Here is a 55632-nt window from a genome sequence, read left to right as displayed (position 1 = left end):
TTCCGACGACGCGGCGCGTCCTGCGCGCGCATCATTCTAATCGTGAGAAAATAGACACGGTGTCAACGCGGATGGGTGGTGCCGTCCGCATCGGACAGGAGGTGCCTGATGGTTGCGAACAAGGCGAACGAACTGCCGGACTGGGTACGTTACGGAGTGTTCTGGCAGGTGTATCCGCTTGGATTCTGCGGCGCGGACATCCGCCCGCAGGGTCCGCGCGAATTCCACGGCCGGGGGCTCGACGCGCTGATTCCCTGGCTGCCGTACATGCGCGACCTGGGCGCGTCAGGTCTGCTGCTCGGCCCCATCTTCGAATCCGCCACGCACGGCTACGACACGCTCGACCACATGCACGTCGACGTGCGGCTCGGCGGCGACGCGGCGTTCGACCGGCTCGCCGAAGCCTGCCACGGCATGGGCATGTCCATCATTCTCGACGGCGTCTTCAACCACGTGTCGCGCCGCCACCCGGCCGTCCAGGCAGCGCTCGACGAGGCCTCCGGCACGCTCTCCCCCGCCGGGAACCCCTGGCATGGACTCGTCAAGACCGCGACCGGCGCAAACGGGGAGCCGGTGCTCGACGTGTTCGAAGGCCACGGCGACCTCGTCGACCTCGACCACGGCAGCGACGAGACGGTCACCTACGTGACGCGTGTGATGAACCATTGGCTCGACCGCGGCGCATCCGGCTGGCGGCTCGACGCCGCCTACGCGGTGCCGAGCGGATTCTGGGCGAAGGTGCTGCCGCAGATGAAGGCCGCGCACCCGTATACGTGGATCTTCGGCGAGGTGATCCACGGCGACTACCCGCGCATCGCGGTGGAATCCACGATGGATTCGATCACGCAGTACGAGCTGTGGAAGTCGATCCGTCACGCGCTCGAAACCGACAACTTCTTCGAACTCGACTGGAACCTCACCCGGCACAACGCGTTCCTGGACACGTTCATTCCACAGACGTTCATCGGCAACCACGACGTGACCCGCATCGCCTCCGAGATCGGGCCGAAGAAGGCCGCGCTCGCATTGGCGGTGCTGATGACGGTCGGAGGCGTGCCCAGCATCTACTACGGTGACGAGCAAGGCTACGTGGGCGTCAAGGAGCAGCGGTTCGGCGGCGACGACGACGTGCGGCCCAAATTCCCGGACTCGCCGGAGCAGCTGTCGAAGCTCGGCGAGCCCGTGTACCGCCTGCACCAGGCGCTGATCGCGCTGCGCCGCCGCAACCCGTGGCTGCAGGACGCGCGCGTCGAGAAGGACGTGCTCGAGAACAAGCGCTACGTGTACCGGGCGGTCGCCGCAGACGGGCACACGCACATCCGCGTGGAGTTGAGCGTCGAGGACGAGCCGACGTTCACGATTTCCGATGCGGATGGGCGTGTGGCGTACCGGTATTAGCGCCGGGTGCACCCCCTCAGACGGCTTCGCCGCCAGCTCCCCCTTCAGGGGGAGCAAGAGAAAAAGCCAATGCCTCTGGAAGGAACCAGAGGAGCATAAGGAGGGGATCAGCGGGTGCGGAAGGGGATGGTCTTGCGCTTGGAGTGGCGGCGGCGCGGGCCGTCCGTGGAACCGTATTTGGCGATCATGCGGCGGTCGTGGCGCTTCGCGGCCTCACCGCGCTCGTCCTGCACGACGCGGTTCTCGTCCCTGCGGTGGATGCGCTTGCCTCCGTTGCCGCCCTTCGAGCTGCGGTCCGAACGTGTGTCGTCGCGGTAGCCGCCCCGCTTGGAGCGATGCGAATCTCCGGTCTCGAAACGGCGGTCGCGGCGTTCCGCCTCGGCGTCGCGCATACCGGCGCGGCGCTCGGCACGGTTCTTCCGCCCGGCCGGCTGCTCGCGTCGGTCGCGGCCGCGCTCGTCACGGGAGGAACGTCGCGTCGAACGGTCCGCGCGGCGGTCGTCGCGACCACCATGGCCGCCACGACGGTTCCGGCGCGAATCGTCGCCGTCGTCCGCGAACGGATCGTCGAATCCGGTCTCGTCGACCGCATCGAAGTCGTCGACGAACGTGATGTTCGCGGGCGTGCGCGACCTGCCGGCTCCGCCGTCGCCTCGCCTGCCGTTCCCGCGCTTGCCTCCCTGGGCGTTGTCGTCCTTGCGCGCCTTGCGGTCCTTGCGCTTGCGCGGATTGCCGGCGGGCTGCGTGTCGTCGAGGTTCCAATCCTTGACGATCGGGGCGCGCTCCCCCACGAGCTCCTGCACTTCCGGCGAATCATGGCGCACGGCGATCGGCTTCACGTCGATGCCGGCGGCCTTGAGCATGCGCTTCGCCTCGCGGCGCTGGAACGGGAGCACGAGCGTCACCACGTCGCCCGTATGGCCGGCGCGCGCGGTGCGGCCAGAACGGTGCACGAACGATTTCGGATCGTCCGGCGGGTCGATCTGCACGACGAGCTCCACGTCGCTCACGTCGATGCCGCGGGCCGCCACGTCGGTGGCGACCAGCACGTTCACGTCGCCGTCCTCGAACGCGGCGAGGTTGCGGTCGCGCTGGTTCTGGTTGAGGTTGCCGTGCAGCTGCGCGGCGGGCACGCCGCTGTTCGTCAGGCTCTTCGCGAGCTTCTTCGCCTGGAACTTGGTGCGCGTGAACAGGATGCGCTTGCCGGTTCCGGCGGCTAGCTGACGCACCACCTCGAACTTGTCGTCCTTCGCCACCTCGAACACATGCTGGGTCATCGTATCGACCACGGCGGCCGGCTCGTCCACGCTGTGCGTCTTCGGCTCACGCAGGAACTCGCGCACCAGACCGTCGACGCCGTGGTCGAGCGTCGCGGAGAACAGCATGTGCTGCGCGTCGGGACGAATCTGGCCGAGGATGCGGCGCACCGGCGGCAGGAAGCCCATGTCCGCCATCTCGTCCGCCTCGTCCATGACGATGACGCGCACGTCGGACAGGGTGAGCAGCTTCTGGCGCAGCAGGTCCTCGAGACGACCCGGGCAAGCGACGACGATGTCCGCGCCGGACTTGAGGTCGCGCACCTGACGGTTCTGTTTGACGCCGCCGTACACGGTGGTCGTGGTCATGCCCATCATGCGGGCGAGCGGTTCGAGCACGTCGTTGATCTGGTTGGCGAGCTCGCGCGTCGGCGCGAGCACGAGCCCGTGCGGATGTGGCAGGAAGCCGCGCTCCTCGCGTTCGGCGAGATGCTCGCGGCGGATGAACTTGACGTTGCGGCGGAATTCGGACATCGCCATGCCCGGCTCCCACGCGGCCTCGCACAGGCGCGCGGCGAGCGGGATGCAGAAGGCGAGCGTCTTGCCCGAGCCGGTGCGGCCACGGCCGAGGATGTCGCGTCCGGCGAGGGAATCGGGAAGGGTGTCCTCCTGGATGGGGAACGCCTCGGTCTTGCCGTCCGCGTCGAGCACGCGGCACAACGGCTCGGGGACGCCGAGTTCGAAGAAGGTCTTGGCGCGCGTCTCGACGACGGGCGTAGGGAAGGTTGTATCTGGCACAACGGCCTTTCATGTCATATGGGATCATGCGCGGTTTGCGCAAACCATACGACAGTAGCGTAAGGCCGATACTTTGCGTGCGGCGTCGCACGCAAGGCATCGGCCTTACGGTCCGATCAATCACTCCATGTGGGTCACACGTAGTTGCGTTCGATGAGGATGTCGGAGACGGTGAGGTTCGCGTCGTTGACGAGGTTGAACAGGATCACGCCGGCGAGCTGGGCCGGGTCCATGAACGTGTGCTGCTTCTCCTCGGACACGTAGTCGTGGCTGTCGCGGTAGAACGCGGTGTCGATGCCGCCCGGGTAGACGCCCACGATCTTCACGCTCGTGCCCTTGTAGGCGGCCTTGAGGCTCTGCGTGTAGCCCTTCTCGCCCCACTTGGTCGCGCAGTAGACGGATTCGTTGGCGTTGCCGCGCGTGGCGGCGGTGCTCATCACGTTCGCGATCTTGAGATCGGCCTCGCCGTCCGCCTTGAGCGTGGCGACCGACCACAGGATCATGCCTTTGAGACCCTTGAGGCACTTGTCCACGTCGGCGGCCTCGTAGGCGGTGGGCGTCTTGAACGAGGGCTGCCCGGCGTTGTTGATGAGCAGGTCGACGTGGCCGAGTTCGGCGATCTCGGCGATGGAGGCGTTCACGAACGCCTCGTCGGACACGTCGCCGACGAACGCCTTGTAGGATTCGGCGCCGAACTCCCCTTCGAGTTCGGCCTGGCGCTCGGCGTTGAAGTCGACGCCCGCCACGAACCAGCCTTCGGCGATGAGCTGCCTGGCCAGCTCGTAGCCGAGACCGAGCGCGCTGCCGGTGACGATCGCGATGTTCTTCCCGTTCGATTGCATTGCCATATCCGGTTCTCCCTCACGAGGATGGGTTCTTGGGTCATGGTTCAGGCTATCGAACCGTTCCGACGCGGTTTCGCGTTTCGCCCGGCGGCGCGCCCTCTCGGTCGCGTTCCGGCGTGCCATAGGTGGCCCTGGGACCGATGAATCATGCCATCTGCGCGACGTTCTTCGGGTACCAGATGGCCAGCCAGTCGTCCTCGTACGGGACGGCGAGGCGTTCCGCCATCCATTCGCGGCAGGCGGCGAAGAAGCGCGTGAGCATGGAGACGGCCTTGACGTTCATTTCGGTGTCGATGATGGTACGCATGGGAATCACTCCTTTGGTTCCGACAGGCCGGGATATGGCGTAATCGTCCATATCCCGGCGAGTCGCATTCCTTTTTCCGTTCTTCCACTGCAGTGCGAAGATGCCTCAATCATACGGCTCAGGAACGCTTCGCCACGGGACCATCATCGCGTCAACGGCGATGATAATATCAAAATCGTATACGCAGTGAAATCGACAACGGTGGAGCCGGGAAACGGGGCAGAGCATGGCGACGGTGACGAGACGGATCAAGGTGTTCTCCGACATGTCGGAACGCATCGACTACAACATCCCGGAGCTGCCGATCTACGCGCATTGCGACCCGATTTCCGCGTTCGCCGACCACCGCTGCCCCTGTCACTGGCATCGGGACCTCGAATTCGTCCGCGTGGTCAGCGGTACGCTCCACTATTTCGTCAACGGGCGCACGGTGATCATGCGCCCCGGTGACGGATTGGTGGTCAATTCCAGCCGGCTCCACTACTCCTTCTCCCCCGAACGCAAGGAGGCGTGGTTCTCATGCGCGGTCATCGGCACGGAACTATTCGAGAACCTGACCACGGCGACGCGAGAACGCTGCGAGCGGGCGTTCGCCCAGCGCATGGACGATTGCCTCGCATTGTCTCCCGACGTGCCATGGCAACGCGACGTGCTGATGGGCATCGAGGAGGTCGTACGCCTCACGCCGGGCGGCGGCATGCGTGGCGCCGCCGGCACCGACGCGACGGCGGCGACGGCCACGGCCGGATCGTCGGGAATATCGGGGATGCCGGCGGTGCCGGGAGTATCCGGATTGACGGGCGCATCGACTCCATCGGATTCACCGTTCTCGCCGGTCTCGTCGGCACGAGGCGACCGCCATGCCGGCGACGACCCGCTGCCCGCCGTCGCGGCCGCGATACGCCTGTGCGACGCCGTGATCGACCGTTTCTCCCCCGCGGGGGATTCCGACGGCAGGACGGCCGACGACGTGGCCGACCAACGCGACCGCATGTCGGTGCTCAACATGATCGGCCTCATCCAACGACGGTTCGACGAGCCGCTGAACCTCAACGACATCGCCGCGGCGGGCGGGGTGAGCCGTAGCCAGTGCTGCATCCTGTTCCGCAGGCATGTCGGCCGTACGCCGGGAGAATGTCTCACCGACCGCCGTCTGGAGGCGGCGAAACGCATGCTGACCGGCACGGACGCCTCGGTGGCAGAGACGGCGCGTGCCTGCGGGTTCTCCTCGTCGAGTTATTTCATCAGCGTCTTCCGCAGAAGCTTCGGCATGACCCCCAACGCCTATCGCAACGCCCGCGCCTAGGACGACGAATCCCCATGGTGCGGTAAGGGGGATTCCATGTTTCGGCGGAATTCCGCCGAAACGCCCTACCGCACCATGGGGATTTCACCGCACCATGGGAGATGATGGAGGAGATGCCGGGATTACAGGATGTCGGGGTCGTCCTTCTCTATGGTGCCGGTCATCTTGCCGACGGCCTTGAGACCGTGGTAGGCGACGAGGATCACGATCGTGCCAATGGCGATGCCGTTGAACGAGATGCCGTTCACGGTGAACGCGAACTGGCCGATCGCGATGATCATCGTGATGGCGGCGACCATGATGTTGAGCGGCTTGTCGAAGTTGACCTTGTTCTCCACCCAGATGCGGATGCCGATCATGCCGATCATGCCGTAGAGCAGCGTGGTGACGCCGCCGAGCACGCCGGCGGGGATCGTGTTGATGACGGCGCCGAACTTCGGGCACAGCGACAGGATCAGCGCGAAGGCGGCGGCGCACCAGTAGGCGGCGGTCGAATACACCTTGGTGGCGGCCATCACGCCGATGTTCTCGCCGTACGTGGTGGTGCCGGAGCCGCCGCCGAAGCCGGCGAGCGTGGTGCCGAGACCGTCGGCGAGCAGGGCGGTGCCCATCTGGTCGTCGTAGTCGCGGCCGGTCATCTGCGCCACGGACTTGACATGGCCGACGTTCTCGGCGACGAGCACGAGCACGACCGGCAGGAACATCGGCAGGATCGTGAGGTCGGCCTGCGGCATGTGGAACTTCGGTAGACCCACCCATGCGGCGTCGGCGATGGCGGAGAAGTCCACCTGGCCGCGGAAGCACGCGTACGCGTAGCCGACGATCACGCCGAGCAGGATGTTGAGACGGCCAAGCAGGCCCTTGAACAGCACGGCGATGAGCAGCACGGCGAGCAGCGTCACGATGGCCGTGTCGGGCGCCTTCTGGAAGTTGGCCCACACGCTGGGCGCGAGGTTGAAGCCGATGATCGCGACGATGGCGCCGTTGACGACCGGCGGCATGATGATGTCGATCCACTTGGCGCCAGCGTAGTGCACGGCGATGCCGATCAGGGCGAGCAGGATACCGGTCGTCATGATGCCGAAGCTGGCGACGGCGATGCCCTTGTGCGCGGTGGTGACGGCGGTGATCGGCGCGATGAAGCCGAAGCTGGAACCCAGGTAGCTGGGCAGCACGTTCCTGTTGATGAGCAGGAACAATGCGGTCGACATGGCGGTGAAGAACAGCGTGGTGGACGGGTCGAATCCGGTGAGGATCGGCACGAGGAACGTGGCGCCGAACATGGCAATCACATGCTGCGCGCCGATGCCCGCGGTGCGTGTCCAGGTCAGGCGCTCATCGGGTTCGACGACCTCGCCGGGCGCGAGCGTCTTGCCGTCGCCGTGCAGTTTCCACTGGAAGATGTTGCCTTTGGGCTCGCTCATAAGTGGCTCTCCTTAGCTTCTCTCTTGCGGGGCATACCTCGTCCCCGCGATTCGAAGCCATTGTAGCCGCCCTATGCGTCGGCGCGTCGGCACCTCGGTACGCCACCGGCGTCACTTGCCGTAGTAGTCGAGCAGATGCGGGTCGACGGCGTGCACCACGTCCACCAGGTCGCCGTTCGAGAGGTACGGGCGCTTGAACTCGCGCCACGGGTCCACCTTCACCTCCCATTTGCCGGTCTCCTCGTTGAGGACGGGCCGGGCGGTCTGCTCCCAGTGCATGCGCTTGGAGGTGCGTCCGGTCTCCGGATCGCGGCGCGTGTAGTGCAGGCACGTGCAGTTGGTGATCGCCCAGTCAGGCGAGGCGGCGCGGTGCAGGAACTCCTCGTCCGAGAGGTCCTCCAGCGTGAGCATGAGCGCGAGCATGAAGTCGCCGTGCGTGACCATGACCACGCTGCCCAGATCGGATTTGCGCGACAGGGAGCTGAGCACGTTGTGCACGCGGTCCTCGGCCACGTCGGCCACGGATTCGCCCGCCGGCGGACGCCAGTACAGCGGGTCCGTGTTCTTGAACATCCAGTTGCGCGCGTAGTTGGTCTTGAACTCGTCCTTGGTGATCGTGTTGATCTCACCCCAGGAGCGTTCGCGGATGACGCGGTTCTCCTCCCATTTCGCCTTGGGCAGGGCCATCGTGGCGGCGGTTTCGCGCGTGCGCACGTACGGGGAGACGAGATAACGGTCGAACAGCTGCTGTTGGCCGACGAGCCAGCGGCCGATGCAGTCGGCCTGTTTGCGCCCCGTGCCGGTCAGTCGCCAGGAGCGGTCGGGCACGGTCACGTTGTCCTGCGTGTACAGCGAATTGTCGCCCCGGTCCCCCGCCTGGACGATGATGTTCGCCTCGGATTCGCCGTGTCGGATCACATAGAGGTCAAGCGGCATGCTCATGGGCGTCTCCTTTCGTCGTGTCGTCGTCGAATGCGTTCCGGAACCACCGGAACATGCGGATTTCCAGCATAATCGAAAACGCCGCCGCGCGTATGACGGTCATACGCGCGGCGGCGGAAGTTCACCGAGAATTCAGGCGATGGTGACGGGCGTACCGTCGGGCAACTGCTCGTACAGCCATTTCGCGTCGGCGATGCTGAGCCGCACGCAACCGTGCGAGGCAGGTCGGCCGAGCTTCGCCCCCTCATCCGGCAGATAATCGCCGAAATTCTCGCCGGTGGGTACCGTGTGGAACAGATAGGGGCCGTAGAACCGCACCCAATAGTCGGCGCCCATGCCTTCGGACGCGTTGAAGAAGTGCGGGCCGCGCGCGTCCACCGTGTAGGTGCCGTGCGGCGTGGAATCGTCCATGCCGGTGCTGGTGACCATCGTATAGATGGTCTGCCCGTTGGACTTGACGTAGGCTCTCTGCGCGGCGAGGTCCACGTCCACGCTGATGCCGGTGTACTGGGCGAGATCGGGCTGGACGCCGCCGGTGGGGTTCGTCCAGCGGGCGCGCTGCTCCTCGGCTTCGCGCTGTTTGGCGAGCGTCTCGTTGACCTTCGGTACCGTCCTGCGTCGCAGGGACTTCTCGGCGATGTCCTCGACCTGCACGGACGCACCCGCACCGGACGAAGCGGCGATCACGGCGTCGCGCTCGGCGGCGCGCTCGGCGGCGCGGGCCTGCCATAGGGCGATGGTGCCGCACAATGCGATGGCCAGCATGGCGCACAGCAGCATCTCCCCGAGGAGCAGCCAATCGGTGCGCCTGCGATGCAGACCGACGTATGGCGAACGACGTCCGGTCATATGCGCCCCCTAATCCAAGATGAACGAAGCCTTGGCCTCTCCTTGATGATATCCGACAGTTCCGACGCGGTAACGGGTTTCAGAACACGAGGAACGAGACCGCGGTGAGCGTGAACAGGCTGGCGACGGTGGTGACGAGCACCATGCCGATCGCGTATTCGGGCTGGTTGTGTTCTCGTTCGGCGAACATGACCATGGTGCTCATGGTCGGCAGGCCCGAGACGAGGGTCATCATATGCACCATGTCCGGGTTGGCGGCGCCGAGGCCGAGCATCGGCGGCACGGTGGTGAGCAGCGCATAGAAGCCGACGGGCACGAGCAGCATCTTGACGACGATGCCCACGTACAGTTCGTATTTCCCGAGGATGCCCGTCCAGTCGCGGATGGCGAACAGACCGCCCAGATACACCATGGACAGGGGCGAGGCGGTGGAGCCGAGCGTCTTCAACGGGGTGAGCACGACGTCGGGGATGGTCACGCCGGCGAGGATCAGCGCGACGGCGAGCACCACGGCGATGAGCGCGGGGCTGACGAGCGGCGTGAGACGGTCGAGCCAGCCGTGTGCGGGGCGTTCGTCGGCGATGGACTGCCGGTCGTCGACCTTCTTGCACGTCCATACGCCGTACGTCCACAGGAGGAACTGGTCGACGATGGACATGAGCGCGAAGTAGAGCGCTCCCCTGCCGGGGAACAGGGCGAGGATGAGCGGCAGGCCGATGAACCCGGCGTTGCCGAACGCGAAGCAGCCGCGGAACATGCGTCCGCGTTCGCGCTTCAATCGCAGCACGTAGGAGAGCAGGGTGAACAGGCCGATGAGCAGCGCGTACATGACGAGCGTCATCGCGATGATCGCGTCGGAGCCGATGAGGTCGGCGCGCGTCGTGCCGGACACGGCGTTCGAGAAGACGAGCAGCGGGATGCCCGCCTTGAGGATGAACGCGCAGATGCCGTCCAGCGCGGTCGCGCCGAGCACCTTGGATTTGACGCAGATATAGCCGACGACCATCATCACGGCCATGCCGATCATTTGGCCGAGCACGATGCCGAACTGCTGCACGGGACATCCCCTCCCTACGGAATCTCAGAACACGAGCTGGACGAGCAGCATGTAGACGATGGTGCCGCCGGCGATGGAAAGCAGCATGCTGCGCCGCCACAGATGCAATGCGACGATCACGAGGCATGCGATGAGTTCGGGCACGCCGTGGCTGCCGGTCAGGATGGGCGTGTTGCGCAGCGAGTAGACGACGAGCAGGCCGGTCATCGCATAGGGCAGTACCTTGCCGAAGTATTCGATGAGGCGCGGCGGCTGCTTCGACTCGGGGAACACGAGGAACGGCAGGAACCGGGTGAGCATCGTGCCCGCCGCCACCACGACGACGGTGATCACCCCCTGGAGCACGGTCATCGTCATCGCGTCGTCTCCTTTTCTTCGTCGTTGCCTTCGTCGTTTGCCGCCACGGCGGCACCCTCGGCATCGCCATCATGCAGGTCGTCAAGCCGCGGGCGCAGCAGGACGAACAGCACAATCATCGCGATCAGCGAGGGGATCATGAAGTCGTCCGGACCGAACGCGACGAGGCAGGCGAGGGACGCGAGCACGCCGACGACCGCGCTGACGCGGCCGCGGCGGCCTGTGCCGGCGCCGAGCCACTGGTCGAGGAAGACGACGAGGAACAGCGCGGTGAGCACGAATTCGAGGCCGTCCGTGTCGAACGGCAGATTCGAGCCGATCACGCCGCCGAGCGTCGCGCCCGCCACCCAGTACGCCTGGTTGAGCACGGTGACCCAGAGGTAGAACCAGCCGCGGTCCACGCCTTCGGGAACCTGTGTCGAGGAGTTGATGGCGAACGTCTCGTCGCACATGCCGAAAATCAGATATGGGCGTTTCCAGCCGAGTCCGCGGAACCGTCCGAGCATGGACAGGCCGTAGAACAGGTGGCGCGCGTTGACCATGAGCGCAAGCAGGAACGCGGCCACGGGGTTGAACGCGGAGAGCAGCAGGTTCACGGTGACGAATTCCATCGAACCGGCGAAGATGAACGCGCTCATGCACATCGGCCAGACGAACGAGAACCCCTTCGTGCCCATGAGCATGCCGTAGGAGCAGCCGAGGAACAGGAATCCGAGCGCAATCGGCACGGTGAGCGGGAACGCCGCCTTCAACGCCTTGAGGCGCATGCCGCGCCGCTCCTCCCGTGTCATGCCGCGTCTCTCCTTCGTCTCTCTTTTTTCCGGATTGATTGCGGCGGACATGCTATCACGCATCGGACGCGGCGTGACGGCGGGCGTTCATTTTGGGACGGCGCGGCTGATCGCCTCGCGGATGGCGGCCGCGTCCAGCGTGTCGTCGCCGAGCGCCCGGTGCAGGGTCAGCCCTTCGATGAGCGAATCGAGGATCGCGGCGGTCGGTTTGTCGAAGAACCGTTCCAGCTGTGTGCGGCTGGCGGCCATCCAGCGTTCGGTGATGTCACGGTAGGCGGGGTCGCGGGCGGCGATCGTGTACAGCTCCATATTGATGACGAGGTCGCGCTGCGTGCTCACCAGATCGGTTTCGATATGACGGGCGACGGCCTCGCACACCCCGGCCTCGTCCGTCGCCTCGTCCATGCGCGCGGCGAACGAGGCGATGCAACGGTCCGCGTACCGGTCGAACGCCTGGTGCAGCAGGTCGGCCATGCCGTCGAAATGGTAGGTCATCGATCCGAGCGGCACGTTCGCGGCGGCGGCGATGACACGGTGCGACGCGCCGGCCACGCCTTTGGCGGCGATGACGTCGAGGCACGCCTCGATGATGCGGTCCTTGCGTTCCGGGTCGAAGCGGCGGGCCGACTCCCCCATGACGCACCTCCTTGCTGCCGTGATGTCCGATCGTGATATCGATGTCGTCATCCAGCATACACGCCGTAATGTACGTTCGTACATACTGTTGCGTACACTCGTACACAACGCCGACGGCTTCCGTATTCCCGCCGACGGCGCACCTTGTCTCAACACGCGTGTGGGCCCCGCATCCTTGCCGCAGGATGCGGGGCCCACACACATTGCGCGCGCGAATACGCGAATCGGATCGTCGCCCGCGTCACTCGGGGCTCTTCAACGCGCCGACCATGTCGATGCGGTCGAGCGCATGGTTCGTGGCGCGGCTCACCAGCAGCGTGAACAGGAACGCCAACACGGCCGCCGCCGCATAGCAGTACCACAGCACGTTGGGCACGATGTTCATGCCGGGCAGATCGAGCCGGCCCACGAGGAAGCCGAGCAGCCCGCGGCCGCACGGCAGACCGATCGCGATGCCGATGGCGGCGAGCAGCAGCATCTCCTTGTTCACGTAGCCGTGCACCTCGCCGCGGCGGAAGCCCAGCACCTTGATGGTGGCGAGTTCGCGTTCGCGTTCGGAGATGTTCGTGGAGGCGAGCGCGTACAGCACGACGACGGCGAGAATCGCGGCCATGGCGACGATGAAGCCGATCATCGCGAAGAAGATGGCGAAGCTCTTCGCGAAGTCACGCTCCTGCTTCGCCGAACTCGTCACGGACAGGTAGTCGCTCTGCGCGGCGAGCCGGTCGGCGAACGCGATCTGCGCGTCGTCGTCGCCCTTCACGTTGATGAGGTCGGCGTTGGGCGCATAGTCGGCGTCGAACGCCTTCTCGTAGGCGGACTGGGTCATGAACACGACGTTGCCGGTGTAGTACTGCGCGATCACGAGCACGGGAAGTCCGGCGGTGTTCGCCATCGCATCGGTCACGTCGACCTCGGAGCCTTCGACGAGCGAGAGCTTCTTCGCGGCGTTCGCGGTGACGATGATGCCGCCGCCGGTCAGGTCGTCGCCATCCGCGCCGTACAGTTCGATCGGCGTGCCGGACGTCGCTTGGATGTTGATATGCCCGTCGGTCGATTCGCCGTCCGGAATGACCATGAGCTGCGCGGTGAGCTTCGCATCATGGTCACCCGCATCCGCGTCCGGTGAGGCCAGGGTGACGGAGCCGAGCTGCAACGGCAGCGCGGATTCCACATCCTCGTCCTCGTCGAGTTCGCGTTGCGCCTTGTCGTGGTCGGCGGCGGAGGTCACGGCCATCACGTCGTAGACGGAGATCTCGCCATGCTGGCGCGGCATGAGGGTCAGCGCGGAGGAGCCCATGCCGAAGCCTGCGGTCATGAGCGCGGTGCATCCGAGCACGCCGATGATGACCATGAGCGCGCGCGACTTGTAGCGGAACAGGTTGCGGGCGGTCACCTTGTCCAGGAATCCCAGATGGTTCCAGATGAATCCGATGCGCTGCAGCATGATCGTCCTGCCGGCTTTCGGCGCCTTGGGGCGCATGAGCTCGGCGGGCTCCAGCCGCAACGACCCCGTGCAGGCGGCCATCGCCGCGCCGGTGATGACGACGATGAACAGGAGCACGCCGCCGACGGCGAGCCGCCAGTCGACGAGCAGCGGATAGTGCGGCAGCAGATACAGGTTCGCCAGCATCTTTCGGGTGAACACGAACGGCAGCCCGATGAGCCCCAGCAGGTCGCCGAGCACGCCGCCCAGCAGACAGGCCGCGGCCGAGTAGACGAGGAATTTGAGCATGATCTCGCGGCGGCCGTACCCAAGTGCCTTGTACGTGCCGATGAGCTGTCGGTCCTCCTCGACCATGCGCGTGATGGCCGTCAGACTCACCAGCAGCGCGATGACGAGGAACAGCACGGGGAACAACGTGCCGAGGCGGGAGATCATCTCGCTTTGCGTCTTCACGTCCTCATAGCTGGTGACGGCGCTGCGGTCGTTGACGATCCATTTCACACCCGAAGGCGCAGCATGCCCGATGGCGGTCTTCGCGGCGTCGACCTTGTCCAGATAGTCGTCGTCATACGTGTTCAGCGCTTTCGCGCCGGTGACGGTGACGACGGCGGACGTGTACGGCATGGCGTCGTTCACGACCGCGTCTCCGCTGACGAACATCGGGTGGACGGTCTTCGAGGCGGTCACGAGGGCGAGCGGTCCGAAGGGGTTCACGATGTCGTTCGGGTCGGTGATGACGCCGACGATCCGGTACGCGCCGTCGTCGAACACGGCGGGCGTGCGGGTCGCGGCGGCCGTCGCCGTCGCGGAACCGTCGGCGGAGAACGTCACCGTGTCGCCGACCTGCTTGCCGGAGTCATCGAGGTACTGCCGGGTGACGGCGATCTCGTGGCCGGCCTTCGGCAGGCGCCCCTCGCTCAGGTACGGGTCGTCGATGCCGCGGTCGTCGAGAGTCGAGACGGTGGCCGCGGCGCGCTTGCCGTCGATCTTCGTCGTGACGCTTTGCGAGCGGATGCCCGCCGCGTCGGCGACGCCGTCCGCCTTGCGCAGCGCGGCGATGTCGGCGTCGTCGAATCCGCGCGTGGAGACGACGGATATGTCGTGCATGCCGGTCGCGTCGAAGAAGTCGTCGAGGCCGGCGCGGATGTCCTTGCCGACGGTGTTGAGACCGCCGAGCATCATCACGCCGACCGCCACGATAATCGCGATGGCGGCGAACCGTCGTCCGTTGCCGGCGATCGTGCGCCACGCGTCCTTCCAGAGTGCGGTTCTACGCAACGGCCCACCTACCATTCGATGTCGGCGATGGGCGTCGGATGCTCGTTCACGGCGATCTCGGTGACCTTGCCGGAACGGAAGCGGATCAGACGGTCGCCCATCGGCGCGAGCGCGGAGTTGTGGGTGACGAGTGCGACGGTGATGCCGCGCTGGCGGCAGGAGTCCTGCAACAGCTGGAGCACCTCCTTGCCGGTGTTGTAGTCGAGCGCGCCTGTCGGCTCGTCGCACAGCAGCAGCTTCGGGTTCTTGGCGAGGGCACGCGCGATGGACACGCGCTGCTGCTCGCCGCCGGAAAGCTGCGCGGGGAAGTTGTTGAGACGCTCCCCCAACCCCACCTTCTCCAGGGTTTCGCGGGCGTCGAGCGCGTCGGGGCAGATCTGCGAGGCGAGCTCCACGTTCTCGAGGGCCGTGAGGTTGGGCACGAGGTTGTAGAACTGGAACACGAAGCCTACGTCGAAGCGGCGGTAGTCGGTCAGTTCGGCATCGGACGCCTTCGTGACGTCGCGATCCCCCAGCCTGACGCTGCCGGACGTGGCGCGGTCCATGCCGCCGAGGATGTTCAACGCCGTGGATTTGCCGGCGCCGGACGCGCCGAGAATCACGGCCAGTTCGCCCTGCTCGATGTCGAAGGTCGCATGATCGAGGGCCAACACGGCGGATTCGCCGCTGCCGTACTGACGGACCACGTCATGGAATTCAAGGAAGCTCATCGTTTTTCACCTCTCTGGTCGGCACCGGTGCTGTCTTCCATTGTTCACCGGGCACCTGAGAGCGTAACCCATCACGGCGTAGGGTTAAATCCCCATATCCCGATACAGTGTGGGGTTAACGGAGACAGGAGCCGTGCCAGGCAAGCGCGGAATCGTCTCGGATCGGGTTGTCCGGCATGAATCCGTGCCGGACAACCGCGTAACAGCACAGAATCAGCCTGTCCGGCAAATAATGGCGACAAGGAGGGGATATATGGCACGACCGAAGGCCACCGAACGATCGGCGCCGGAAAAGATGCAGGAGGCGTTCTGGACGCTGTTGGAGAAGAAGCCGTACGTGCAGATCACCATCAGCGACATCACGCGCGAAAGCGGGCTGAACCGCAGCGCGTTCTACTACCACTACGCCAACATCCCCGAGCTGGCCGACGACGCGATCGCCGCGATCTACGAGGAGCCGGGCGTGACCGGATTCATCGCGCACATCATCCGGCAGGACGGCGATATCAGTATGCTGCGCGACTACGCGCTGGAGTTCGTCGGCTCGCCCGAACATCTCGCAAGCATCCGCCATCTGTCGCTCATCGCCGGACCGCACGGCTCCACGGGACTGGCCGCGCAGCTCAAGACATACGTCGGCGGCGTATGGCTGTCCGTGCTCGGGCTGGACGAGTCGCGGCTCAATCCCGGGCAGCGGGTCGTGCTGGAGTTCGCGACGAGCGGCATCCTCGGCGTGCTCGGCAAGGCGCGGACGCTGTTCACGCCGGAAAGCGTCGCATGGCTCGCGGACTCCGCCCTGCCGGACACCATCGCCCAGCTCATCAACTCGCTGAAGGACGATCATCGGAACTGACGGGATCGGCGACGCCAATGGGATGCGACGCATCCGGCGCATGTCCCGCGCGACGGTACACTGAGGCTGTCACGCCGGCAGGGGCTACGGCGTCGCGCATCCACGTTTCCCGCGCGCGACGACGACCGAAATCAGCCGGATCCGTTTTCCGACAGATTCGAGGTTCCCATGGATTCCGTCATGCCCGGACGCACGCCGTCGAAGCGTTCCGTCATCCCGATCATCGTGATGATGGTCGGCAGCTTCACCGCCATCCTCAACCAGACGCTGATGACCTCCGCCCTGCCGCATCTCATGCGCGAGTTCGGGGTGACGAGCAATACGGCGCAATGGCTGAGCACCGGGTTCATGCTCACCAACGGCATCATGATCCCGGTCACCGCGTTCCTCATCCAGAAGTTCACGACGCGCCAGCTGTTCTTCTACGCGATCGGCATGTTCCTGTTCGGCACGCTCGTGTGCACGTTCGCTCCCGGGTTCTGGATGCTGCTCGCCGGCCGCGTGTTGCAGGCGACCGGCGCGGGCATCCTCATGCCGCTTCTGCAGACCGTGCTGTTCATCACGTTCCCGCCGGAGAAGCGCGGCGCGGCGATGGGCTGGTTCGGCCTGGTAATCGCGTTCGCGCCGGCACTGGGCCCCACCCTGTCCGGCCTCATCATCGACTTCCTGCCATGGCGTTTCCTGTTCGTGCCGCTAATCGTCATCGCCGTCGTCGTGCTCGCCGCCGCCGTCCCGACCGTGAGGAACGTGACCACGCGCACCGACCCGACCATCGACGTGTTCTCGATCGCCTTGTCGACGCTCGGTTTCGGCGGATTGCTGCTCGGCTTCAGCCTCGCCGGCCAGGAGGGTTGGACGTCGCCGCAGACGCTCGGCCCGCTCGCCGTGGGCGCGGTTGCCCTGTGCGCGTTCATCCACCGTCAGCTGCATCTGGCGCGGCCGATGCTTGACTTCCGCGTGTTCGCCAAGCCGATGTTCGCCCTGTCGATGCTCGTCATCGTGCTCGTGTTCGTCACGTTCATCTCGACGATGAACATCCTGCCCATGTTCATCCAGGATTCGCTGGGGATGACCGCGTTGCAGTCCGGCCTGCTGCTCATGGGCGGTGGCGTGGCCGAAGGCGTGTTCAACCCGGTGGCGGGCCGCCTGTTCGACCGCGTGGGCATCCACCGCATCGCGCCGCCCGCGATCGCCGTGGTCGCCGTCGCCGCGTTCGCGCTCTCCCGCATGGATGCGGACACGCCCGCATGGTGGCCGGCCGTGTTCTTCACGCTGATGATGGCGGGCGTCGCGTTCTGCCTGATGCCGTTGACCACCACCGCACTCAACCAGCTGACCGGCCCGATGCTGCCGCACGGCACGGCGATGAACAACACGCTGCGTCAGACATGCGCGGCGATCGGCATCGCCGTCAACTTCACCATCATGACCACGAACACGCGTCCCGCATCCGTCGCCGGCTCCGCGGCGGCCGGCCTCGCGCACGGTGTGGATGCGGTGTTCGTCACGGCGACCGTCGTGGCGTGCATGGCGTTCGTGCTGTCGCTGTTCGTGCGCGACCGGCGCTGAACCGCAGCCGCCCGTGGCACCTCTACAATTGGTGGCATCACGGACGAATCCCGGAACGAATCCCCATGCCGGAGGGTGGAACCATGGAACTGCGCGTGCTGAAATACTTCCTCGCGGTGGCCGAGGAGGACAACATCACGTGGGCGGCGCAATTGCTGCGCATCTCCCAGCCGACGTTATCGCGCCAGTTGAAGCAGCTGGAGGAGGAGTTGGGCGTCACGCTGTTCGAACGCGGGCCGCATGCGATCACGCTCACCGAGGAGGGACGCCTGCTGCGCGACCGCGCGCAGACCATCGTCTCGTTGGCGGACAAGACCGAGGTCGATCTGAAGTGTTCCGCAGGTGAGCTGGCTGGTGACATCACGGCCGGCTGCGGCGAGGTGGGAGGCATGTCGTATCTGGCACGGCGCATGGCCGAATTCCGTCAGCTGCACCCCGCCGTGCGGTTCCATGTGGTCAGCACGACGGCCGACGTGATCCAAGACCAGCTCGAACAAGGACTCATGGATTTCGGCCTCCTCGCCGACCCGGTGGACACCGAACGCTACGAATACCTGCATACGGGCATCAGCGACCATTGGGCGGCGATGGTACCCGACGGGCATCCATTGCAGACCCGCGAATCATTGACACCGTCCGATCTCGTCGGCGAACCGCTGCTGCTGCCGTCGCGCGAACCAGTGCGACGCGTGGTGATGCACTGGTTCGGCTCCCTTGCTTCGAAAACGGTCATCGCCGGCACGTGCAATCTGCCGGCGAACGGCGCGGCCATGGCGGCGAACGGGTTGGGCCTGTACCTGTGCATCGACTACGGCGCCTCGTATCCGGGCGTGCGCGCAGTGCCGCTCACGCCCGTGTTCGAAAGCAGTTCCGTGCTCGTGTGGAAGAAGCAAGGAGTCTCCTCCCCCGCGGCCGGCGCGTTCGCCCGATTCCTGCGCACATGACGGCGCATGACGGAGAGGTGCTGGCTCAGGCGAGGTTGCGGTACGTCTCCTCGTCGACCGGTTCAAGCCATTCGTTGCTCGAGCCCTCCTTCTTCGGCATGATGGCGACATGCGCGAACGCCTCGTTCGGGGAGGCGCCGTGCCAGTGCTTGGTCTCCGGCGGGATATAGGCCACGTCGCCGGGCTTGAGCTCGACCGGCTCCTGGCCTTCGATCTGGTAGTAGCCGCGGCCGCCCACGGCGAGCAGGACCTGGCACACGCCGTGGTGGATGTGCCAGTGGTTCGTGCAGCCCGCCTCGAACGTCACGTTCGCGACGTTCACCTGACCGTCGCCGGCGAGCGGCGCGAGGTAGCTCTGGCCTTCGAAGTACTGCGCGTATGCGTCGTTCGGCTCCCCCATCGGGAAGGCGCTCGGGTTCTCCATGATGTTTCGTCCTTTCGTGTCTTTCTTTCTTGCCGTTATCGATGTCCATTACACGCCCGCCATCGCATTCCCGCCAATAGCGTCACCTCATACACGGCCATGCCTCGGGCGTATGGTGGAGGCATGCGCATCATCGAACGATTCTGCCGGGGCAAGCACGCCGACCAGTCGTTGAACGAGGACAGTCTCGTCGTCACGGAGGATTTCGCCGCCGTGGTGGACGGGGTGACGGGCAAGAGTCTGCGGCATCTGTGGAAGCCGAGCGGCGGCGTGGTCGCGAAGGACCTGCTGGCGAGCGCTATCGCGGGTTTGCCCGGTGGTGCTTCGATGCGTGAGGCGCAGCGGATTCTTGATGGTTGTCTGCGTGATGAGTATGCGGGGTTCGCGGCCGTGCATGGTGATGTGTCCTCGTCCTCAGGCGACGTGTCTTCGCGCGTGTTCGAGGTGGAGCCGTGGGAGCGTCTTCAGGCGAATGCCGTGGTCTATAGCGTGTTTCGGCGTGAGGTGTGGTTGTTCGGTGATTGTCAGGTCATGGTGGATGGGGTGCGGACGCCGACGTTGAAGCGTGTGGATGAGTTGCTTGGGGAGTTGCGTTCGTTCGCCGCGCGGGCGTTGGCGTTGCGGGCGGAGGCTGCCGGACGTGAGGATGCGCCGGTTTCGGCCGTTCCGGCGCGTGACATGATCATGCCGTTCCTGCGGTTGCAGTCGGAGTTCGCTAATCGGCGCGGCGAGTATGGGTATTTCGTGTTCGATGGGTTCACCGATCCGGAGTATCCGGTTCATGTCGTGCCGGTGGAGCCGGGTGCCGAGGTGGTGCTTGCGTCGGATGGGTATCCGCTGTTGCGTCCCACGTTGGCGGGGTCGGAGGCGGAGTTGGGGCGTCTGCGTCGTGAGGATCCGGGGCTTGTGCGTGAGTTTCGGAGTACGAAGGGGTTCACGGCGGGGCTGGAGTCGTTCGATGACCGCACGTATCTGCGGTTCATCGCGTGAGGTGCGTCCCGTATAGCCGGCGGGCATGGGGGTGTATCGAACGACACTATTGGCTGGTTCTTTCCGACCGCGGTTCAATGGGACCGACTTGTGGAAAGGACCGTAATCATGAGTGTCGTCATGGCCGAACCCACGACCGATATCCTCGCCCGCGACCGGGGCGGCGTGCCCGTCGATCCCGCCGAACCGGGGTATGCCGCCATCGGTGCGATCATCACGGAGACGAAGCGGCTGTGCGTGGAGCTCAATACGGGCGGCTATCACGAGCCGGGCGAGGTCCATGCGATGTTCGAGCGGATCGTGGGGCATCCGGTTGACCCGTCGTTCCGTCTTAATCCGCCGTTCTACACGGATTTCGGCCGGAACATCGAGGTCGGCCGGGACGTGTTCGTCAATTGGGGGTGCACGATGATGGATCGCGGCGGCATTTCGATCGGGGATGGTTCGTTCCTGGGGCCGAACGTGCAGCTCATCACCATCAACCACATGCGTGACCCGATGCGGCGGGCGGTGACCGTCTCGAAGCCGATCCATATCGGCGCGCACGTGTGGATTGGCGCGGGCGCGATCGTGCTGCAGGATGTGACAATCGGCGACGGCGCGATCGTCGGGGCCGGGGCGGTCGTCACGCATGACGTGCCGGCTGGCGCGATCGTCACCGGGGTGCCTGCCAGGGTCATCGGACACGTGTGCCGTTCCGGTGCCGTGACGTTGCGACGTTGCGGCGGAACATGCGATTAGGGATCATTCAGGAAAGGAAACAATCATGTCCACCAATACAGTCAGGTCCGCTAACGACGACTACGGCGACATCACGCCTGTCGATCTGCCGAAGCGCACGCTCGGCACGGGTTCCGCGGCGTTGGAGGTTTCGGCGATAGGCCTCGGCTGCATGGGGTTCACGATGAGCTGGCCGCCGTTCCTGCCGCACGACGAGTCGATCCGCGTGATCCGCGCCGCCTATGAGATGGGCGAGCGGTTCTTCGACACGGCCGAGGTGTATGGCCCGTTCGCGAACGAGGAGCTGGTCGGCGAGGCGTTGGAGCCGTTCCGTGACGACGTGGTCATCGCCACCAAGTTCGGTTTCGCCCTGCACGGCGGGTTCGGTGACAGCGAGGGCGAGGCGCAGTTGGATTCCTCGGGCCGCGTGCAGCAGACCGATTCACGTCCCGAGACGATCCGCAAGGCGGTCGAAGGGTCGCTGAAGCGTCTGCGCACCGACCACATCGATCTCTACTACCAGCATCGCGTCGATACGAAGGTGCCGATCGAGGATGTGGCCGGCGTGATGGGCGAGCTCATGGCCGAAGGCAAGATTCTGCACTGGGGCCTGTCGGAGGCGACTCCGGCGACCGTGCGCCGGGCGCATGCGGTCACGCCGGTCACGGCCGTGCAAAACGAGTATTCGATGTGGTGGAGGAAACCCGAGGAGGAGCTCATCCCGACATTGGAGGAGCTGGGCATCGGACTGGTGCCGTTCAGCCCGCTCGGCAAGGCGATGCTGGCCGGACGGTTCACCGCGTCCACCCGGTTCGCCGCCGACGACTACCGCAGCCGCATCCCCCGCTTCTCCCCCGACCATATGGCGCACAACATCGCGATGGGCGACTACGTCGAATCGCTGGCTCGGGCCAAAGGCGTGGCGCCCGCGCAGATCGCGCTCGGCTGGCTGCTCGCGCGGAAGCCGTGGATCGCGCCGATCCCCGGCACCAAGCACGTGGACCGTCTGCGTCAGAACCTGGGCGGCGCGGCCGTCACGTTCACGTCCGACGAACTCGCCGCCATCGACCGCACGCTCGACTCCATCACCATCGAAGGCGCCCGCTACCAGCCCACGCAGGAGGCCTTGACCAACCACTGACGGGCAGAAAGCGGCCTGCGACCCGGTTGACCGGCACAGACACATATGCAAGTACTACTCATATAGTAGTAAATATGGCATTGTTTAACGAATATTGCTAATATGTGAGTATGTTTGATTTGCTGGATGAGCCCATGCCGGGCGACGTGATGGCCGGTGTCGCCGATCGTATGGTCAAACGGCGCAAGGAGCACGGCATGACGCAGTCCGCATTGGCGGAGAAGTCCGGCGTGAGCTTGGGATCAATCAGGAGGTTCGAGCAATCGCATGAGATCTCCTTCGGCTCGCTGGTGAACATCGCCTTCGCACTGCGTTGCGAACGGGATTTCGACGCGTTGTTCGCACAGCCGTACTATGCGACCATCGACGATGTCACCGCAGCCGCACGACGGAACGGAGGCCGCGCATGACCAACCCATTGCCGGATCTTGACCGGATTCGAGTCACATATGTCGGGGAATCGGTCGGTACGCTCACCATGTCCCCGAACCGTACCCTGGCATTCGCCTACGATCGGACGTGGCTGACGCACGGATTCTCCATCAGCCCGTTGAGCCTGCCACTGCGGGAAGGTGTGTTCGTCGCCAGACGGGACCCGTTGGACGGCATGTTCGGAGTCTTCGACGACAGCATGCCCGACGGCTGGGGCCGTCTGCTCACCGACCGGATGCTGCGCCAACACGGCATCGACCCGTATACGGTCGGCCTGTTGCCGCGCCTGTCGATCGTGGGCGCGAGCGGCATGGGCGCGTTGGAATACGAGCCCGTGACGACGATTGACGACGAGCGTGCCGATCCACTCGATCTTGACGCGCTCGCACAGAAGTGCCTGCATCTGCTGAACACCGATTTCTCGGACGACCTCGACCGGCTGTTCGCCCTCGGAGGGTCTTCCGGCGGCGCCCGCCCGAAGATCCTCACCACAATCGACGACGAGGATTGGATCATCAAGTTCCCCTCATCCGTGGATCCACCCGACATCGGGGAGACCGAATACCGCATTTCGAATCTCGCTCGCGAATGTGGCATCACCATGCCGGAGACCCGATTGTTCCCGTCGAAACGCTGCTCCGGATATTTCGGAACCAAGCGGTTCGACCGTGTCTGGCCAGTCGACGGCAACACCCGCAAGGTGCACATGGTATCGGCCGGCGGACTATTGGAGACCTCGCATCGCATCGCCAATCTGGATTACGGACTGCTCATGCGGCTGACCATGCGCATGACCGACAGCGCCGAGGAATGCGAGCGCATGTACCGGCTCATGTGCTTCAACGTGTTCATCGGCAACCGTGACGACCACGCGAAGAACTTCTCCTACCTGTACGACCGGGAGCACGCCGTCTGGCGGCTCTCCCCCGCCTACGATCTGACCGAGAACCCCGGCATCAACGGCGAGCACACCACGGCGGTCAACGGCAAGGGGCGAGGCATCACGCTCGCCGACCTGGCCGGCATCGGCGTCAAGGCCGGCATACCGCGCGCCCGCTGCCTGTCCATCGCCAAGGACATGCGGAAGCGCATCGCCGGTGCCGGATTCACCGTGCGCGACTGATCGGATTCACAGGCTCAGACCGTCGACCCACTTGGTGAGCTTGGCCTCGCTTTCGGAGGCGGCGACGCGGCGTCCCGGCACCCAGCGGGCGGCGGGCGCGGAATCATGCAGTTGCACGCCGTCGGCGCCGCGCGTGCTGGAACCGGAGGTGGCGAACGTCACGATGGTCTTGCCGGCCCAATCCTCGCTTTCAAGGAACGTGCGCACCACGCGCGGCGCGGTCTCCCACCACAGCGGGTAGCCGACGAACACCACGTCGTAGGGCTTCACGTCGACCGGTCCGGCGAGCGCCGGTCGCATGTCGCGGTGCGCGTGCTCCACGCTGGAACGGCTGGATGAGTCGCGCCAGTTGACGTCGGCGGCCGTGTACGGCTGTGCCGGTCGAATCTCCTTCAGATCCGCCCCGATGGCGTGCGCGAGTCGTTCGGCCACTCCCCGCGTGGTGCCGGTGGCGGAGAAATAGGCGACGAGCATGCGTTTGTTCATGATGGTTCCCTTCCCTCTGAGGACTATGTCCACGCTCCATGAGCCTCGAATATGAAAGGTCCGTGGCTCTACTCCTTATTACACCGCGGCCACACCGCGATGGCCAATAGTGTCGTTCGATATCCCGTCATGCGTCGCGGGCATGGGTTCGCGTTCCCGGCCGGCCTTTACGATGGCGTGCATGCGGTTGACGGTGAAACGGTTCGAGGAACTGAGTACGGCGGAGTTGTATGAGATCTACCGGGTGCGCGTGGCGGTGTTCGTGGTGGAGCAGCGGTGCGCCTACCAGGAGGTGGATGAGGCGGACCGGCGCTGCTGGCATGTGTTCCTGCATGATGACGATGGCATCGCCGCGTATTGCCGTGTGATCGACCCGGGCGTCACGTTCCCCGAGGCGTCGATCGGGCGCGTGCTGGCGACGCGGCGCAGGCAGGGGTTGGGTACGCGGATCGTGCGCGAAGGTCTCAGGGTGGCGCGGGAGCGCATGCACGCGGACGCGGTGCATATCGAGGCGCAGACGTATGCGCGCGGATTGTACGAGGCCCTCGGGTTCACGCAGGTGTCGGACGAGTTCCTCGAGGACGGCATCCCCCACATCGGCATGATGTGGCGGGCGTGACGGCCGGCCATGGCGACCATGGATCGGCCGCGCCTTTTCTCGGGTATCATGCGAGGTGTCGATGCACACCCCTACCGCATACTGCAAGGAGGCTCCGATGAGGACGTTGGTTCTGGTGTTCCATCCCGATCTCGAGGGCGCGTCGCGCGCGAACAAGGCGTTGGCCGGGGCGGCGCGCGAACTGCCCGGCGACGCCGTGACCGTGCGCGACGTGTATGCGCTGTATCCGGACGGCGTGATCGACGTGGCCGCCGAGCAGCGGCTCGTCGAGGCGCATGACCGCATCGTGCTGGAGTTCCCGATGTACTGGTATTCGGCGCCCGCCCTGCTCAAGGAGTGGGAGGACAAGGTGCTCGCGTTCGGATGGGCGTACGGCCCGGGCGGCGAGGCGTTGCAGGGTAAGGAGATCGCGGTCGCCACCACGGCGGGCGGCCCGGAATCCGAATACGTGGAGGAGGACGACGGCGCCACGATGCGCGAGGTGCTCTCCCCCTACCGGATGATGGCCCGCTACACGCACGCCGTGTGGCGAGACCCGTTCGTCGTCTTCGACTCCATGGAGCTGTCCGACGAGGCGTTGGCCGAGGCGGGCCGAAGGTACCAGGCGTTCCTCGCCGACTGACCACCCTGATATCCCCTCGCCCCGGCCACGATCCGCCGCCGTCCCCGTTCCCGCTGGTACGATGATGGGGGAACGGCACCGATAGAGGGAGGAGACGGGATGGCTGCGATCGCCGTGGTCGACGACGACGCCGAGGCGCGCGGACGGCTCGGCGCCTGCATCTCGCGGTTCGCCGGAGAACATGGCCTGGACGTCGCCGTCGCCGGCTTCGCGGACGTCTCCGGGCTGCTGCGCCACGACCATCCGACGTGGGATGCGGTCTTCCTCGGCATCGGCGGGGCCGAAGCGGACGGGGGCGATGCCGCGCACGCCATCCAGGAGGACGATCCGTCGACGGTCATCGTGCTCGTCTCGGATTCGACGCAGCTGACGGTTACGGGACATGCGGCCGACGTGTTGGATTTCGTGGCCGAACCGGTGGATTACCCCGACTTCGCGCTGGTGATGCGCAGGGTGATGCGGCGCATCGGCGGGCGGCGCGCCAAGACCGTGTGCCTGATGTCGGAGGGTGTGCTGAGGCTCGTGCCGATCGGACGCATCTCACTGGTGGAGGCGCGGGAGGACCGTCTTCTCACGTATCACACCGCCGACGGCGACGTCACGGTCAGGGGCACGCTCGCCCAGGCGGAGGAGCTGCTGGCGGAAGGCGGTTTCATCCGTTGCGGCCGCCGGCATCTGATCAACGTGGACGACGTCACCGGCGTCGACGGGAACGAGATCCATGTGGACGGGCATCGCATCGAGGTGAGCATGCCGAAGAGACGGGAGATTCTGAGGGCCGTGGCCGAGTCGATGGGTGGTGCGCTGTGAACGGATGGATGGAGTTCCCCGGACTCGTCACGGTCGAATTGTTGGCCGCGCAGGCGTTGTTCGCGTGGCGCCTGCCGCGCCGCGAGCATGCGCCGCGCCGCGCGTTGTGCGCCGTGGCGGCGATGCTGGCGTTCGGCCTGGCGGTGGCGGGATGTTCGGCGGCCGTGCCGGCCGTGTTCGCGCATCTGATCGTCGGCGATTATCTGATGTTCGCGGCGTCCTGTGCGGCGCTCGGCGCCGTGGTGCGCTGCGGATGGCGTACGGTTGCGGGGACGGCCCTGTGCGGGTACGTGCTGCGGCAGGGCGTCGCGGCGTTGGCGGGCATGCTGCATCCGGTTCGGATGCTGCTCGCCGGACGGTGGTCCGCCCCGTGGCTCGCCTCATGGGGTGCCGGGGAGGCCATGCGCGTGCTGGTGTTCGTCGCGGCGTACGCCGCGGCCTGGCGATGGTTCGTCCGCCCGCTGGACATGTCGAGGATCGGCCTGTCGTCCGCCGCGTCGACGGCGTTCCTGGCCGTGGCCGTGCCGTTGGCCGCCGTCGGACTGGGCTCCTGCGCGTATGCCGCCGGCCCGGGTTCGGCCGCATGGTTCATGGGTTCCGCCGTCTCCGCGCTCGCCGGCATGATCGTCCTGGCTTTGTTCGGCGAGGTCGTGCGCGATCGGACGCCCGATGACGAGCCGGCGTTCGTACGGCGGATGGACGACATGCGCGCCGACCATTACGCGCGGCTCAGGGATGTGCTCGAGACGGCGGACGTCCGCCGCGACGATCTCACACGACAATTGGCCCGTCTGCGCGTCCCGGGCGCGACGGCATACGATGCGGTCATCGACGAGATCGCCGACGCCGTCGAAGACCGCGACCGCATCACGGGCACCGGAATCCCGGCGCTGGACGTCGTGCTCGCACAGACGGGCCGCGAGGCGGCGCGCCAAGGCATCCGGTTCACGTATATGGCCGGCGCGGACGGCGTGGCGTGGATGGACGACCGGGACGTCTACTCGCTGTTCGGCAATGCGCTCGACAACGCGGTCGAGGCGGCGGGACGGCTGGACGACCCCGAACGCAAGGTGATCCGGCTGACCGTCGTGCGCCGCGCCGACCTGGTCAACATCCACGTCTCCAACTATTGCCGGGACATCCGTTTCGACGAGGACGGCACGCCCGCGGGCTCCGACGACTCCGACGGCGCTTCGGCGCACGGCTACGGGATCGCCAGCATGCGCATGACCGTCGAACGGCTGGGAGGCGACATGGTCATCGACGCCGACGACGGCGTCTTCGACCTGAACATCCTGCTTCCCGCGCCGCCGGCGGAACGGTCACGCGACGCGCGGCCGGACGACGCGGACTGACGACAGCCCGAGCACGTACCAGGCGACGGGCAGGGTGAGCAGTCCGCCGGCGACGAACACCCATACGATCGGGATCAGGTCGGCGAGCGGCGCGAACACGAGCATGCCGAGCGGCATGCCGAGTGTGGAGAGCATCGTGTCGAGGCCGAAGACACGGCCGGTCATCGACTCGTCGGATTCGGATTGCATGATCGTGCGCATCGGGCCGACGCAGACCGCGGAGGCGACGCCGTTCAGCACGTCGACGATCAGATAGGCGAGCAGGTTCGGTGCGAGGCCGAGTCCGACGACGGTGATGCCGACCATGGCGATGCCGAATGCGATCGCACGCATCCGGGCGAGCGAGCCGCCCAGCAGTCTGGGCCCGATCGCGGACATGAGTGCGCCGCCGAGCAGCAGGCCGACGCTCAGGCCCAGTTCGTTGGCGGCGAGCTTGTCGGAGGCGGTCGTGAGGTTCACGAACCCGAGGTTCAGATCCCGTCCATCGTATTCGCGGGTCATGAGCAGCAGCGTCAGGTTCATCGGCGCGACCGACATGAAGCAGGTGAGCGCATCGCCCAACACCGCGCCCTTCAGGTACGGGTGGCGCATCGTATAGGCGAGACCGGCCTTGAGGTCGGCGAACGTGCGGCGCAGCACGATGAGCGGCAGCGGGTCCGCCGTCTCCCCCGTCGCCGCCGTAGCGGTCGCGTCGCCGCCGGCCGGCGCCGCCCCGCGCTTCGCCGGCATGCGGATCAGGGCGACGAAGCCGACGCCGATGACCGCGGTCGTCACGTCGACCAGCAGGATCGACCACAGCGGCGCCACGTTGACGAGCACGGCGGCGATCGCCGGCGCCGCGATGCGGTTCGCCGAGTCGATGACGCCGAAGATCGAGTTGACGCGCAGCAGCCCCTTCTCCGGGACGATGTCCGGGATGAACGACTGCACGGCGGGCTCCTGGATGCCGCCCCCGGCGGAACGGACGAGCAGCACCACGAAGATCAGCGACAGGCTCGCCCAGCCGGTCGCGAACGCGATGGACAGCACCACGGTGACGGCGGCGATGACGAGGTCGGGCAGGATGATCAGCGCCTTGCGATTGTAGCGGTCGGCCATCGGCCCGCCGAATATGGAGACGAGCGCCTGCGGCAGGACGCCGAACAGCGTGGCCAGCAGCATGGCCGAACCGGTGCGCGTCTGCAGGACGATCCACCACCAGATGGCGAACTGGACGACGCTGGAGCCGAGCAGCGAGAACGCCTGGCCGGTGAGCAGCAGCGCGGCGCGGCGTATCCACCCGCGTTCGGACCGGTCGGTTGTATCTTCGGTTGTCGTTGCGATTGTTTCTTCTTCGATTGTTTCTTCCGAAAGATATTGAGACATACGCGGCATATCATGCCCACCGGGTGCGGACATGCCGCAGCTGCGATTGATCAGCCCCTGGCTTCGTCGACCTTGTCGGCGGCATCGGCCCGTTCGCCCGGAACGTATTCGCCCCCCGTCACGGCGTGTCGCGGGCGAACATGGTAGAAAAGACATAAACCTCTCGTTTCGAGATATCGCGAAGCGAGCCATGCCAACAAGGAGACAACATATGAAGAAGACCTTGGTCCTCGTGTTCCACCCGTCCCTGAACGGACAGTCCCACGTCAACAAGGCGCTCGCCGAGGCCGCCGGCGGACTGGACAATGTGACCGTGCGCGACGAATACGCGCTCTACCCGGACGGCAGGATCGACGTGAAGGCCGAGCAGGCCGCGGTCGAGGCCGCCGACCGCGTCGTGTTCCAGTTCCCGCTGTTCTGGTTCTCCTCCCCCGCCCTGCTCAAGGAGTGGGAGGACGAGGTGCTCGAGCACGGCTGGGCGTACGGCTCCGAAGGCCACGCATTCGAAGGCAAGGAGTTCGCCGTCGCCGTCTCCACCGGCTCCCCGGAGTCGAAGTACCAGCCGGAGGACGACAACAAGTTCACCATCGAACAGGTGCTCGTCCCGTTCGAGGGCACGGCCAACCACATCAACGCCACGTGGGTCAAGCCGTTCGTCACCTTCGCCTCCTTCGGCATCACCGACGAGGCGCTGGCCAAGGCCGTCGCGGACTACAAGGCGTTCCTGGCCAAATAACGCCCATCCCATCGGCCCTCGACGCGAAACGGCTCTCATGGTCCGCCCATGAGAGCCGTTTCGCGTCGAGGGTCCGCCGTTCCCGATCCCCGGACCACGACGGACCATCGCGCCGCCGCATGGCCGCGACGCATCTACCGGTCGCACGACGCGAGCTCCTCGCGCAGGGCGACGACGGCCGCGGCGAGCTCGCGCACCTGTTCGCGCAGCGCGCGCAGCTCCTCGGCGGAATCCACTGCGGAGTCCGTCGCCGTCGCCGTCACATCCGCATTCCCGGTTTTCCGGCTTTCCGTTTCGCGCCGGTGCGCCTCGAAGTTGACCTGGTCGACGATCCATGAGGCGAGCGTGGCGGTGACGATGCCGATCAGCGCGATGCCGGCGAACATCAGCGCGACCGCGATGAGCTTGCCTTGGAACGTGACCGGCGACACGTCGCCGTAGCCGACGGTGGTGACGGTGACGAACGCCCACCACAGGGCCGTGCCGAACCTGTCGATCGTCGCGCCGGGAGCCCCGCGCTCCACCGAGTAGACGGCGAGCGCGCCCACGTACATGAGCATGCCGACGGCGCCGAACGCGTAGACGGCGATGCGGCCGCGCACCGCCATGCCGGAGGTGCGGTTGAGCACGTGCAGCACGGTGAGCAGGCGCAGCAGCCGCAACGGGCGCAGCATGGGTAGCGCGATGGTCGCGAGGGCGAACAGGTTGCGCGTGAACCATCGCCACCGGTCTTCGGCGAGCCACAGCGAGACGGCGTAGTCGACGACGAACATGATCCAGATCGCGTTGATGACGGTCTCGCACAGGAGGATGTGCGTGCCGGCGAGAATCTCCCACGAGTAGGCGACGAGGAACATGACGGACAGTACCATCAGCGGCCAGTCCGTCCAATGCTTCCATGCCTTGAGATCCATGCGACGATTCTACCGGTCGGAGCGCCGGTCACATGCCGCGGGTCGGTCGTGTGCGCGTCGACGCCATATAATGTACGAACGTACATAAAACCGAGCGAAGGAGCTTCAGAGACATGATCAGGGACGCACAGGGCAACGACTACGACGTCACCGCGGATCTCACGCCGGAGGGACGCGTCGAATGGGAACGCATGGTGGCCGGTGAGGTCTACGAGGATTCCCATCCGGAGATCGAGCGCAAGCGCGCGGAGGCGAAGCGCTTGTTCGTCGCCTACAACCGCACCGATTATGAGGATGTGGAACGTCGTCGCGAACTCATGGAGCAATTGTTCGCCTCGGTCGGCGAGGACGTGTTCATCGAACCGAACTTCCGCTGCGAGATGGGCCGCAACATCACGATCGGCTCGCACGTCTACGTCAACTTCGACTGCGTGATGCTCGACAACGCGCCGATCGCGATCGGCGACTATGTGTGGATCGCGCCGATGGTGGGCCTGTTCGCCACCAACCATGCGCTCGATTTCGAGGAGCGCAAGGCGGGGGCCTGCCGGGCGAAGCCGATTCGCATCGAGGATGGAGTATGGCTGGGCGGCCACGTGACCGTGCTCGGCGGCGTGACCATCGGACGTGGTTCGGTGATCGGCGCCGGCTCGGTCGTCACGAAGGACATCCCGGCCGGCGTGGTCGCCGTCGGCAATCCGGCGCGCGTCATCCGCCCGATCACCGAGGCCGACAGGACCGGGTTCTGCGAGCGCATCGCCGCACGCGACGCCGCACGGAACGAGTGACCGACGCGGGCGACGGGTATGGAGGCGACGGCTTCCCGCCACTCGTGTCCCTCATACCTCGCCTTCGTAGAGATAGTACGTGCCGGAAGCGCCGTCCGTATGTTCCCGGCATTCCTCGCGGATGCGGGTCAGTCCGCGATGGTCGTAGAAGCCCACATCGCACGTGGTGTCGGTGAACAGGAAATACCGGCGTGCGCCGTCGGCGTGGAATCGTCCGACCGCATGGTCGAACAACAGGCGTCCCACTCCCCTGCCGCGCGTCCGCTCGTCGACGAGGAACAGCACCACCTCCGCGTCGTAGCGCGTCCTGAGCCCGCGCATCAGCCGTCGGTCGACGGCGATCAGGTCGAGTGCGTCGCGGATGCCGCGTCGGCCGTCCGCCGTGAACGGTAACGGCAGCGATTCACGGATCACGCGTCGGACGTGACGGTCGAACGGCGTGGACCGCGGACGCGGCATCTTCGCGTCGACGCGCGCCAGGATCACGCCCACGACCCTGTCGCCTCGCACGGCGACGGTCGCGATGGTCGAGCATGACAGGCAGTGGTGCAGGTCGATGGTCGCGAGGCGTCGCGCACAGCGCCCGTCCATCGCGGGGTCGGCGTACCACATGCGGCGCATCATCGCGACGAGCGCCGGACAGTCGTCGTGTCGCAGCGGCCGCAATATCACGCCGGCCGCCGAGGCCGCCGAGGCTGCGGATGCCGCGGAATCTCCGGAATCGTCCATATGCATACGTTCCATTCTCGCATTCACCGGACGCGCGTCTGTCCGAGCACGTACCGGGCGACGGGCAGGGCGAGCAGGCCGCTGGCGACGAACACCCACGCGATTGGGATCAGGTCGGCGAGCGGCGCGAACACGAGCATGCCGAGCGGCATGCCGAGCGTGGCGAGCGTCGTGTCGAGGCCGAAGACACGGCCGACCATCGATGGATCGGATTCGGATTGCATGACGGTGCGCATCGGCGCGGCGCACATGCCCCAGGCGATGCCGCACAGGATGTTGATGACGAGGTAGGCGAGCAGTCCGGGTGCGAGCCCGAGCCCGACGATCGTGACGCCGACCGCGGCGATGGCGTATGCGGCCACGCGCATGTTGTCGCGGATGACCTTCACGCCGATGGTGGACATGATGAGGCCGCCGAGCAGCATGCCGGCGCTCCAGCTCAGCTCGTTGGCGGCGAGCTTGTCGGAGGCGGTCGTGAGGTTCACGAACCCGAGGTCCAAGTCCAGCCCATCGTATTCGCGGGTCATGAGCAGGAGCGTCAGGTTCATCGGCGCGACCGCCACGAAACAGGTGAGTGCATCGCCGAGCACCACGCCTTTGAGACGGGGCTGCCGCATCGTGTAGGCGAGGCCGGCCTTGAGGTCGGCGAACGCACGGCGAAGGCCGGAGACGAGCGCGTTGTCCGCCGCGACGCCCGCGACCGGCGCCGGTGCCGCGACGGCTCCTCCTCGGCGTTCCGGCACGCGGATGAGCGCGACGAAGCCGACGCCGATGACCGCGGTCGTCACGTCGATGAGCAGGATCGACCATAGGGGCATCACGTTGATGAGCACGGCGGCGATGGCGGGCGCGACGAGCATGTTGGCCGAGTTGATCATGCCGTAGATCGAGTTGACGCGCAGCAGTCCGCCGGCCGGCGTGATGTCGGGGATGAACGATTGGATGGCGGGCGTCTGCACGCCGCCGCCGGCCGAACGGATGAACAGGACGACGAACAGGATGGCCAGGTTCGCCCAACCGTGCGCGAAGGCGAACGACAGCATGACGGTGACGCCGGCGATGATGAGGTCGGGCAGCATGATGAGCGGCTTGCGCCGGTAGCGGTCGGCCATCGACCCGCCGAAGATCGACACGAGGGATTGCGGCATGACGCCGAACAGGGTGGCGAGCAGCATGGACCAGCCGCTTTTCTCCTGCAGTACGATCCACCACCAGAGGGCGTACTGCACGATGTTGGAGCCGAGCAGGGAGAATGCCTGTCCGGTGAGCAGCAGGGCGACGCGACGCGTCCAGCCGAGCTCGCGCGGATCGGTCTCCGGCTCGAAGGGCATGGTCGGTTCAAGGGTATCGGGCATACGGGTGTTCCTTCACTTCATCGTTCCGCACGGTCCGTTCGTTCCGTGCCGTGCATGGCATGCATACGGTCGAACCGGCATGCCGCGCCGACCGTCCGTCGTGGACGGTGCGGTGACGGCATGCCGGGACCGTATGTCAGATGAAGCCGGGCGCGTACACCGGGGCGTTGTTGTCCGGCGACGAGGCGCAACACAGGGAACACATGATTCCAGACGTTAGCCGGATTCGCCGACAACGCCGGTCTACGCTACAGTCGCCCGCATCCGCCTAAGTCGTCTACAGCCGGTCGGCGATGAGACGGCAGTGGTCGCGCACCACGGCGGCGGACCTGTGGAACTTCGCGAGCTCCTCGCCGCTCAGGTGCAGGTCGACGAAGTCGCCCACGCCGTCGCCGTCGAGCGCGACGGGCAGGGACAGGAACACGTCATGCTCGCCGTACTCGTATTCGCCGTCGATGAGCGTGGACACGGACACGACGCCGCGCTCGTTCCACAGGATCATGCGCACGAGCCCCGCGACGGTGGCGGCGATGCCGTAGCTGGTGCCGCCGCGCAGGCCTTTGATGTCGAGTCCGCGGCGGCGCGTCTCCTCCTCGATGCCGGCGAGCGTGACGCCCGGATAGCGTGAACGGTTGTCCTCCAGATACTGCGCGAACGATTTGCCGATGAACGAGACCGTGGACCAGGGCACGAACTGGCTGTCGCCGTGTTCGCCGATCACGTAGCCGGAGACGAGACGCGGGTCGAGGCGTGTGGTCTCGCCGATGATCGTCTTCATGCGCGACGTGTCGAGCGCCGCCCCGGAGCCGAGCACCTGCGCGCGCGGCAGTCCGGTGCGTCTCCACGCGAACCAGCTGAGCACGTCGACCGGGTTCGACACCATGATGAGGATGCCGTCGAACCCGGAATCCCTGATGTGGCGCAGGATCGGGTCGACGATGTCGATGGCGGCGCCGAGCTCCTGCATGCGCGTCTCGCCCGGTTTCGGCTTCGGCCCGGCGGTGACGACGACCACGTCGGCGCGACGGCAGTCCTCCCAGCCGCCGGCGCGGATCGTCACGAACCTGCCGAGGAACTCGGATCCGTCGGCCAGGTCCATGGCCAGCCCCTCCGCCTTTTCGGGATGATGGTTGACGAGCACGAGCTCGTTGCACAACCCCTGTTGGACGATGGCGCTCGCCACCGCCGCGCCGACGCTGCCCGTGCCGACGACGACCACGCGGCTCCTGTTCGAAGTGACCATGATGAGGTCCTTCCTTTCCTCTCGAAATGTTGTGTCGACGCCGTTCCCGGCTCACCGGACCGCGGTGAAGAAGAACCGGGGGAACGGGAAGATGATGCTGCCGTCGGACCGGGTCGGATACGCCTCGCGCACGCGAGCGAGCACCTCGTGTTCGAAGGCGGCCCGTCCGTGCTCGTCGCGGAGCGCCTGCAGATAGGGGCGCAGTCCGGTGCCGCGGTACCAGTCCATGATGGCCTCGTGCGAGGGCAGGGTGTGCATGTAGGTGGTCGTCCACATGCGGAAACGCGCGGCGTGCGCGTGCAGAAGCTCCCAGTATTCGGGCGGCGTGAGGTTGAAGAACTCGCGGGCCTGCGGGAGCCGGTCCGCGTACGCCGGCGAGTGCACGAGTTCGCCGATGATGCGGTGGATGGGCTCCTCGTAGTTCATCGGCGTCTGCACGGCGAGCGTGCCGCCCTCCTTCAGCAGGCCGAGCATGGCGGGGATGAGGCGCGGGTGGTCGGGCACCCATTGGATGCACGCGTTGGAGAAGACCACGTCGAAGTCGTGGGGCAGGGCGGCGACCTCGTCCGTCTTGGACATGTCGCACAGGGCGAAGTCGATGTCGGGGTGTGCTTCGCGGGCGGCGGCGATCATCTCGGGCGAACTGTCCACGCCGAGGATCGCGGCGTGCGGGTAGCGTTCGCGCAACACGGCGGTGCTGTTGCCCGGTCCGCAGCCGATGTCGATGAGGCGTGTGACCGTCCCGTCGTCCGGCGGCAGCTGCATCGCCAGATCATGTGACGGCTGCGTGCGTTCCGTCCTGAACCGCAGATACTGTTCCGAATCCCATACGACCATGCGATTCACGCTAGCGATGCGGACGCATACGGTCCGCAGATGCGTCCGCATCGCGAACATGACGCGGCCGCATCGGAGATCCCTCCGCCCATCGGCGGATCCTCCTTACGTCGCCGTACGGTTCATGACCGCCGTTGCCGGCCGTTGTAGGATGCCGAAAGAGACTATGCGGAAAAGAGCAGGCATATGAATGGATACGAGCGGATTCGCGGGTTCGTGAAGGAACATGCCGATGAGGCGGAGCTCATCAGGCATGAAACGGCGATTGTCGATCTGAAGTCCGGGGCAGAGGTCTTCGACATCAATCGCGCGGCGGCGACGTACATCGTGGAATCGAAGGAAGGCGTGTTCGCCGTGGTCGCGTCGGCCGTCGGCCATCTCAGATGGCGTCCGCTGGGCCGTGCGCTGGGACTGCGGCAGATCCATCTTGCATCGCGGGAATCGGTCCGAAAGCACACAGGATACGACGCGGGCGTCGTAGGGCCGCTGTTCCTCGGCGACGTGCGCATGTTCTTCGATCGGCGACTGCTCGCCCACGATCGTGTGTACTGCGGTGCCGGTGACGCGCATCACACGCTGTCCATCGCCCCTCGGCTCATCATCGCGTGCAACGACATCGCCGGATATTTCGACGGCGCCGAGTTCCTTCCGCATATGCCGGATCCGAAAGAGCTCCGGAACGATATGTACGAACAGATGCTCGACGATTATCTCGCCATGGAGAGGGCGGAGTGACGACCGGGCGCCCCTGCCGTACGTCAGCGGTCGCGCCAGCGCAGGAGTTCGAAGGTGAGGATGAGGGCGAGCAGGAGGGCGGAGGCGAGGAACACGGCGCGCAGGGCCATGGTGAGCGAGGGCAGGAACGTGGCGATGACGCCGAACACGGCCACGCCGACCGCGCCGCCGACCTGACGGAACGTGTTGAACATGGCGGAGGCGATGCCGGCCTGCGCGGGATCGACGCTCTTGAGCACCACGCCCGCAGCCGCCGGCGTGGTGATGGCCGCGCCGAACCCGACGACGCTCAGCCCCGTGGCGATCGCCCATACGGGAATCGGCGACGGGTAGAGAAATTCGAACAGGAATCCGGCGATCATGATCGCGAGCCCCAGCGTGATCGAGAACTTCGATCCGCGTGCGGTGATGATGCGGCCGCCGGCGAGGTTGCCGGCGATGGTGACGAACGCGGACGGCACGAACACGAGTCCCGCGGCGAAGGCGCCCAAGCCGAGCCCGTTCTGCAGGAACAGCGTGCAGATGAACACCATGCCGTACCAGTTGAAGATCATGACGAATCCGATGAGCAGCGCGACCTGCATGCCGCGCACGCGGAACAGATCCAACGGCATCATGGGCGTGCGGACCTTCGCCTGGGAGCGGACGAACGCGACGAGCAGGACCGCGCCGACGGCGACGAGCGTCCATGCGAGTGGCGAGGCGACGCCGAGGGCGCCGATCTCGATGACGCCGGCGATGAGGATGACGAGGCCGGACAATGCGAGCGACTGCCCCACCCAGTCGAACCGCTTGACGCGACGCGGCGAGGGCGCGACGCGCACACACAGGCCGATGACCAGCAGACAGAACGGCACGTTGACCGCGAACACGAGACTCCAATGGATGGGTGTGAGGAGTCCTCCGAGCAGCGGCCCCACGGCGGACGCGCTCGCGCCGCCCGCACCCCACAGGGCGAGCGCCCAGGCGCGCCTCTTCGGATCGGGGCTTGTCTCGTTGATGAGCGACATGGAGGCGGGCAGGATCAGCGCGGAGGCGACTCCGAGCAGGCATCGGCCGAAGACGAGCGCGCCCATCGACCATGCGAACGAGCTGAACAGGGACGCGGCGGCGAACAGGGCGGCGCCGCAGACGAACACGCGTCTGGCGCCCCGCCGGTCGGCGAGGTTGCCGCACAGCAGGAGGAGCGCGGCGAACAGGAGGCTGTAGCCGTCGACCACCCACTGCTGGACGGCCATGTCGCCGCCGAGGTCTCGGCTGATGGTGGGCAGCGCCACGTTGACGATGAGCACGTCCATGCCGACGAGGAACGAGGCGATGGACGCCGCGGCCGTGGCGAACGGCGCGGAACGGGCGATGGCCCGCGTGCGGTCGTCCGGAAGCGCCGTCGACGAAGTCGATGGGGCTGGCGATGAAACAGTCGATGAGGTGGTCGTCGTTCTCTCCTTACGCTATGGATCGGAATGTCATATCGGTTGTCGCGTAGGATATGGTACGGCGCGTGGAGTGTTGGGAACGTTGGAATGTGAGTGATTATGGTTCATATCGCATGAACAATGGGTTCACACCCTCTCGGCCGGGGCGGAGGAAGGAGACCGGATGTACGACAGGCGGTTGGATGCGAACGCGCTGGCGGCATCGAACTGGCCGACATCGACCATTACGATCTGGACGTGTTCAACGAGTGCGCCCAGACCGGCGACCTGCTCATCTCCAAACCGATGTGGGCCGACGTGCACCCGCAGCTCGCCAACGTGGCCGTGGACTGGCCCGAACCGGTCGGCATGCAGTACGGTCTGCTCTACCCGCTCGGCCCCACGCCCGCCGTCGCCGCGTTCGTGGACCGCATCGCCGAGCTGGCCGGCGTGGAGCGAAACACATCCGCACGGGAGGCGACGGAAGCGGGTGACGACCGCTGATACGATGGGGGTATCGCGGGAGGTAACGCGAGCAGCATCGACGGATCGAGGGAGATCGCCATGTCCACGCGAGACCACGGCACGACACCATCCACGCCCGTCACGGTGTCCGCACCGACCGTGCCGGGCGAAGGCTCGTCACGCGCCTCACACACATCCCGGTCCCCGCGCCTCGCGAAACGCGTCCGCATCATCCTCGCCGCACTGCTGGCGGCGATCATCGCAATCGGCGGAGGCGGGACCGTCTGGTGGACGCTGGGAGACGGCGCCCGAACCGTCGCGCTCATGCGCAGGAAACCGGCCTCGCCGGCGACGCAGGCCGCGATCGACGCGGTCACCGGATTCGCCTACCGTTCCGCACCCGGATTCCTCGACGCGGCGAACGGCGACGGCGACGGCAACGTCAACTACTCCCCCACGTCGATGTGGATGGCGCTCGCGCTCGCCGCGCAGGGGGCCGGCGGCGCGACGCGCATACAGCTGGACGAGGCGCTCGGCGCCGGGAGCCTCCGTGACGGGGACTACACGTCGCTGCGTTCGTCGGTCAACGGCCGGTACGACGATGCGCGGTCCGTGATGGACGTGCACGACTCCGTGTGGGTGGACGGCCGCTACACGCTCAAGGACCGGTTCCGGCAAGCCGCGCGCGACCGGTTCGACGCCGACGTGGAGTCCCTCGCGTTCGACGCGCGCGCCGAGAAGCGCATGTCCCGGTGGATCGAGGACAATACGCGCGGCATGCTCAGACCGGACATCCGGTTGAACGCCGACACGGTGATGACGATCATCGACACCGTGTACGCGGACGGTCGTTGGGAGATGCCGTTCGAGGAGGACCACACCGAGGACCGGACGTTCCACGGCGCATCCCGCGAGCACATGGTGCCGATGATGGCGCATACGTTCGATTCGATGGCCTATGCGCAGGCGGCGGACGGCTCATGGCGGCGCGTCTCCATCCCGTTCGACAACGGCGGCGCGCTGACGGTGCTGCTGCCCGCCGAGGGACGGTTCGACGAGTTCTCCTCCGACGCGGCGCGGCTGGAGTGGGTGATGTCGACGTGCTCCGCGCGCGAGACCGGCGGCGATGCGCCCACCTGCAGCGAGAAGGCCGGAACCGATGCCGCGGGAAACGCCGTCCCGGAGGTGGAGGCCGCGTCGACAAGCGTGGACCTGAAACTTCCGCGGTTCTCCATCGAAAACGCGTTCTCTCCAGAGAGCGCCGAGAAGACGCTCCGGGCGTTGGGCGTGACGGACGCGTTCTCGCAGGGCACGGCGGATTTCTCCGGCATGCTGGAGCCTGACGGGCTGCCGGGGAATCCGTTCATCGGCGAGATCATCCAGGGCACGCGCATCGAGGTGAACGAGAAGGGTGCGAAGGCGGCCGCGTTCACGCAGATCCAGACGGAGGCGGCCGGGGCGCCGATCGACGATAAGGTCACGTTCGACGTGGACCGGCCGTTCCTCTACGAACTGGCCACGCCGGACGGCGTGCCGTTGTTCATCGGCGCGGTGCGCGATCTGTGACACCGGGAAGGCCGTCGGGCGTCATTCCTCCCCGTCCATGAGCGGCAGGGTGAGGCGCATCGTGGTGCCGGCCGGCGACGTGGATTCCACGTCGAGCGCGCCGCCGTAGCGGGTCGCCACGTCGCGGGCGAGCGCGAGTCCCAGACCGTAGCCCTGGTGCGCGGTGCCGTCGTCGTCGCGGGCGAACCGGCGGAACAGGCGTTCCGGATCGTCGCCGATGCCGCCGCCGTGGTCGGTGACGCGCACGACGGCCTGTCCGCCATGCAGGTATCCGGTCGAGATGGTGACCTTCGCGCCTTGGGGCGAGTGGGCGATGGCGTTGTCGAGCACGGCGACGAGGCATCGGGACAGTCCGATCGCGTTGCCGCGCACGACGAGCCGGCCTCGCTCCCCGTCGACGCGCACGTCGAGGTTCACGCCGCGCGTCTCGGCGAGCGGACGCACCTCCTCGACGGACTGGTCGGCCACGTCGGCGAGCATGACGGGTTCGGCGTTGACGGCGCCGCGCGCGGCGACGAGCAGGTCGGTGATGATGGCGGTCATGCGGTCGACGTCGCCGCGCAACGCGGCGAGCGGCTCGTCGATGTCGCCGCCGTGGGCGCGGCGGAAGTCGATGAGGTCGATGCGCGTGGCGATCACGGCGAGCGGCGTCTTGAGCTCGTGGCTGGCGTCGGCGACGAAGTCCTTCTGGAGTTCGAACGCGCGTTCGAGCGGTTCGACCTCCTTGCGCGCGTAGTAGCGGCCGACGACGGCGACCGCGGCGATCACGCCGACGACGAACAGGAGGGTGAACGCGACGGCTTTCCTCGTGTCGATGACCATCATGCCGGAGCCGAACTGCTGGGTGACGCTCATGGCGTCGGGGTCGAGCCCGCGTTCGGTGAATTCGTGGCGCGAGCCGAGCAGCACGCCGAGCGTGAAGAGGATGCCGCCGATCGCGGTGATGGCGGCCATGGCGATGGTCATGCGCAGGCTGATGAGCCGGGCGCGTCCCTTGTCCGATGATGTGATGCCCATCGCTCATCCTTCCGGTGTTCCGATGCGGTAGCCGCGCCCGCGCACGGTGTCGATGATGCGGCGCGTGGTCTTGCCGCGCACGTAGGAGACGTACACGTCGACGACGCCCAAGTCGCTGCCGGGCGAGAACGCGCCGGCGAGCAGCTCCTCGCGGGTGAACACGTGGTCGGGCGAGGTGGCGAGCGCGGCGAGGAGCTTCGTCTCGACGTCGGTGAGCGGCACGGCACGCCCGTCCGGATCCTCGATGACGTTGGCGTCGGGTTTGAGCAGCCAGTCGCCGACCATCACGCCGTTGGCCTGCGCGTGGAAGCCGCGCAGGAGGGCGCGCAGGCGCGCTTCGAGTTCGACGAAATGGAACGGTTTGGTCAGGTAGTCGTTGGCGCCGGCATCGAGGCCCTCGACGATGTCGTCGACCTCGGCGAGCGCGGTGAGGATGAGCGCGGGCGTGGTGACGCCGGCGCCGCGCAGCATGCGGATGAGGTCGAGTCCGTCGCCGTCGGGCAGCCGTCGGTCGACGATGAGCGCGTCGTAGCGTGCGCCCGCCATGAGCCGGTCCGCTTCGGCGACCGACTGCACCCAGTCGGTCCGGTAGTCGGCGGCGAGCATCTCGGCGGTCATGGCGCCGAGGTTCGGGTCGTCCTCGATGAGGAGGACGGCCGGCAGGAGCAATCGTTCCGGGGATGCGGCCGCCATCGGTCTTGACGCCTCCGGCGTCTCAGGTTCTGGCGTCTCCGGTGTCGCCGTCGCGTGCGTCGTCATGTCCATGCGCGTCTCACCTCATGGGGGATCGGGGATTCTCTTACGGTTATATCAGACCGCCGGCCGGCTTAGGAACCGCTAAGAAACGCGGCGGCGGTTGGTCCGGCGGCGTCCGCGGCGTTATCGTGCGCGGTATGCGATGTGATTCCCCTCTCTTCACCGCGGACCGGGTGTCGTGCACGGTGCCGTCGCCGGACGGCGACCGGACGGTCTTCGCCGGCCTGTCGTTCGCGATCGGCCGCGGCGAGATCGTCGATCTGGTGGGCCCGTCGGGTTCGGGCAAAAGCAGTCTGCTGACGGCGTTCGCGCGGCTCAATCCGCATGCGTCGGGCTCGTTCGCGCTGGACGGGCGCGACGCCGGGTCGTTCACGCCGCAACGGTGGCGGCGCGAGGTCGCCTACCTGCCGCAGAAGCCGATCCTGCCGGGCGACACGGTGGCGGACGCGATCCGCCTGCCGTTCACGCTCGCCGTGCGCGCCGACGCGCGGGACGACGGCCGGCGGGGCGGTCTCGTCGGCCGGTTCGCCCGCCTGTTCCGCGACGACGCGGCGGCCGCACGGGATATGCTGCCGGACGCGCGCATCCGGGAGACGCTCGACGCGATGGGATGCGGGGACATCGATCTGACGCGGCGGCCGCACGACCTGTCCGGCGGTCAGGCGGCGCGCGTCTCGCTCGCCCGCACCCTGCTGACCGAACCGCAGGTGCTGCTCGCCGACGAGGTGGACGCCGGACTGGACGACGAGAACGCCGACAAGGTCGCGTCGATCATGGCGTATGCGGCCGGGCGCGGCATGGCGATCGTGCGCATCCGGCACCGGCCTCCGGACGGGCGCGCCTCGCGCGTCGCCACGCTGGCCGACGGCGCGCTCGCATGGGCGGACGCGGCGGAACGCGCGACGGGAGCGACGGACGGGAGGGAGACGGCATGAGCGGCAACGCGTACGACATCGACATCTGGGGTCTCGCCGTGGCGATGGCGATGGTGGCCGTCGCGGCCGGCGTGAGCGGGCTCATGCGCATGGGCATCGGCCGCTCCCTCCTGTGGTCCGCCTGCCGGGCGCTCCTGCAGCTGTGCGCGATGGGGTTCGTCGTCGGCTACGTGATCCGCGCGGACAACGTGTTCCTCGTGTTCGTGACGATCGGCGTGATGCTCGTCGCCGCCGTGCAGATCACCCTGTCGCGCGCCAAAGGCGTGCCCAAGGGGCTCGCCGGCCCGGTGCTGCTGAGCCTGACCATCACGATGCTGCTCATGATCGCGCTCGTCACCGAACTCGTCGTGCGCCCCCACCCGTGGTACGCGCCGCAGCTCGTCGTGCCGTTGACCGGCATGCTGCTCGGCAACACGGTCTCCGCGCTCGCCGTCGGCCTGAGCCGGTTCTACGAGAGCATGGACGAGCGGCGCGACGAGATCGACACGATGCTCGCGCTCGGTGCGACCGCATGGGAGGCGGCGCGGCCGTCCATCGTCTCGTCGATCAGGCTCGGACTGCTGCCGACGATGGCGACGCTCGCCTCCTGCGGCATCGTCACGATCCCGGGCATGATGGCCGGCCAGGTCATCGCCGGCGGCGACCCGTTGGAGGCCGCGAAATACCAGTTCGTCGTGTTCGCGGCGATCGCCGCGCTGACGCTCGTCGCCGACGGGCTCATCATGGCGATGACGTACCGCACCTGCTTCACCGAAGCCGACCAGTTCCGCCCGCAGGACATGCGCGGCGTGCGCTGAACGCGGGGATTCTCCACGGGCACGACGGCGGACGACGGAGGCCGGAACCGTCCACGCCACCCGCCGTTTCCCCATTGTTTCCGGCGATTCCCGCATGGGAGCCGCCGTGAGCGCTACCATGGAGATGACGGGACATGGTTCCCGCAGGTATGAATGAGTATGAGTAGCGAAGAAAACAGCAAAGAAACAATGGAAAACAGTGGGCATACGATCGACCGCTCGTGGCTGACCGAGGCGAAGGAAAGCATCAGCCAGTGGTCGTACATCATGTTGAAGGACGCGGACGACAACGACATCGATTGGGATTGGGTGCGTTCGCTCGACCTGGAGCACGGCATCGGCGTGGCCTCCCCCGAGGACTTCGAGGCGGGCGCCGCGTCCAGCGTGCACGATCTGCTCAAGGAGGATCTCGCGATCCGTGACCGGCTCGAAGCCGTCATCGCGAAGATGAGCATGACGTTCATGCGCGACTTCGACCGGAGGATCAAGACGTACGATCTGCCGCGCGCGCTCGCCTACGCGGACCGTCGTCTCAACGACCAGATCGCGCTGCTGCGCGACCGCGGCATCGCCGAAGGCCTGTGGACCGTCGAGGACGAGGACCGCCAGCGCGTCACCGTGCCGGTGCTCACGCCCGCGAGGGAGGGCGTGGTCGTCGACGACATCCAGGACCGTACGGCCGAGATCGTCAACACGCGCGCCGAACGCCGCAAGGCGGACCGCGCCAAGCGCGAGGCGGCGCGGGCGCACCGCGAGCACGCGCTGTTCGAGGCCGACGAGGTGCGGAACGGCTCCGTCGAGGCGGGCCCGGACGAGTCCGCGCCGATCGAATCAAGCTCCGACCAGGGCAGCAACGACTATCTCATCGAGGGCCAGCCGGTCATCAACGACGACAATCCCGCCGTGCCGACGGTCGAACAGGTCAACCGCGACGAGACCGCCGTGCCCGAGGCGCGCTTCGAGAAGTCGCGCCACCGGGCCGCCGAGCATGTGGCGGCGCGCGAGGCGGCGCGGCCGAAGGACTATTGGCGCGAGGTGTTCCTGCCGGGCCGCGACGTGGACAAGGTGATGGGCATCGATCTGGAGACGAACGGCACCGAACCGTACCGCGCGTACATCATCGACGTGGGCTTCGAATACATGAACATGAAGTCCCCGCGCCCGGCGGACGCCCCCACCGGCTACGAGTACGACAAGGACTACTACGAGGGCGGCGACGCCTACGACCAGCATCGGTTCTCGTTCGGCGTGACCGACGAGGCGGCGCGCCACGGCAACCCGTTCATCATCCAGCTGACCGGCATCGACATCAAGCAGCGCGTCGGCGCCGACTATCCGATGTTCGACGAGGACGCCGAGGCCCAGGCCGACCTGCTCAAGCGTCTGACCGCGCAGCCGTTCGTCGCGCATATGGCCACGTTCGAACACAGCTTCTTCATGCTCAACGTGAAGGGCTATGCGGAGGCGTACCGCAACGGCCACGTGACCATCATCGACACGCTGCCGATGAGCCGCCTGTGGGACGAGGGCTCCATCCCCAGCGAGGAGCATCCCGACGGCGACAACCGCCTCGACGCGTACGCGAAGCGTCAGGGCGCGCTGCGCGAGGACGACGCCGAACGCCATCTGGGCCTCGAGGACACGCACATCATGCTCCTCGCCATGAAGCACCATCTCAGGCAGCTCCAGGCCGAGGCGCGCGGGCCGTGGGGACCGAACGGCAAGGCGGGCGTCGGCGGCAAGCGCATCATCAGCCACCGTCGCCATTGGAGGCGTTGACCGGGACCACGGCTGACGCCAACCGTTGAACGGACATCGTGTCGTCTGTTTTGCATGGTCAAAACGGACGACACGGTGTCCGTTTATGGTATTCCCCCGTGCATGCCGCCATATTGTCGCGTCGTGGAGTAGTCTTGCACGCAGGCGATGGAACCCGCCGGGAAACCCGTTTTCCGAACCGCATTACCGCTGATAGTTCCTACACGATTCTCCCTTAGGGGCCGTCGTGTCTTCAGCGGACCGCGGCGGCATCCGGAAAGGCAACGACATGGGTCATCGCATACCCCAGATCCACCCCGACATCCTCGCCGTCGTCTTCGTCGGCGGCACGGTCGGCACCGCATTGCGCTACGCGTTCACACTGATTCCCGCGGCCGGCGACTTCCATACCGGCACCCTGGCCGCGAACCTGCTCGCCTGCCTCCTGTACGCGGGACTGACCGCGTTCCTCGCCGGCTCCGCATCGTTCGCCGCGCGGTTCGGCTCCCGCGGCAGGGAGTACGCGAGCCGCGGGCTCGGCATGGGACTGTGCGGCGGGCTGTCCACGATGTCCACGCTCGCGTTGGAGTGCTTCACCGCGATCCGTTCGGGCGACGCGGGCGTCGGCGTCCTGTATCTCGTCGTGACGTTCGTGCTCGGCATCCTATGCGCCGCGATCGGGGCATGGGCGGGCGGGCGGCTCGCCGCGACCGGAACCGCCGCCGACTCCGCATCCGTCTCCGACGCGCAGAAGGAGGCGTGACGATGGCCATGCTCCTTCCCGTGCTCGTCTGCCTGTGCGGCGGTCTGGGCGCCTCCTGCCGCTATCTGCTCGACACGACCGTCAAGACGTATTGGACGCACGCGTTCCCGATGTCCACGTTCGTCATCAACCTGCTGGCCGGCCTTCTCGCCGGGCTCGTCGCCGCGGCGGCGCTTCGCGGCGGAGTGGACGAGTCGTGGCGGCTGCTGCTCGCCACCGGTTTCCTCGGCGGTTTCTCGACGTTCTCCACCGCGGTCAACGAGACGGTGACGCTGTTCGGCAAGCGCCGCTACCCCACCGCCGCCGGCTATCTGCTGGCGAGCGTCGTCGTCCCGCCGCTCGCCGTGGCCGCCGGGTTCATGCTCGTCGCGTGACGGCCGCCGCGGGCCCGTCGGTCATTCGCGGACGCCGAGCTCGCGTTCCAGCCACGCGCGTTCGGCGTCGATCTCGGCGTCGTGGACGGCGATGATGGCGCGACGGTACCTGTCTTCGACCTCGTCGTTGTCGATGGGGCCTTCGCCGTCGCTGTAGAGGCGGCGCACGTCAGCCTCGGCGAGCGAGTCGAGCCGGCGGCGCAGCACCGCGTTCCTGTCCGCCTCGTCGGGGATGACGGACAGGAACGACATGACGACCGCCCATTTGGTGATGTTGGTGAGCATGTATCCGCTCGTGCCCTTGAGCTCCTCGATGAGCGCCTCACGGCCGGCCGGTTCGAGATGGAATTCGCGCAGACGCCGCCCGTTGACGACCGTATGGGTCTCGCCGATGTACCCGGCCTTGACGAAGCGCCCGGTGACCGCATGCAGCGTGCCGTCGGAGACCGCCTGCATGTAGCCTTGGAGCTGCTCCATCTTCTTACGCAGCCGGTAGCCGCACGCGGGCCCCTCCGAGAGGAATCCCAACGTCATGAGTTCTATCGTGTTCATCATGCCCACCATGATACCTCGCTTCGATATATCTCGAAACGACACGCCGACAGCGAACGGCGATCACCCCACACATCGACCGCGGAATTCCACCGTTCTGCAACTGGCCATACATTGATTCGATATATCTCGGCTTGAAATATGCCAATACCTCGAATAGAGTGATGACCAACGCGAGGGCGACGGGAACGGCAACCGCACCGCCGCCGGCAGCGACAACGGAACGACAACGGGAACAACACACCGGAAGGAAACCACCATGAGCAACATCACCATCTTCGGCGCAGGCAACATCGGATCCGCCGTGGCGGGCATCGCCGTCAAGGCCGGCGCGGCCGTGCAGGTCATCGACCGCAACCCGGACAAGGCCGCGGCCGCCGCCGACGGCGTCACCGGCGCGAAGTTCGGCGAGGCCGTCACCGGCGACATCGTCGTGCTCGCCCTGCCGTTCCCCGCCTACGAGGAGACGCTCGCCGCCTACGCCGGCCAGTTCGCCGGCAAGACCATCGTCGACGTGTCCAACCCGATCGACTTCACCACCTTCGACCTGGCGCTGCCGGAGGGCGCGAAGTCCGCCGCCGAATGGCTGGCCGGCAAACTGCCCCAGTCCAAGGTCGTCAAGGGCTTCAACACGACCTTCGCCGCGACCCTGGCCACCGGCGTCAACGACGGCGCGCCGACCGTCGTCCAGCTCGCCTCCGACGACGACGCGGCCAAGAAGTCCGTCGCCGCGTTCATCGAGGCCGCGGGACTCAAGACCGTGGACGCGGGCCCGCTCAAGCGCGCCCAGTACCTCGAGGGCTACGGCGCCCTGCAGATCGTCCTCGGCGTGACCGAGCAGACCCCGTGGACCGGCGGCTTCAAGGTCGTCAAGTAAGCGGTCACCCGCCGGCAAATGGCTGGGCCCCGACGCGAACCGTATCGCGTCGGGGCCCAGTCATTTGCCGTAAGACCGTACAAGCAGGTGAGGGAATCCTCACTCCTCGATGCCGAGCATCGAACGCAGCCATCCGAGCTCAGCCGCGACCTGCGCGTCATGCACGGTGATGAGACCGCGACGGTACGGGTCGTCGATGTGGTCAATCGACAGCGGGTTGCCCGCATCGCAGTAGAAGAAGTGCACGTCGCCGCCGGACAGCAGGTCGTAGCGGCGGCGCAGCACCGCGTCGCGGTCGGCCTTGTCCGGAACGACGGACAGGAAGGTGAGCACGACCCGCCACCGGTTGAAGTCGGTGAGGATGAAGCCGTCCGCGGTCTTCAACGCCTCGACGAGCGCCTCGCGGCCGGCCGGCTCCAACGTGAACAGGTGACGCTGGCGACCGTCGCGCACATCCGTCTGCTCGGAGATGAGACCGGCCTTCGCGAGACGGCCGGTCGCCGGGTAGATGGCGCCGTCGCTGAACCGGCGCATGTCGCCCTGCAGCTGCTCCATCTTCTTGCGCAGTTCGTAGCCGCACATCGTCTTCTCGGACAGGAATCCGAGAATCATCATCTCAATCAGGCTCATACCCTACTTCTCACCTCGTTTCGACATCCCAGCCATGATACCGGCCGGCACGGATGCGCGCCGCCGCGTTCCGCCCGCGGCTGACCCGCTCCACACGTCCGCCATCGGCCGCGGCCGGCGCATGACGGTGGGAACGGGAGTACAGTAGCGTTCCGTGGCTCAGAATCGTGCAGGAATCAAACAGGCATCGGCCGACGCGAAATACCGGCAGATGACGCAAAGCCCCGTCAAACCGCTGATCCTGCGGTTGTGCATCCCGGCGGTCGTATCGAATCTGGTGACCACCGCGTACAACCTCACCGACACGTTCTTCATCGGCCAGTTGGGCACCTCCCAATCGGGCGCGATCGGCATCGCGTTCTCCATCATGACGATCCTGCAGGCGCTCGGATTCTTCTTCGGCAACGGCGCGGGCAACTCGATGAGCCGGGAGCTCGGCAAACGCAACGACGAGCGCGCCTCCAAGCTGCTCGCCATCGGATTCGCGGGCGCCGTGCTCTCCGGACTCGTCGTGACCATCGTCTGCCTCGCCACCTTGCGCCCGCTGGTCGTCGCGCTGGGCTCGACCGCGACCATCGCACCGTACGCGGTCACCTATCTGACGCCCATCCTCGTGGCCGCTCCGTGCGTATGCGGCTCGTTCGCGCTGAACGGCCTGCTGCGCTACCAGGGCCAGTCCGCATTCGGCATGATCGGACTCGTCACCGGCGCGCTGCTCAACTTCCTGCTCGCCCCGTTGTTCATCTTCGTGGCCCATATGGGCATCTTCGGCGCGGGTCTCGCCACCGGCATCTGCCAGACGGTGAGCTTCGTCATCCTCACCGTGATGAGCGCCCGGTTCGGCGTATTGAAGCTGTCGCTGCGCAACTGCCGTCCCGACCCGCTGCTCCTGCGCGAGATCGCGGGCGGCGGTCTCCCCTCGCTGATCCGGCAGGGCGCCGGCTCGATCGCCACCACGTGCGTGAACATCGCTGCCAACCCGTTCGGAGACGCGGCCATCGCCGGCATGGCCATCGTCATGCGCATCATGCTCGGCGCGAACTCGGTCATCATCGGCCTCGGGCAGGGCTTCCAGCCGGTGTGCGGCTACAACTACGGCGCCGGCAAGTTCGCGCGCGTGCGCGAGGCCTACTGGTTCTGCGTGAAGCTCGCCACCGGCGTGCTGCTCGTGCTCGCCGTGGCCATCTGGACGATCGCGCCGCAGCTGGTGGAGATCTTCCGCTCCGATCCGGCCGTGGTCGCGGTGGGCGTCGCGGCCCTGCACTTCCAATGCGTGACGGTCGTGCTCAACGGCGTCAACATGATGGGCAACATGATCTCCCAGACGCTGGGCAAGACCGGCATCGCCTCGTTCCTCGCCGTATGCCGCACGGGCCTCTATCTCGCGCCGATCGTGCTCATCCTCCCCCACTTCCTCGGCGTGACCGGCGTGGAGGCCGCCCAGTCCCTGGCGGATATCCTCACGTTCGCGACGACCATCCCGTTCATGCGCCACATCCTCGGCAAGGTGCTGCGCTGAGAGACGGCGATCAGGTCCGCCGCGACGGCGCCAAGCGTCCTACCGGCCGGTCTGCGCCTGCGTCTGGAGGCGCCTGACCTGCGCGATGACGTCGCGATGCTCGTCGAGCAGCGCCTGCGCATCATCGTCCCGGCCTTCCGCGACGGCCCGCCAGTAGAGGGTCTTCAACGAGACGTACGCCTGCTGCATGCGGATGGCTTCGGCGCGCGCGGCGAGCCGCAGCGCCTGCGCGTCGAGCAGTTCGATCTGGCGTTCCGCTCCCGCCGCGCCGTCCTGCGCGTTGCGCAGGTATTCGCGCATCGATTCGAGCGGCATGCCCGTGGCGGACAGGCATGCGATCGTCGTGAGCCGGGTCAGGTCGTCGTCCGAATAGGCGCGATGCCCGGACGGGTCGCGGGCGATCGGCGGGATGATGCCGATCTGCTCGTAGTAGCGCAACGTGGATTCCGGCAGTCCGGAGGCGAGCGACGCCTCGCGGATCGTATGCCAGGTGGTGGTGTTCAGACTCATACCACCCATCGAAACACCATGGTCCTGCGGTGTCCAATACCCGTATCTGATCGCCGACCATGCCCGACATGCATGTTACGGAACATTGCCTCCGATTCCGCTGACGACCGACGGCACCCGCACCTACCGCAGGTACCGGCCCGTCACGCTGTCCGGGTTCGTGGCGACGGCTTCCGGCGTGCCGGTGGCGACGATGCGGCCGCCGGCCTCGCCGCCGCCGGGGCCCATGTCGATGATCCAGTCGGCGTTGGCGATCATGTCGAGATCGTGTTCGATGACGACGACGGTCGCCCCGCCCTGCACGAGCCGGTCGAACACGTCGAGCAGCACGCGCACATCCAACGGGTGCAGGCCGATGGTCGGCTCGTCGAACACGAACACGGCGTCCGACTGGGCGCGCCCCATCTCGCCGGCGAGCTTCAACCGCTGCGCCTCGCCCCCGGACAGGGCGGGCGTCGGCTCCCCCAACGTGAGATAGCCGAGTCCCAAATCATGCAGCGTCTCCAACCGCGCATGCACCTTGCGCATGTCTCCGGTCGCGTCCAGCGCCTCATCGACGCTCATCGCCATCAATTGCGGCAGGGTGAGCGCGCGCCCGTCCTTCGACACGCGATGGATCGCGCCGGCGGCGGGCGCGTAGCGCGAGCCGCGGCAGTCGGGGCAGTCGATGCTCACGTCGGGCAGGAACTGCACGTCGAGCGAGATCGACCCGGTGCCGTCGCAGGTGGGGCAGCGCAGCCGTCCCGTGTTGTAGGAGAAGTCGCCGGCCTTCCAGCCGCCTTGTTTCGCCTCGTCGGTGCGGGCGAACGCGCGGCGCAGGTCGTCGTGGATGCCCGCGTACGTGGCGACGGTGGAGCGCACGTTCGCGCCGATCGGCGTCGCGTCGATGAGGTTCGCACGCCGGATGCCGTCCGCCGCGATCGCACGCACGTGCGCGGGCATCGCGGTGTCTTCCGCGTTCGCCCGCAGCGCGGGGATCAACGATTCGAGCACCATTGTCGTCTTGCCGGAACCGGATACGCCCGTCACCACGGTGAGACGCCCGCGCGGCACGTCCACGACCAGAGGTTTCACCGTGTGCAGCGGCCCGGTCTCCATGTGGATCGCGCCCGCCTCGAACATCCGGCCCGCGTCGACCTGCGCACGCACCCGTTCCGGCCCGGTCTCGGCGAGGAACGGCGCGATGCGGCTGCCCCGCTCCCCCATGGCCGCCACGTCGGCGACCGTGCCCTGCGCGATCACGTGGCCGCCGGCCGCGCCCGCGACCGGGCCCATCTCGATGAGATGGTCGCACGCCTTGAGCACGCGCACGTCATGGTCGACGACGACCACGGTGTTGCCGTCCGCCACGAGGTCGCGCATCACGCCGATCAACCCGTCCACGTTCGCCGGGTGCAGGCCGATCGAAGGCTCATCGAGCACGTACAGCACGCCGGTGGTCCGGTTGCGTACGGCGCGCGCCAGTTGGACGCGCTGCCGTTCGCCGGTGGACAAGGTGGAACCTGCACGGTCGAGCGCGAGATAGCCGAGGCCGAGCTCCAGCAGGCGTCTGGCCACGTCGAGGAACGATTCGGCGATGTTCGTCGCCATCGGACGCATCGCCTCGGGCAGCGTGGCGGGCACGCCGCGCACCCAGGCGACCGCCTCATCCAAGGTCATGGCGCTCGCCTGGGCGAGATCCAGCCCGCGCACGCGCGGCGCACGGGCGGCCTCACTCAATCGCGTGCCGCCGCAGTCCCGGCACGGCTTCTCCTCGAGGAACCGCGCGACGCGTTTCAGTCCCTTCTCGTCCTTGGCCTTGGCGAGCGCGTTCTCGACCGTGTACACGGCGTTGTAGTAGGTGAAGTCGAGTTCGGCGAAGTCGTCGCTTTTCTTCGACCGGTAGAGGATGTGCTTCTTGACGGCGGGCCCGTGGTACACGATGTCGCGCTCCTTGGGGCTCAGGTCGCGGAACGGCACGTCGGTGCGCACGCCCATCGCGCGGCACACGTCCTTCATCAGGTCCCACATGAGCGACCCCCATGGGGCGACGGCGCCTTCGTCGATGGTCTTCGACTCGTCGGGCACGAGCGAGGCGAGGTTCACTTCGCGCATGACGCCAGTTCCGGAGCAGGTGGGGCATGCGCCCGCCGAGTTGAAGGCGAGGGATTCGGCGCCGGGCCCGAAGAACGTCTCGTCGCAGTTCGCGCATCGGATGGGCAGTTCAGCGGCCACGTCGAGCGTGGGTTCGTGGCGGGCGCCGCAATGCGGGCACACGTGCGCGCCGCAGCGGGAGAACAGGAGGCGCAGGCTGTTGAGCAGTTCGCTCATCGTGCCGAACGTGGAGCGGACGCCGGGCACGGCGGGCCGTTGGTGGAGGGCGAGCGCGGCGGGCACGTGGCGCACGTCGTCGACCTGCGCGCGCGTCGCCTGGGTGAGCCGGCGGCGCGTGTATGTGGACAGGGCCTCCAGGTAGCGGCGTGAGCCTTCCGCATAAAGCACGCCCAATGCGAGCGAGCTTTTGCCCGATCCGGAGACGCCGGCCACGCCGGTGAGCGCGTCCAACGGCACGTCCACGTCGATGTGCTTGAGGTTGTGCACGTGCGCGCCGCGCACTTCGATCGCGGTCGGCGTGCGGCGCTTCCCCGCGTCTTCCGGCCTTTTGCCCCGTTCTTCCGTACGCTCCAGATCATGCTCATCCGTCATGCGGCCCATTGTAGATGCCGTACGTCTGTTGTCGTCGTGCTCCAGTTCGTATCGCATGCGTCACGCGGTGTGCGCGTGGATCTCGTATGACGCGTATGCGGGCAGGTCGTAGGTCTCGATGGAGAACGCGCGGCTCTTCCCCGTCGCCGGTTTGGCGACGTACTCGTTGCGTCCGAAGATGATCGTTCCGGTCTTGTCGCGCAGGACGAGCGTCACGATGATGTCGTCCGTGTACACGCCTTTGCCGTTGTCGTCGTCGCGGTCGGTCGTCACTTCGCCGCCGAACGTGACGCCGTCGAGGTCGGTCTTGCGTTCCTGCACGTCGTGCACGCTGTACGATTCGGTTCCTCCCGTGTCGAGCAGGTCGTCGGAGGATGGCGTCTCGACGGTGAACTCGACGGTCGCGGGTTTCTCCCCGTCGCCGCTCTGCCCGCTGAAGTACGCGGTCTCGCCGGCGAAGACGAGCGGGAAGACGGGCGTGTCGGAGAACATGACGGAGCCGTCGGCGGCGCGACCGGTGACGGTGACTCTCGGGAATTGGACGGCGTGCGTCGTATCCGTGTTGCGCAGGGCGAGCGCGTATTCCACGTATCCGCTTTCGGCCGACCAGCCGGATTCGACCAGTTCGAGCGGATTATGGTCCACGGCGTCCGTGCCGCCGGCCGTGTCACCGGTCGCATCGTGGGAACCGTTCGCGCCATCCGCGCCGTTGCCGGAGGATGTCCCGTCACCGCCCGTCAAAGGCCGCGACGTCGTCGATGACGCGGATGACGCGGCGTTCCCGGTGTCGGCGAGGCGCAGCGCCGCGTATCCGACGCCGGCGGCGAGCAGGAGCGTGACGAGACCGGCCGCCGTCCACGCGACGATGCGGCGGGAGGTGGATGCGCGGCGCATGGCACCGGTCGGCGCGGACGCGCCAACGGTGCCGTCGCCGGCGAGCGCCGACGTAGAGACCGCGGGCGACGCCGCTGCGGAAGGCGCCTTGCCTTCCGTGCCGTGTTCCGCTGATTCCAAAGCGTCACGCAACTCCTGCACGGACTGCATGCGCGCGCTTGGCTCGAACGCGCACGCCTTGGCGACGACGGCGCGCGACGCGGGCGACGCCGCCGTGGCGTCGGCGAGCGCGCGCCCGTACGCCGTCACGTCGGACGGGCTCACGCCGGTGAGCATGAAGCCGAGCACGCGTCCGATCGCATACACGTCAGTGCGGGCGTCGGTGGGCGCGAACCCGTATTGTTCGGGAGCGGCGTACCCCCATGTGCCGAGCGTGGTCGTGTCGCGTGCGCGCGGCGTCGCGTCGCCTGTGACGGTACCGGCGTGTTCGCGGGCGATGCCGAAGTCGATGAGGTGCACGCCGTCCGTGGCGATGATGATGTTCGCGGGCGTCACGTCGCGGTGGATGATGCCGTGCGCATGGAGTTCGCCGACCGCTTCGCACAGTTGGACGGCGATGCGCGTCGCCTCGGACGCGTCCAGCCGGCCTTTCCCGGTGACGTACCGTTCGAGCGTGACGCCGGGCACGTAGTCGTAGACGACCACGAACCGGTCGGGCAGCTCGTAGGACGCCTCGACGCGGGGCAGGCGCGGCGACGTGCAGTCGGCGAGCGTGGACCAGAGGCGTCTGCGGGCGAGACGCAGCGGGATCTTCTTGCGTACGAACGGTCCGGCGCCGTCCAACGTCACGAGTTCGGTGACGCCGGACGGCCCGTCGGCGAGCGTGCGTTCGACGCGGTAGGCGTCGTCCAGTCCCATGGCGTGCAGGGTCTGCGTGTCGTCCATATGATCGCTCCAGTCGCTCCCGTTCCCGCTCAGTCCCGCGGCGTGAGCGTCGGCTCGTCGAACCGGTAGAGCTCGTCGTCGGTGGCGGCGAGGCCGAGGCCGTTCGTGATGCACCAGATGACGATCGCGTCGCGGCGTTGCCGGCACCACAGTTCCGATACGCCGGCGAGACGCAACAGACGTTGCGTCTCGCGCAGGTCGCAGCCGAGGCCGAACGCGAGCCGGATCGCATGGTCGCGGCCGGGGCGGCTTTTGCCGGAGAACACGTCGTAGACGACGGTGGGGTTGATGCCGGAGGCGCGCGCCACGTCGGCGCGTTTGAGGCCGTGACGGTCCAAGAGGAACCTCAGGTAGTCGACGAGCCGGTAGTCGCGTGGGCGTTCCTCGTCGAGGTACGCGTCGATGCTGCCGCTGGCGAGCAGACGGTCCAGCAGTTCCTCAGTGAGCCGCCGCTCCCCTCCCGTTGCGTTCATTGCCGTGTCTCCTTGTATCGTTCCGCATCGCTCTTCCCTGACATCACATCAGGAAGAAGTCGTCGATCTCCGATTCGTCGTGCAGGATCTCCTCCTCGGATACGCCCGTGGCCCTCGCCAGCTCGATTGATCCCTCGAACCGCAGCCGCACGTTCACGTCAAGGTCGAACGCGTAGCGCTGCAGGTCGCCGAGCTTTCGGTATTCGGCCATCAGTCGTCGCAGAGCGCGGGCGTGACGCTCGTCGAGGTCGGCGATGAACGAGTCCATCCGCGCCTGATAGTCGTCCAGCAGCGCGCGCTCGCGTCTGTTCAGCACGTCCTTGCCGAGCCGAAGCGCGGTCGAGACCGCGATCGATCCGATCAGGGCGCCTACGACCGGAACGGGGATGACCGCCTGCCCGACCGCCGCGCCGACGGCGGCACCGGTCGCGTCGATGGCGTTCATCGTCACGAGGTTGAGGAATCCGTCGTCGTCGATCTCCCCGGATCTGAATCTGATGACCGCGTCAATCAGTCCGAAGGTCCCCACCGCGATGGCGCCGGCGCTGGGGGCGGACAGCCGGCACACGT

Annotated in this window: 55 protein-coding genes, 1 pseudogene and 1 riboswitch (1 of these 57 only partly in view); of the genes and pseudogenes, 26 read left to right on the top strand and 30 right to left on the bottom strand. The window is 66.8% G+C overall.

All coding sequences use genetic code 11. The annotated features are described in order from the left end of the window. Window positions 1-108: 108 nt before the first annotated feature. The gene (locus tag AC1AYP_RS02330) at window positions 109-1398 is read left to right on the top strand and encodes an alpha-amylase family protein (RefSeq protein ID WP_476501735.1); all 1290 of its coding nucleotides are present in this window, start codon (window positions 109-111) and stop codon (window positions 1396-1398) included. Between the two features lie 107 nt (window positions 1399-1505). Here AC1AYP_RS02330 and AC1AYP_RS02325 read toward each other — a convergent pair whose 3' ends face one another. The 3 genes from AC1AYP_RS02325 to AC1AYP_RS02315 form a co-directional block, all read right to left on the bottom strand. Then, window positions 1506-3452, bottom strand: a complete 1947-nt coding sequence (locus tag AC1AYP_RS02325) for a DEAD/DEAH box helicase (RefSeq protein ID WP_476544584.1) — start codon at window positions 3450-3452, stop codon at window positions 1506-1508. 134 nt (window positions 3453-3586) lie between these two features. Then, window positions 3587-4294, bottom strand: coding sequence for an SDR family oxidoreductase (locus AC1AYP_RS02320; RefSeq protein WP_476544633.1), 708 nt, complete (start codon window positions 4292-4294; stop codon window positions 3587-3589). Between the two features lie 148 nt (window positions 4295-4442). After that, on the bottom strand, window positions 4443-4604 hold the full coding sequence (locus AC1AYP_RS02315; protein WP_476532095.1) for a hypothetical protein: 162 nt from the start codon (window positions 4602-4604) through the stop codon (window positions 4443-4445). Between the two features lie 226 nt (window positions 4605-4830). Between AC1AYP_RS02315 and AC1AYP_RS02310 the strand changes: the two genes are divergently transcribed. Continuing rightward, window positions 4831-5910 (top strand): AraC family transcriptional regulator, encoded by a 1080-nt coding sequence (locus tag AC1AYP_RS02310; protein ID WP_476546643.1) that lies wholly within the window; start codon window positions 4831-4833, stop codon window positions 5908-5910. A gap of 122 nt (window positions 5911-6032) precedes the next feature. Here AC1AYP_RS02310 and AC1AYP_RS02305 read toward each other — a convergent pair whose 3' ends face one another. From AC1AYP_RS02305 to AC1AYP_RS02265, 9 genes are all read right to left on the bottom strand, one after another. After that, complete coding sequence (locus tag AC1AYP_RS02305) at window positions 6033-7334, bottom strand: uracil-xanthine permease family protein (RefSeq protein WP_476544582.1); 1302 nt, start codon at window positions 7332-7334, stop codon at window positions 6033-6035. A 111-nt stretch (window positions 7335-7445) separates the two neighbouring features. Then, window positions 7446-8276 (bottom strand): histidine phosphatase family protein, encoded by an 831-nt coding sequence (locus tag AC1AYP_RS02300; RefSeq protein WP_034528342.1) that lies wholly within the window; start codon window positions 8274-8276, stop codon window positions 7446-7448. Between the two features lie 132 nt (window positions 8277-8408). Further along, complete coding sequence (locus AC1AYP_RS02295; RefSeq protein ID WP_476546642.1) at window positions 8409-9125, bottom strand: L,D-transpeptidase; 717 nt, start codon at window positions 9123-9125, stop codon at window positions 8409-8411. Window positions 9126-9204: 79 nt separating this feature from the next. After that, the gene (locus AC1AYP_RS02290; RefSeq protein ID WP_476546641.1) at window positions 9205-10182 is read right to left on the bottom strand and encodes an AEC family transporter; all 978 of its coding nucleotides are present in this window, start codon (window positions 10180-10182) and stop codon (window positions 9205-9207) included. A gap of 24 nt (window positions 10183-10206) precedes the next feature. Then, window positions 10207-10539 (bottom strand): branched-chain amino acid transporter permease, encoded by a 333-nt coding sequence (locus tag AC1AYP_RS02285; protein ID WP_476544581.1) that lies wholly within the window; start codon window positions 10537-10539, stop codon window positions 10207-10209. After that, entirely contained in the window at window positions 10536-11330 is a 795-nt protein-coding gene (locus tag AC1AYP_RS02280) for an AzlC family ABC transporter permease (protein WP_476546640.1), read from the bottom strand. Before AC1AYP_RS02280 ends, AC1AYP_RS02285 begins: the two co-directional genes overlap by 4 nt. Window positions 11331-11417: 87 nt before the next feature. Then, the gene (locus tag AC1AYP_RS02275) at window positions 11418-11966 is read right to left on the bottom strand and encodes a TetR/AcrR family transcriptional regulator (RefSeq protein WP_476546639.1); all 549 of its coding nucleotides are present in this window, start codon (window positions 11964-11966) and stop codon (window positions 11418-11420) included. A 241-nt stretch (window positions 11967-12207) separates the two neighbouring features. Further along, window positions 12208-14691 (bottom strand): ABC transporter permease, encoded by a 2484-nt coding sequence (locus AC1AYP_RS02270; protein ID WP_476546638.1) that lies wholly within the window; start codon window positions 14689-14691, stop codon window positions 12208-12210. Between the two features lie 8 nt (window positions 14692-14699). Next, window positions 14700-15401 carry an ABC transporter ATP-binding protein gene (locus tag AC1AYP_RS02265; RefSeq protein ID WP_476501746.1) on the bottom strand — a complete coding sequence of 234 codons (702 nt, stop codon included), beginning with the start codon at window positions 15399-15401 and terminating at the stop codon, window positions 14700-14702. A 253-nt stretch (window positions 15402-15654) separates the two neighbouring features. Between AC1AYP_RS02265 and AC1AYP_RS02260 the strand changes: the two genes are divergently transcribed. From AC1AYP_RS02260 to AC1AYP_RS02250, 3 genes are all read left to right on the top strand, one after another. Beyond that, window positions 15655-16254 carry a TetR/AcrR family transcriptional regulator gene (locus AC1AYP_RS02260; protein ID WP_476544577.1) on the top strand — a complete coding sequence of 200 codons (600 nt, stop codon included), beginning with the start codon at window positions 15655-15657 and terminating at the stop codon, window positions 16252-16254. A gap of 180 nt (window positions 16255-16434) precedes the next feature. Beyond that, window positions 16435-17823 (top strand): MDR family MFS transporter, encoded by a 1389-nt coding sequence (locus AC1AYP_RS02255; RefSeq protein ID WP_476544576.1) that lies wholly within the window; start codon window positions 16435-16437, stop codon window positions 17821-17823. Window positions 17824-17888: 65 nt separating this feature from the next. After that, a complete protein-coding gene (locus tag AC1AYP_RS02250; RefSeq protein WP_476546637.1) occupies window positions 17889-18767 on the top strand; it encodes a LysR family transcriptional regulator in 879 nt (292 codons plus the stop codon). A 25-nt stretch (window positions 18768-18792) separates the two neighbouring features. On the opposite strand, the gene AC1AYP_RS02245 is transcribed toward AC1AYP_RS02250, so the two are convergent. Further along, window positions 18793-19191 (bottom strand): cupin domain-containing protein, encoded by a 399-nt coding sequence (locus tag AC1AYP_RS02245; protein ID WP_476546636.1) that lies wholly within the window; start codon window positions 19189-19191, stop codon window positions 18793-18795. Between the two features lie 123 nt (window positions 19192-19314). Here AC1AYP_RS02245 and AC1AYP_RS02240 point away from each other — a divergent pair, with 123 nt between their 5' ends. From AC1AYP_RS02240 to AC1AYP_RS02220, 5 genes are all read left to right on the top strand, one after another. Continuing rightward, window positions 19315-20181, top strand: a complete 867-nt coding sequence (locus AC1AYP_RS02240; protein WP_476546635.1) for a hypothetical protein — start codon at window positions 19315-19317, stop codon at window positions 20179-20181. A gap of 108 nt (window positions 20182-20289) precedes the next feature. After that, window positions 20290-20922 carry a sugar O-acetyltransferase gene (locus AC1AYP_RS02235; protein WP_476546634.1) on the top strand — a complete coding sequence of 211 codons (633 nt, stop codon included), beginning with the start codon at window positions 20290-20292 and terminating at the stop codon, window positions 20920-20922. Window positions 20923-20947: 25 nt separating this feature from the next. Continuing rightward, the gene (locus AC1AYP_RS02230; protein ID WP_476546633.1) at window positions 20948-22042 is read left to right on the top strand and encodes an aldo/keto reductase; all 1095 of its coding nucleotides are present in this window, start codon (window positions 20948-20950) and stop codon (window positions 22040-22042) included. Between the two features lie 110 nt (window positions 22043-22152). After that, window positions 22153-22452 (top strand): helix-turn-helix transcriptional regulator, encoded by a 300-nt coding sequence (locus tag AC1AYP_RS02225; protein WP_338010574.1) that lies wholly within the window; start codon window positions 22153-22155, stop codon window positions 22450-22452. Further along, complete coding sequence (locus AC1AYP_RS02220) at window positions 22449-23597, top strand: type II toxin-antitoxin system HipA family toxin (RefSeq protein ID WP_476546632.1); 1149 nt, start codon at window positions 22449-22451, stop codon at window positions 23595-23597. The genes AC1AYP_RS02225 and AC1AYP_RS02220 overlap by 4 nt, the downstream gene beginning before the upstream one ends. Before the next feature lie 6 nt (window positions 23598-23603). On the opposite strand, the gene AC1AYP_RS02215 is transcribed toward AC1AYP_RS02220, so the two are convergent. Next, window positions 23604-24083, bottom strand: coding sequence for a flavodoxin (locus AC1AYP_RS02215; RefSeq protein ID WP_476544573.1), 480 nt, complete (start codon window positions 24081-24083; stop codon window positions 23604-23606). A gap of 181 nt (window positions 24084-24264) precedes the next feature. On the opposite strand from AC1AYP_RS02215, the gene AC1AYP_RS02210 reads away from it, so the two are divergent. The 4 genes from AC1AYP_RS02210 (at window position 24265) to AC1AYP_RS02195 (ending at window position 27489) form a co-directional block, all read left to right on the top strand. Continuing rightward, window positions 24265-24702, top strand: coding sequence for a GNAT family N-acetyltransferase (locus AC1AYP_RS02210; protein ID WP_476532059.1), 438 nt, complete (start codon window positions 24265-24267; stop codon window positions 24700-24702). A gap of 97 nt (window positions 24703-24799) precedes the next feature. After that, a complete protein-coding gene (locus AC1AYP_RS02205) occupies window positions 24800-25324 on the top strand; it encodes an NAD(P)H-dependent oxidoreductase (RefSeq protein ID WP_476544572.1) in 525 nt (174 codons plus the stop codon). A 99-nt stretch (window positions 25325-25423) separates the two neighbouring features. Continuing rightward, a complete protein-coding gene (locus tag AC1AYP_RS02200) occupies window positions 25424-26134 on the top strand; it encodes a LytR/AlgR family response regulator transcription factor (protein WP_476544571.1) in 711 nt (236 codons plus the stop codon). Then, window positions 26131-27489: a GHKL domain-containing protein gene (locus AC1AYP_RS02195; protein ID WP_476546631.1), complete on the top strand. Its 1359-nt coding sequence runs from the start codon at window positions 26131-26133 to the stop codon at window positions 27487-27489. The genes AC1AYP_RS02200 and AC1AYP_RS02195 overlap by 4 nt, the downstream gene beginning before the upstream one ends. Here AC1AYP_RS02195 and AC1AYP_RS02190 read toward each other — a convergent pair. Beyond that, entirely contained in the window at window positions 27457-28854 is a 1398-nt protein-coding gene (locus tag AC1AYP_RS02190; protein ID WP_476546630.1) for an MFS transporter, read from the bottom strand. The two genes, AC1AYP_RS02195 and AC1AYP_RS02190, sit on opposite strands and share 33 nt — an antisense overlap. Window positions 28855-29065: 211 nt before the next feature. On the opposite strand from AC1AYP_RS02190, the gene AC1AYP_RS02185 reads away from it, so the two are divergent. Next, a complete protein-coding gene (locus AC1AYP_RS02185) occupies window positions 29066-29590 on the top strand; it encodes an NAD(P)H-dependent oxidoreductase (RefSeq protein ID WP_476546629.1) in 525 nt (174 codons plus the stop codon). Window positions 29591-29724: 134 nt separating this feature from the next. Here AC1AYP_RS02185 and AC1AYP_RS02180 read toward each other — a convergent pair whose 3' ends face one another. Then, a complete protein-coding gene (locus AC1AYP_RS02180) occupies window positions 29725-30504 on the bottom strand; it encodes a potassium channel family protein (protein WP_476546628.1) in 780 nt (259 codons plus the stop codon). Window positions 30505-30617: 113 nt separating this feature from the next. On the opposite strand from AC1AYP_RS02180, the gene AC1AYP_RS02175 reads away from it, so the two are divergent. Then, the gene (locus tag AC1AYP_RS02175) at window positions 30618-31292 is read left to right on the top strand and encodes a sugar O-acetyltransferase (protein ID WP_476546627.1); all 675 of its coding nucleotides are present in this window, start codon (window positions 30618-30620) and stop codon (window positions 31290-31292) included. A gap of 51 nt (window positions 31293-31343) precedes the next feature. Here the strand turns inward: AC1AYP_RS02175 and AC1AYP_RS02170 are convergent, their stop codons facing one another. The 4 genes from AC1AYP_RS02170 to AC1AYP_RS02155 all read right to left on the bottom strand — a co-directional run bounded on the left by AC1AYP_RS02170 (window position 31344) and on the right by AC1AYP_RS02155 (window position 35456). Next, entirely contained in the window at window positions 31344-32021 is a 678-nt protein-coding gene (locus AC1AYP_RS02170) for a GNAT family N-acetyltransferase (RefSeq protein ID WP_476546626.1), read from the bottom strand. Between the two features lie 23 nt (window positions 32022-32044). Next, window positions 32045-33376 carry an MFS transporter gene (locus AC1AYP_RS02165; RefSeq protein WP_476546625.1) on the bottom strand — a complete coding sequence of 444 codons (1332 nt, stop codon included), beginning with the start codon at window positions 33374-33376 and terminating at the stop codon, window positions 32045-32047. Between the two features lie 277 nt (window positions 33377-33653). Next, window positions 33654-34619 carry an L-lactate dehydrogenase gene (locus tag AC1AYP_RS02160; RefSeq protein ID WP_476546624.1) on the bottom strand — a complete coding sequence of 322 codons (966 nt, stop codon included), beginning with the start codon at window positions 34617-34619 and terminating at the stop codon, window positions 33654-33656. A 51-nt stretch (window positions 34620-34670) separates the two neighbouring features. Beyond that, window positions 34671-35456: a methyltransferase domain-containing protein gene (locus tag AC1AYP_RS02155; RefSeq protein WP_476546623.1), complete on the bottom strand. Its 786-nt coding sequence runs from the start codon at window positions 35454-35456 to the stop codon at window positions 34671-34673. A gap of 186 nt (window positions 35457-35642) precedes the next feature. Here AC1AYP_RS02155 and AC1AYP_RS02150 point away from each other — a divergent pair, with 186 nt between their 5' ends. Further along, window positions 35643-36191 (top strand): aminoacyl-tRNA deacylase, encoded by a 549-nt coding sequence (locus AC1AYP_RS02150; protein WP_476501768.1) that lies wholly within the window; start codon window positions 35643-35645, stop codon window positions 36189-36191. Between the two features lie 23 nt (window positions 36192-36214). Here the strand turns inward: AC1AYP_RS02150 and AC1AYP_RS02145 are convergent, their stop codons facing one another. Then, complete coding sequence (locus AC1AYP_RS02145; RefSeq protein WP_476546735.1) at window positions 36215-37549, bottom strand: MFS transporter; 1335 nt, start codon at window positions 37547-37549, stop codon at window positions 36215-36217. A 198-nt stretch (window positions 37550-37747) separates the two neighbouring features. On the opposite strand from AC1AYP_RS02145, the gene AC1AYP_RS02140 reads away from it, so the two are divergent. Then, window positions 37748-38110, top strand: a complete 363-nt coding sequence (locus tag AC1AYP_RS02140) for a hypothetical protein (RefSeq protein ID WP_476544568.1) — start codon at window positions 37748-37750, stop codon at window positions 38108-38110. A gap of 60 nt (window positions 38111-38170) precedes the next feature. After that, window positions 38171-39637: a serpin family protein gene (locus AC1AYP_RS02135; RefSeq protein ID WP_476546622.1), complete on the top strand. Its 1467-nt coding sequence runs from the start codon at window positions 38171-38173 to the stop codon at window positions 39635-39637. A 21-nt stretch (window positions 39638-39658) separates the two neighbouring features. Here the strand turns inward: AC1AYP_RS02135 and AC1AYP_RS02130 are convergent, their stop codons facing one another. Together AC1AYP_RS02130 and AC1AYP_RS02125 are read right to left on the bottom strand one after the other, a co-directional pair. After that, entirely contained in the window at window positions 39659-40654 is a 996-nt protein-coding gene (locus tag AC1AYP_RS02130) for a sensor histidine kinase (protein WP_476544566.1), read from the bottom strand. A gap of 3 nt (window positions 40655-40657) precedes the next feature. Continuing rightward, a complete protein-coding gene (locus tag AC1AYP_RS02125; RefSeq protein ID WP_476544565.1) occupies window positions 40658-41347 on the bottom strand; it encodes a response regulator transcription factor in 690 nt (229 codons plus the stop codon). A gap of 200 nt (window positions 41348-41547) precedes the next feature. Between AC1AYP_RS02125 and AC1AYP_RS02120 the strand changes: the two genes are divergently transcribed. The 5 genes from AC1AYP_RS02120 to AC1AYP_RS02100 all read left to right on the top strand — a co-directional run bounded on the left by AC1AYP_RS02120 (window position 41548) and on the right by AC1AYP_RS02100 (window position 46037). Next, window positions 41548-42345: an ABC transporter ATP-binding protein gene (locus AC1AYP_RS02120; RefSeq protein WP_476544564.1), complete on the top strand. Its 798-nt coding sequence runs from the start codon at window positions 41548-41550 to the stop codon at window positions 42343-42345. After that, window positions 42342-43142: an ABC transporter permease gene (locus tag AC1AYP_RS02115; protein ID WP_476544563.1), complete on the top strand. Its 801-nt coding sequence runs from the start codon at window positions 42342-42344 to the stop codon at window positions 43140-43142. The genes AC1AYP_RS02120 and AC1AYP_RS02115 overlap by 4 nt, the downstream gene beginning before the upstream one ends. Before the next feature lie 189 nt (window positions 43143-43331). Beyond that, window positions 43332-44921, top strand: coding sequence for a PolC-type DNA polymerase III domain-containing protein (locus AC1AYP_RS02110; RefSeq protein ID WP_476544562.1), 1590 nt, complete (start codon window positions 43332-43334; stop codon window positions 44919-44921). 134 nt (window positions 44922-45055) lie between these two features. Further along, window positions 45056-45130: riboswitch (Fluoride riboswitch) on the top strand. A gap of 59 nt (window positions 45131-45189) precedes the next feature. Beyond that, window positions 45190-45663 carry a CrcB family protein gene (locus AC1AYP_RS02105; protein ID WP_476544561.1) on the top strand — a complete coding sequence of 158 codons (474 nt, stop codon included), beginning with the start codon at window positions 45190-45192 and terminating at the stop codon, window positions 45661-45663. 2 nt (window positions 45664-45665) lie between these two features. Then, the gene (locus tag AC1AYP_RS02100) at window positions 45666-46037 is read left to right on the top strand and encodes a fluoride efflux transporter FluC (RefSeq protein ID WP_476544560.1); all 372 of its coding nucleotides are present in this window, start codon (window positions 45666-45668) and stop codon (window positions 46035-46037) included. A gap of 21 nt (window positions 46038-46058) precedes the next feature. Here AC1AYP_RS02100 and AC1AYP_RS02095 read toward each other — a convergent pair whose 3' ends face one another. Beyond that, window positions 46059-46592 (bottom strand): PadR family transcriptional regulator, encoded by a 534-nt coding sequence (locus AC1AYP_RS02095; protein WP_476544559.1) that lies wholly within the window; start codon window positions 46590-46592, stop codon window positions 46059-46061. Between the two features lie 241 nt (window positions 46593-46833). Here AC1AYP_RS02095 and AC1AYP_RS02090 point away from each other — a divergent pair. After that, window positions 46834-47466, top strand: a pseudogene (locus tag AC1AYP_RS02090) (NADPH-dependent F420 reductase); the annotation flags it as partial. Between the two features lie 99 nt (window positions 47467-47565). Here the strand turns inward: AC1AYP_RS02090 and AC1AYP_RS02085 are convergent. Further along, complete coding sequence (locus AC1AYP_RS02085; protein WP_476501780.1) at window positions 47566-48096, bottom strand: PadR family transcriptional regulator; 531 nt, start codon at window positions 48094-48096, stop codon at window positions 47566-47568. A 211-nt stretch (window positions 48097-48307) separates the two neighbouring features. On the opposite strand from AC1AYP_RS02085, the gene AC1AYP_RS02080 reads away from it, so the two are divergent. Beyond that, window positions 48308-49615 (top strand): MATE family efflux transporter, encoded by a 1308-nt coding sequence (locus tag AC1AYP_RS02080; RefSeq protein WP_476544632.1) that lies wholly within the window; start codon window positions 48308-48310, stop codon window positions 49613-49615. 39 nt (window positions 49616-49654) lie between these two features. On the opposite strand, the gene AC1AYP_RS02075 is transcribed toward AC1AYP_RS02080, so the two are convergent. The 5 genes from AC1AYP_RS02075 to AC1AYP_RS02055 all read right to left on the bottom strand — a co-directional run. Next, complete coding sequence (locus AC1AYP_RS02075; protein WP_476501781.1) at window positions 49655-50125, bottom strand: MerR family transcriptional regulator; 471 nt, start codon at window positions 50123-50125, stop codon at window positions 49655-49657. 123 nt (window positions 50126-50248) lie between these two features. Beyond that, entirely contained in the window at window positions 50249-52810 is a 2562-nt protein-coding gene (locus AC1AYP_RS02070) for an excinuclease ABC subunit UvrA (protein WP_476544558.1), read from the bottom strand. 60 nt (window positions 52811-52870) lie between these two features. Continuing rightward, window positions 52871-54589, bottom strand: a complete 1719-nt coding sequence (locus tag AC1AYP_RS02065) for a serine/threonine protein kinase (protein ID WP_476544557.1) — start codon at window positions 54587-54589, stop codon at window positions 52871-52873. A gap of 29 nt (window positions 54590-54618) precedes the next feature. Continuing rightward, a complete protein-coding gene (locus AC1AYP_RS02060) occupies window positions 54619-55062 on the bottom strand; it encodes a helix-turn-helix domain-containing protein (RefSeq protein WP_476544556.1) in 444 nt (147 codons plus the stop codon). Between the two features lie 43 nt (window positions 55063-55105). Further along, a protein-coding gene (locus tag AC1AYP_RS02055; RefSeq protein ID WP_476546621.1) for a hypothetical protein crosses the window boundary here: on the bottom strand, window positions 55106-55632 show its 3' portion. The gene runs 973 nt beyond the window's last position; only the last 527 of its 1500 coding nucleotides appear in the window; the start codon falls outside the window, past its right edge; it ends in the stop codon at window positions 55106-55108.

This window comes from Bifidobacterium sp. LH_424, assembly GCF_056356895.1.
This window is presented reverse-complemented; position numbering and strand designations above follow the sequence as displayed.

What these genes read in the sequence shown, in the direction of transcription:
- AC1AYP_RS02330 (WP_476501735.1), top strand. Translation starts at nt 109, where the DNA reads ATGGTTGCGAACAAGGCGAACGAACTGCCGGACTGGGTACGTTACGGA.
- AC1AYP_RS02320 (WP_476544633.1), bottom strand. Translation starts at nt 4,294, where the DNA reads ATGCAATCGAACGGGAAGAACATCGCGATCGTCACCGGCAGCGCGCTC.
- AC1AYP_RS02315 (WP_476532095.1), bottom strand. Translation starts at nt 4,604, where the DNA reads ATGCGTACCATCATCGACACCGAAATGAACGTCAAGGCCGTCTCCATG.
- AC1AYP_RS02310 (WP_476546643.1), top strand. Translation starts at nt 4,831, where the DNA reads ATGGCGACGGTGACGAGACGGATCAAGGTGTTCTCCGACATGTCGGAA.
- AC1AYP_RS02305 (WP_476544582.1), bottom strand. Translation starts at nt 7,334, where the DNA reads ATGAGCGAGCCCAAAGGCAACATCTTCCAGTGGAAACTGCACGGCGAC.
- AC1AYP_RS02300 (WP_034528342.1), bottom strand. Translation starts at nt 8,276, where the DNA reads ATGAGCATGCCGCTTGACCTCTATGTGATCCGACACGGCGAATCCGAG.
- AC1AYP_RS02295 (WP_476546642.1), bottom strand. Translation starts at nt 9,125, where the DNA reads ATGACCGGACGTCGTTCGCCATACGTCGGTCTGCATCGCAGGCGCACC.
- AC1AYP_RS02285 (WP_476544581.1), bottom strand. Translation starts at nt 10,539, where the DNA reads ATGACGATGACCGTGCTCCAGGGGGTGATCACCGTCGTCGTGGTGGCG.
- AC1AYP_RS02280 (WP_476546640.1), bottom strand. Translation starts at nt 11,330, where the DNA reads ATGACACGGGAGGAGCGGCGCGGCATGCGCCTCAAGGCGTTGAAGGCG.
- AC1AYP_RS02275 (WP_476546639.1), bottom strand. Translation starts at nt 11,966, where the DNA reads ATGGGGGAGTCGGCCCGCCGCTTCGACCCGGAACGCAAGGACCGCATC.
- AC1AYP_RS02265 (WP_476501746.1), bottom strand. Translation starts at nt 15,401, where the DNA reads ATGAGCTTCCTTGAATTCCATGACGTGGTCCGTCAGTACGGCAGCGGC.
- AC1AYP_RS02260 (WP_476544577.1), top strand. Translation starts at nt 15,655, where the DNA reads ATGGCACGACCGAAGGCCACCGAACGATCGGCGCCGGAAAAGATGCAG.
- AC1AYP_RS02255 (WP_476544576.1), top strand. Translation starts at nt 16,435, where the DNA reads ATGCCCGGACGCACGCCGTCGAAGCGTTCCGTCATCCCGATCATCGTG.
- AC1AYP_RS02250 (WP_476546637.1), top strand. Translation starts at nt 17,889, where the DNA reads ATGCCGGAGGGTGGAACCATGGAACTGCGCGTGCTGAAATACTTCCTC.
- AC1AYP_RS02245 (WP_476546636.1), bottom strand. Translation starts at nt 19,191, where the DNA reads ATGGAGAACCCGAGCGCCTTCCCGATGGGGGAGCCGAACGACGCATAC.
- AC1AYP_RS02240 (WP_476546635.1), top strand. Translation starts at nt 19,315, where the DNA reads ATGCGCATCATCGAACGATTCTGCCGGGGCAAGCACGCCGACCAGTCG.
- AC1AYP_RS02235 (WP_476546634.1), top strand. Translation starts at nt 20,290, where the DNA reads ATGAGTGTCGTCATGGCCGAACCCACGACCGATATCCTCGCCCGCGAC.
- AC1AYP_RS02230 (WP_476546633.1), top strand. Translation starts at nt 20,948, where the DNA reads ATGTCCACCAATACAGTCAGGTCCGCTAACGACGACTACGGCGACATC.
- AC1AYP_RS02225 (WP_338010574.1), top strand. Translation starts at nt 22,153, where the DNA reads ATGTTTGATTTGCTGGATGAGCCCATGCCGGGCGACGTGATGGCCGGT.
- AC1AYP_RS02220 (WP_476546632.1), top strand. Translation starts at nt 22,449, where the DNA reads ATGACCAACCCATTGCCGGATCTTGACCGGATTCGAGTCACATATGTC.
- AC1AYP_RS02215 (WP_476544573.1), bottom strand. Translation starts at nt 24,083, where the DNA reads ATGAACAAACGCATGCTCGTCGCCTATTTCTCCGCCACCGGCACCACG.
- AC1AYP_RS02210 (WP_476532059.1), top strand. Translation starts at nt 24,265, where the DNA reads ATGCGGTTGACGGTGAAACGGTTCGAGGAACTGAGTACGGCGGAGTTG.
- AC1AYP_RS02205 (WP_476544572.1), top strand. Translation starts at nt 24,800, where the DNA reads ATGAGGACGTTGGTTCTGGTGTTCCATCCCGATCTCGAGGGCGCGTCG.
- AC1AYP_RS02200 (WP_476544571.1), top strand. Translation starts at nt 25,424, where the DNA reads ATGGCTGCGATCGCCGTGGTCGACGACGACGCCGAGGCGCGCGGACGG.
- AC1AYP_RS02190 (WP_476546630.1), bottom strand. Translation starts at nt 28,854, where the DNA reads ATGTCTCAATATCTTTCGGAAGAAACAATCGAAGAAGAAACAATCGCA.
- AC1AYP_RS02185 (WP_476546629.1), top strand. Translation starts at nt 29,066, where the DNA reads ATGAAGAAGACCTTGGTCCTCGTGTTCCACCCGTCCCTGAACGGACAG.
- AC1AYP_RS02180 (WP_476546628.1), bottom strand. Translation starts at nt 30,504, where the DNA reads ATGGATCTCAAGGCATGGAAGCATTGGACGGACTGGCCGCTGATGGTA.
- AC1AYP_RS02175 (WP_476546627.1), top strand. Translation starts at nt 30,618, where the DNA reads ATGATCAGGGACGCACAGGGCAACGACTACGACGTCACCGCGGATCTC.
- AC1AYP_RS02170 (WP_476546626.1), bottom strand. Translation starts at nt 32,021, where the DNA reads ATGGACGATTCCGGAGATTCCGCGGCATCCGCAGCCTCGGCGGCCTCG.
- AC1AYP_RS02165 (WP_476546625.1), bottom strand. Translation starts at nt 33,376, where the DNA reads ATGCCCGATACCCTTGAACCGACCATGCCCTTCGAGCCGGAGACCGAT.
- AC1AYP_RS02160 (WP_476546624.1), bottom strand. Translation starts at nt 34,619, where the DNA reads ATGGTCACTTCGAACAGGAGCCGCGTGGTCGTCGTCGGCACGGGCAGC.
- AC1AYP_RS02155 (WP_476546623.1), bottom strand. Translation starts at nt 35,456, where the DNA reads ATGGTCGTATGGGATTCGGAACAGTATCTGCGGTTCAGGACGGAACGC.
- AC1AYP_RS02150 (WP_476501768.1), top strand. Translation starts at nt 35,643, where the DNA reads ATGAATGGATACGAGCGGATTCGCGGGTTCGTGAAGGAACATGCCGAT.
- AC1AYP_RS02140 (WP_476544568.1), top strand. Translation starts at nt 37,748, where the DNA reads ATGGGTTCACACCCTCTCGGCCGGGGCGGAGGAAGGAGACCGGATGTA.
- AC1AYP_RS02135 (WP_476546622.1), top strand. Translation starts at nt 38,171, where the DNA reads ATGTCCACGCGAGACCACGGCACGACACCATCCACGCCCGTCACGGTG.
- AC1AYP_RS02130 (WP_476544566.1), bottom strand. Translation starts at nt 40,654, where the DNA reads ATGGGCATCACATCATCGGACAAGGGACGCGCCCGGCTCATCAGCCTG.
- AC1AYP_RS02125 (WP_476544565.1), bottom strand. Translation starts at nt 41,347, where the DNA reads ATGGCGGCCGCATCCCCGGAACGATTGCTCCTGCCGGCCGTCCTCCTC.
- AC1AYP_RS02120 (WP_476544564.1), top strand. Translation starts at nt 41,548, where the DNA reads ATGCGATGTGATTCCCCTCTCTTCACCGCGGACCGGGTGTCGTGCACG.
- AC1AYP_RS02115 (WP_476544563.1), top strand. Translation starts at nt 42,342, where the DNA reads ATGAGCGGCAACGCGTACGACATCGACATCTGGGGTCTCGCCGTGGCG.
- AC1AYP_RS02110 (WP_476544562.1), top strand. Translation starts at nt 43,332, where the DNA reads ATGGAAAACAGTGGGCATACGATCGACCGCTCGTGGCTGACCGAGGCG.
- AC1AYP_RS02105 (WP_476544561.1), top strand. Translation starts at nt 45,190, where the DNA reads ATGGGTCATCGCATACCCCAGATCCACCCCGACATCCTCGCCGTCGTC.
- AC1AYP_RS02100 (WP_476544560.1), top strand. Translation starts at nt 45,666, where the DNA reads ATGGCCATGCTCCTTCCCGTGCTCGTCTGCCTGTGCGGCGGTCTGGGC.
- AC1AYP_RS02095 (WP_476544559.1), bottom strand. Translation starts at nt 46,592, where the DNA reads ATGATGAACACGATAGAACTCATGACGTTGGGATTCCTCTCGGAGGGG.
- AC1AYP_RS02085 (WP_476501780.1), bottom strand. Translation starts at nt 48,096, where the DNA reads ATGAGCCTGATTGAGATGATGATTCTCGGATTCCTGTCCGAGAAGACG.
- AC1AYP_RS02080 (WP_476544632.1), top strand. Translation starts at nt 48,308, where the DNA reads ATGACGCAAAGCCCCGTCAAACCGCTGATCCTGCGGTTGTGCATCCCG.
- AC1AYP_RS02075 (WP_476501781.1), bottom strand. Translation starts at nt 50,125, where the DNA reads ATGAGTCTGAACACCACCACCTGGCATACGATCCGCGAGGCGTCGCTC.
- AC1AYP_RS02070 (WP_476544558.1), bottom strand. Translation starts at nt 52,810, where the DNA reads ATGACGGATGAGCATGATCTGGAGCGTACGGAAGAACGGGGCAAAAGG.
- AC1AYP_RS02065 (WP_476544557.1), bottom strand. Translation starts at nt 54,589, where the DNA reads ATGGACGACACGCAGACCCTGCACGCCATGGGACTGGACGACGCCTAC.
- AC1AYP_RS02060 (WP_476544556.1), bottom strand. Translation starts at nt 55,062, where the DNA reads ATGAACGCAACGGGAGGGGAGCGGCGGCTCACTGAGGAACTGCTGGAC.